The organism is Streptomyces sp. NPDC093252, from assembly GCF_040683675.1.
In the GTDB taxonomy this organism is placed as follows: Bacteria; Actinomycetota; Actinomycetes; order Streptomycetales; family Streptomycetaceae; genus Streptomyces.
On the sequence record NZ_JBFBEM010000023.1, the window covers coordinates 57672 to 104293 of the forward strand.

The following is a 46622-nucleotide window of genomic DNA, read 5'->3' on the forward strand; positions in this document are numbered from 1 at the left end:
AGCGCGTCGAGGAAGACGGTGTCGTCGGGTTCGGGCCGGAAGAGGAGCCGGTCGGGGCGCTCGGGGAGGCCGTCGGCCGGGGTCCAGCGGTAGACGTGGCGGGCGACGAGGAGGGTGTACCCGGCCGCCTCAGCGGCGGCGAAGCGGGTGTCGGCGGCGGAGCGCCGGGCGGGGTCGTCCCGCAGTCCCGCGGGCAGGGTCAGCTCCAGCTCGACCTGCCAGGGCGCGGTGCGCAGCAGCGCGGCGCCGGCCTCTTCCTCGCCGTCGGCGACATCGAACCAGTTCACATTGACGGGGGCGGGCTCGTCGGGGCCGCCCCACCAGGCACCCCGGGCAACCACGCGGCCGTCGCGCAGGGCGACGCGTTTCCACTCGGGCCGGTGCAGGGTGCGGCGGTGGGTGTCGGCGGAGCCGAGGGGGTCGGGCAGGGTGTCGAAGAGCGCGGCGTGCTCGGCGTCGAGCGCGCGGATGACCGTATCGGTCACGAGATCCTCCGGGGTGGCGGATGGGGGCGCGCTCCCGGCGGGTCGGGCCCAGAGGTCACACACGGAGGGTGACGGGGTGGGAGCGCTGCGGTCTGCGGTACTGAAGCGGGCACTGGACCCGGAACTGGGACTGGACCCGGAACTGGAACTGAACCTGCACCTGGGACCGAACCTGGAACTGGACCTGCATGACACTCACCTCCTCCGCCGGTCTCGCACGTACCGCACACGCTAGCGACCCGGTCGCGGCGCCGTCCACGCCTTTGTGGCCCGGACACACCCCCAGGCGCCCCGCCTCCCGGGATGCAGACCGGCCCGCGGCGATGAATGGTGAGAGTGCGACCCTGAGAGCACGGAGCTTTCGGGGACCCCGCACAGCACACGGCCCCCGCGAGCGCACCGGCGTCTCGGCAGCCCGGACCGGAGGAGCAGAGATCATGACCGCATCAGAGCCCGAAGCGTCCCCTTCGTCCCAGGACCGTGCCACTCCGGACCGGCTCCTCCACACCCGTACCGGAACCGATGTCTCCGCCGAGGACCTGGTCCTGGCCTCCGGCAAGGACATCACCCCGCACACCCTGGAGTGGGCCCAGCGGAAACTGGCCCGGGAGGGGGCGGTGGCGATGGACAAACTGCTGCCGTGAGGTGGGTACCGGCGCCGGGCACGCCTCGCGGCTCCGCTTCCGCGCCGAGTCGGGTGGTGCTGGGTGGGGTGACGAGTACGAGGGTGGCCTCGCCCGCGCGGACCGGGCACAGGGCGTGGGAGCACTCGACGCCGATCGAGTGGCAGGCGGGACCGGCGCACCGCCGCACACCATAAGGGTCTCTCAATCGGCGGTTGGAGAGGCGAGGAGCCCTTCACCGCCTGGACCTGCCCCGCCGGGATACGCCCCGGCGATTCCCCGGGCCGCGTCTGGTGATGTGCCACACCCTCGGATCGTCGGGACACCGGTAGACACTTCCCTCGGTGGCAGGCAGACCGCGCCGGTAGATGTTCTTGATCTGGAGGTTGGTCCGGACTGTCTTGGCCCACAGTTCGGTTGGGTAGCCGCCTTTCGGGCACGTGCAGCGGTTCTTGTACGGCCGCCGCTTGGCCCCGGGCGGGAGAAGCCGGCCGGCGAGGAAGTACTCCACATGGTGGGGCGCGGTGCGCATCCATGTGGGTAAGCCCCTTGTCCTGGGCTCCAGTACGTAGGCGTGGATCGGCTTTCTGTCGGTGCGCGACGTCACCATGAGGGCGGCGCGCGTGGGGTGGTGGAATGCTTCCGCGCGGGCCCGCACACCGCTTTCGGTGAAGCGGAGCCTCCACCCGGCGCGATCCACGAGGGACTGAAACGGGATCAGCCGCTGACGCGGCGTGAGTACGGGTTCCTCCGCCACCTCGTGGCGAGGCGTGGTGTCGGCCAGGTCGGCAACCGCCGCTCTGGCCGCCTCTTCTTCCGGGTTGAGGCGCGCGTCACGGGCTATCGCCCGCCAGGGACCAGGGGGCCGCGGCTTCGGGACGTTCATCGCGGTGTTCCTCTCCGACGCTTCCGCTTCCACCGTGAGGCCGCGGCCTGTCCATCCGGTCGCTTGACACCGTAGCGGGAGGCTCTGACAACAGGCCGACCGAGCAACGCCTCCGATGCTCCAGGGGCTGGTCATCCGGTCGCCGTCCGGGGCGCACAACACCCAGCGGCAGAGGCGGCGGCACCGCCGGCACATTGATCAGGGCCACGAGCGCGACAGCCCTGCGGCACACCCCGGGACCGCACCAGCCGGAGCCCTGCGTTCCCCCCACCCTCCTGACAGGCTCCAAGACCTGCGCGACTACACACGACATGCGGCAGGGCCAACAGGTGAAGGAGGACATCACCGTCGCCGACCTCACCGCCGAGCACATCGTGATCGCCACCGGCACCCGGCCCGCGCGCCCGGACAGTGTGGCGTTCGACGGGCGCACGATCATGGACTCGGACAATGTGCTGGCGCTGGAGCGGTGCCGCGGTCGATGGTCATCGTCGGGGCGGGGGTGATGGGGATGGAACGCAAGCTTTCACTTGAACTCTGTGCCTGAGCGCGAGGGATCAGGCACCACCGGCCGGACACAGGGCGGCCCCGCCGGGCTGGAGGCTTCCGGGTCCTCCAAGCCGCGAAGGGGCCCTTGGTACCCGATCGACTCTCCCTGCGGAACCGGGGATTCAGCAGGGTGCGGGTGGCATATGCCGGTGCACGCGCCGCACACGGGGTGTGAACGCCGCTCGGGCAGCCGCCCTGCTGCAACGCCGAGGCCCTGCCCCGAGGCCGTTGGATGCCGGGGGCAGGGCCTCGGCCGTGGTCAATCGGACAGGGTCCACATGGTGTCGTCGGGCAGGTACCAGGCGTACGCGCCGCCTGCGGTCACGGCGTAGCCGAACCTGCTCTGGTCCGGCTGTCCGGCTTCACACCACCAGGTGTGGGCGTCCTCGGCCCGCTTCCAGAGGTCGGTGCTGCCACCGAACGTCACCGTTGCCGTGTCCCCCGCCAGCGGCACTCGGGCCCATGAGCCGCCCCCGTCCTGGAGCTGGAGGGACAGGGCGTCGTTGTCGTCCCTGTGGTAAACGAGTTTCGTGTCCGGCAGGTTGAAGGAGAGGACCAGGCGCAGCGGGTACTCGGACCGGATCTCCGCCGCGGTGAGCCGGGTGGGCCGGGTCCCGGCCGTGGGCGCCCGCTCGGAACGCACCGGAGCCGGATAGGTGGCCGCCTGCGCACGAGCGGGCATGAACCGGCCGGCGTTCTCGGTGAACAGCCCGCGGACCTCGTCGCCCCGGCGGGTCAGCCGGACGATACCGCCCTTGATGCCGAGCGCGAGGTCGGCGACGAGTACGCCGCCGGGCCGCAACTGCCGGACCCACGCGTCGGGGACGGCGGGCACGGAGCAGGTTGCGATGATCCGGTCGAACGGGCCCCCGGTCGGATACCCGAGCAACCCGTCGCCGGGGACGAGCTGGGGGGCGTACCCGGCTGCGGCAAGGTGCTCCTGCGCCGCGCTGGTCAGGGCCGGGTCGACGTCGACCGAGTGGACGAGGTGTCCGCCGAGCCGGTGGGAGAGCAGAGCGGCGTTGTAGCCGGTGCCGGTGCCGATCTCCAGAACCCGGTGACCGTCCTCCACGACGAGGTCTTCCAACATCCCGGCCATGAGGCTGGGCTGCGTACTCGACGACGTGGCGACTCCCGTCCACGCGGTGGCGTCCACTTGCTGGGCGGTGTCCGGATCCAGCGCGGTCACCAGGGTCACGTCCCGGTAGGCGGCGGCGAGGGCGTCGGCGTCTCCGGAGTGTCGCTCACGCCATACGGCGATCCCCCGCGCATCGGTCTCCTGCTCGTACCAGCGGGGCACGAACAGGTGGCGCGGGAGGGCCGCGAAGGCGGCGGCCCACGGCTTGGTGCGGATCGCACCGGCCTGGGCGAGCGCTTCGCTGAGCACGGCCATGTGCGGCCGGGCGGCAGCGAGATCGGTGGTCATACGGGAACTCCATGCAGTTCGTCGGCGATGGCCTGGGTGATGGGCAGTCCGGTGGCCGCTTCGATCCAATCCCACTGGCCGCAGGGGTTCGCCTCCAGGAACGTCCAGTCTCCGCCGGGACCGACGACGAAGTCCATGGCGGCGAACCGCAGGCCGAGCCGGTTCATGTAGCGGTGGACGCCAGCGGCGATGGCGTCCGGGACCTGGGTGGTGGTGTACGTGAGCGAGACGTAGTCGCTGCGCCAGTCGGTGTGGGCCTGCTCGCTGCCCGCGTGGACCTCGGCGGCCGGCAGCCGGACGCCGACAGCGGTGAGGCGGACTTCGTGCGTCTTGTCGACCCACGCCTGGCAGAGGTGGGCGGTGGCGTCGATACCGCGCAGATCGTCCAGGTCGGCCGCGGACAGCCGCCGGGTGTAGACGGTCTTGAGCTGGTCGTCCTCGATCAGCACCGGGGATGCCACCGGCTTGCAGATCACGGAGCCGTCGTGCTCCGCGACGAACGCGCGCACGGCGTCGGGGGTGTTGGTGATGAGGGTGGGCGGGATGACGAGGCCACAGTCCCGCGCGGCGGCGAGCTGGATCGGTTTGTACTCGGCCCGTGACATGGCGGCCGGGTGGTTCATCCACCGGCAGTCCAGTGCGCAGATGATCCCGCCGAGGCCGGAGCGGGCCTGCGCGGCGGCGAAACGCCGTTCGGGTGCCGATATCGTGGCGGGCAGGGCGAAGGGGGTCGGGGTGCGGTAGTAGACGGCGGTGACCTCGGCGAGGTCGACGGAGCGGAACGCGGAGGAGAGATCCCCGGACCACCCTCGCCGGGCGTCGATGCGCCCGGCGAGGGCGAGTTCCTGGGGGAACTCCGCGGTGTCCATGCGGAACACCTGCGCTCCACCGTCCTGGAGTGCCTTGACGACCCGGTCGGTCGGCCAGTCGCCGCGCGCGGCGATCACGAGAACGGCGGTCATCGGGGTATCAGTCCTTCGGACCCTCGTCCAGCGGCGGCGGGTTCTTGACATTCCCGTCCGGGACAGTGGGCTCCTCCGTGGCCATGCAGGGCAGCGGGCCACCGTACAGAGAGACGGACATCTGGAGTTCGTCGTCGTACACCGCGGCCGGTACGACGACGGCCTGCGTGGCATCAGGGGTGCGGGCGAACCTCAGGGCCCACGGCCGTGTGACCGGCCCGGTCGGTGGCTCGCTGCTGTGGGGGATGCGCCCGCCCTCGGGCGCGAGCGGGAAGACTTCCCGCAGATCGGCGACGGTCGCCATGACCGCCTCCTTCCTCATCGGCTGTCACGGACAGACGGCCACCGGGCCGGTGCGAACCGGACGCTGCGATGGCCGTTGGAACCCCTCCCGCCGGACTCTTCCGGAGATCCGACGGGAGGGGAGATCGCGGGGCGCGACCTGAGGCCGTCCGGGCCGCGCGGCGCGGTCAGAGGCGACGCCGCGGCTTGGAGCAGCCGCGGTGAATCCGCCCTTCGCGCTTGGTGCCGCCGACGGTGCTGGTGTGCTCCAGCCAGGCGTCACCGCTCTCGATCAGTTCGTCGCAGAGTGCGCACACGGCAAGCGGGCTCAACGCCTCGTAGTGGTCACACAGCGCCATCACGCCACGGGCGAGCCGCTTCACGCGTTCCGTCTCGCCGTCCAGACCAGGACGCTCCGCTTCATCCAGGCGTCGGCGGGCCTCCCCGAGGGCAACCTCGGCAACCCGGGCCGGGACGTCGTCGGCCGGCAGCACGCGCACACAGCCCTCCGTCCTCTGGACCAGCAGCTTCAGATACATGCGGAAGTCCGCGTCGAAGCGCCGCACGGTCTGATGACGGGGCAGCGTCCGCTGGTCGATGAACCAGGAGGCATGGGCGCGGACGATACCCAGGTCGGGGAGCGCGCCGGCCTCACTGCGGATGGCGTTCACCGGACGGGGGCGGCGCGATGGGCGGGGCAGGCGCAGGGCTCCAGCCATGGGCCCCGGTCGTAGGGCGACGGCACGAAGTCCTCGGGCACCAGGACGGTCGCCCTGGGGGGCGTGACGATGCCGTCCCGGTTCACGGTGAAGACCTCGATCACCAGCTTCACACCGGGTGGGCGCTCCTTGATCGGCAAGGTACCGTTCGCCATGTCGGCCTGCTTCCTCAGGTCGGCCGCGCCCCGGGGCCGTTCACGCGGTCGCCGGGGTATGGGGCACTGCGGCCTGGTGGGCTTTCGGTTGGTCTCCTACAGTTCCAACCTCGACGCGCGACGTCACGGGCGCCGATGACCGACTTTCTTGGACGCGGCATAGTGCGCTGATCAGGTTCGACGCGTTCTCTTGGACACAGAGTTGGGCACCTTGGATCCCCAACCGCGCTTCTCCGTCACTCGGTTCAGCGATGCCGCCGCTACGGTGTGCCCACCACATCGCACAGGGAGCCCGCCCATGAACGCCCTCCCCAAGCCCGGTTCCAAGGCAGACCGGGATGCTCTCCGCCGTGAGATGACCGCCGCCGGATGTTCGCCCGCCGATATCGCCATCGAGATGCGGGGACGGTTCCGGATGCGCCCCAGGGAGGCGTGGCGGCGCGCTCACGGTTGGACACTGCAAGAGGCCGCTGACCACTTCACACAGGCCAGCGGGGAAGGGCCGGGGCAGTCCGTTGCCGCCGACGCCTCCTTGGCGGGCAAGTGGGAGAAATGGCCCGGCCCCTCATCCCGCCGCCCCACCCTCCCGGTCTTCTACGCCATGGCCGGCGCCTATGGATGTCAGGCGGAAGACCTCCTCGACCAGGAGGACCGCCGAGCACTCCCGGCATCCGAACTCCGAATGCTGCGACGGCCAGAGCACGCCCAGCAGACGCCTCCCGCCCCAGACGTGCCAAGGGCTGTGCGGCCGACCCCGACCGGGGCCGAACTCGTGCGTCACGCAGCGGACGAGTCCGCGATCTGGGCACAGCGGGCAGAGGGCTCCAACGTCGGAGACATCGCCATCGAACAGTTCATGGCCGACATCCGGACCCTCGCCTCCGACTACCTCACAGCGGACCCCATCCCACTCTTCCTCCGCACCCGCACCCTGCGAGACCAGGTCTTCGCCTTGCTCGAAGGCCGCCAGTATCCGCGCCAGTCCGCTGATCTGTACCTCGCGGCCGGCTACCTGTGTGGACTGCTCGCGTGGATGTCATCCGACCTTGGGCATCTCCGCGACGCGGACACCCAGGGCCGCACCGCGTGGCTCTGCGCTGAACTCTCCGGACAGAACGACTTGCGTGCGTGGGTCCTGTCCACCCGGTCCAAGGTCGCGTTCTGGGACGGTCGCTTGCGCGACGCCATCAACTACGCCCGGCACGGTGCCACCTTCCGGCCCGAAGGGACCGTCTCCGTGCTCCTGGCCTGCCAGGAAAGCGACGCATGGTCCCAGCTCGGCGCAGAGGACGAGGCTCTGGCCGCCCTCTCCCGCGCCCGGGACGCCCGCGACGCCTTGAGCGGCGAGGACCAGATCGGCGGCATCTTCACCTGCGCGCCAGCTCGCCAGGAGAACTACGCGGCTGCGGTCTACCTTCGCATCGGCCACTCTTCTGACGCGTTGAACTCCGCCGTGCACGCCACGGCCCTGCTCTCTTCGCAGCCGGTCCGGGCCTACGGGACGGAGGCACAGATCCACATCAGCGAGGCTGCCGCCCACCTCAGCGCTCGTGAGGTCGAGGGCGCCATCCAGGCCCTCGCGCCCGTGCTCGCTCTGCCGCCCGATCAGCGGCTGGCGCCGGTAGTCCGGCGTCTTGGAGAGTTGCCGCTCCCCCCGGGCCGGTCGGCCGGATCCCGACAGATCGCCTCGCTGCGCGCGGCCGTTGAAGGCTTCTGCCTCGACTCCGCTCCGCGCCATCTCGCCCTCTCGTCAGGAGATGTCCGGGCCTGATTTGATCTCGGGCATGACGACTCATCCCGAGACGATGCGGAACCACTGGTGGTGGCGGCCCGGTTGGAGTACCGGCCGCCGCTTCTACACCTGGCATCTCACGTTCGAGGGCCAGGACGACGTCCACCGCCTGGCCGCCGAGTACCGAGCCGCGCTCGCCCCGGCCGGGAACGCCCTCACTCTCATCCCCGATCAGTGGCTGCATCTGACCATGCAGGGCATCGGCTTCGTGGGCGACGTCCCGGAGAGCGACGTCCACGCGATCACAGAGGCCGCGCGTACCCGCCTGGCGAACATTCCCGCCTTCGACCTGGAGATCGGGCCCGCAGTCCTCGACCCGGAGGCGGTGCTGCTGCCCGTCCGCCCCGACGAACCCGTACGGGCCGTCAGGGATTCCATCCGGGCCGCCATCGGTGATGTCCTGGACGCGGTACCGGAACGAGCTGAGGGATTCGCACCGCACATGTCCGTCGCCTACAGCGCAGCCGATGGCTCCGTGGACGACATCAGCCAGGCGCTGGCCACGGCTCAGGCAGCCCCCGCTCGGGCGCGGGTCTCCACAGCCGAACTGATCACGATCCACAGGGACAACCTCATGTACGAGTGGGAACCCTTCGCCACGGTACCCCTCGGCTGATCCGCCGCCCGGCGGCAGCTCCTGCCCCCTGAGGGCGGGAACTGTGACACCACGACCGGCACACAGCAGGCCGGGCTGACACTCCCGCTCACATCGGGCCGTCCCCGGTCTGCCAGAGGGCCGACCTCCCAGGACAGACCCCGTGCCCACTCTGCCGGGCGGCACCGCCGAGAGGCACGAGCCCGAGAGTCGCCGCCCTCGGAACATGCCGGACCGGGAGAAACCCGGTGGGCCGGCACCCGCGCTCGTCCTCCTCCGCTCCGGGGAAGAGCCCGGAGGGGCGGGCCCCGTCGCTGCATCCCGCGGCGACGGGGCCCGGTGGGTCACGACTCCCAGGGCCAGCCCGCGTCCCGTCCCCGCGACAGCAGGTCGACCATCGTGAAGAGTTGGTCGGAGAAGCCGCCGACCTCGTACCGGTGCGGTCGGCTCGTGTCGATGGCAGCCGGGCCGTACCCGCTGGTGTTGATGCCGAACAGGGGGACGTCGGCGGGGACCGCCTCCGACACGGACATGCCGGTCGGGATGTCCGCCCAGCCGTTGCCGGGGTGCGCGAACGCCTGCATGTCGGAGACGATCACCACCCGGTCGTGCCCGTCGAACGCGGCGCGCAGCGCGGCCACCGTCTCCGTGCCGTGACCCACCTCCCCGATCCGCGCGCAGAACTCATCGGTCTGCCGCAGCACCGACCCGCCCGCGACGAGCGAATGGCGGAAGGTGCCATTCGCGTACCCCACCAGATCGACCGCACCGCCGCGCGTGGCCAGGGCGACCGCGAACAGGGCGCCGACATCGACGTGCCGGATCTCGCTGCGCCCGAAGACCCGGCCCGTCATGGACGCCGAGGTGTCGACCAGGACCAGGGTCCGGCCCGGCACGGCGGGCACGTTCGCGGTGGACGCCGTGAGCGCCCGCTCCAGGGCGTGCCCCCAGCGCAGCGACGGCGCGGCCCGGTACGCGGACAGGAACCGGTAGGGGAACTGCCGCGACCGGCGCACTTCCTGCGGGTCGGACAGACGGGCGGCGACCAGCCCGGCCGCCTCGTCCGAGACCCCGGCCTCGTCGAAGTTCCGCAGATTCCGGGTCAGCGCCATCAGCCCCATCGACGGGATCACCGCCTCCCAGGCCGCGGCGTCCATCGGACCCTGGAGCCAACCGGCCAGCGCCTCCCACGTCACCCCCGCCGCCGCGAGCCGCTCGGCGCCGCCCGGCGACGTGACGACCGCGCGCCGCTCCCCCACCGGCAGCGCCATCAGCTCGGCGTGGGCGGCGAGCGGCCCGGCCGGGGGCCGGGCGTTCTCGGGGTGATGGCGGCGGTCCAGCGCGTACCGGAACACCTCGCCCTGCCACGCCTTGTCCGGATCGGGCGCGGCGTGCACGAGGTTGAGGACGTCACCGAACCGGTAGCCCTTCGACGCCGTGTCGTGCTTCAGCAGGGCCCGCCCGCTGTAGAGCCGCCGCACGGCGTCCGCGACACCCCGCTTCACCGGCTTCGGCACCCGCCGTCCGTACGACTGCATCCAGTACCCGAGCAACTCGCCCGGCTCGTCCGCCCGCTGGAGCACGGAGGCGATCACCCGCCGGTTCCAGCCGCCACCCGCAGCTTCCGCCACCCGCCCCTCCGGCGCGAGATCCCCCCGCCGCTCGGCGTCGAGCCGGGCCTTCACGAACTCCGCCGCGCCGACCACCGACGCGGACCGCATGTTCGCCGCGCCACGGAGCCAGCCGAGCAGACCGGCGGTCCAGGCCGGGTCCTCGACGGCGAGTCGGCGCACGAGAGCGCGGAATCGGTTGTCGCGGTCGCCCGCGCTCTCGTAGAAGGCGTCCTGGCCGACCAGGTTCACGACGGCCAGCAGGAACAGGTCGCTGCGCGCGTCACGGACGAAGGCGGCGCCCCGCTCGTGGGTGGTGGTGCGGGTGCCCGTGGTCGTGACCGGGCCGCGCGCGGCGGGGCGGGACGTGCGGGTGTTGAAGCGGGACATGAGAAACCCCTCGCTGGGGAGGGGAGGCAGAGCGGGGGCGTCCGAGATCAATTCGGCGACGGGTCACAAAGCGTCCTGGACCGCTGGACGACACCACCCGAAGTGGCGACGGGATTCGAACCCGCGTTGCTCTCTTGACAGGAGAAGGAACCGTTGCCTGCGCACCGGACGCCCCTACGCGTGTGCCTCCCGAGATCAGATCGGCTGCGGCATGCATTCCCGAGAAGTAGCCGCGGCCCGTGCACCGGGAGGTGCTGTGAAGTTGTACGCCCAGAGGTCGGAGTCGGCGACGGCACATAGTGCTCTATCCCTTGAGCTACATCGGCCGGAACCGATGACGGGACTCGAACCCGTAGCCTCTCGATCAGTGGTCGAAGTATCCGTTGCCTGCGCACCTGGACTGCGTCACACCGTAGGCGCCCGCCTTTGCAGCCGGCCACTCAATTATTCGCGGCCATCGCACACATGGGAGGCACGCGGCGCTTGCTGTCCGAGGCGCAGGGGCGGATTCGTCCCCGTGCTGAGGGCGGACCCATGGCTCACCGCCGCTCGCGCGACACCCGCCCCACCCCACCCCGCCAACCGGAGCCCCCCGTTCCCCCACCCCGCCGCCACCCACCCTTCCACCGACCCCCGCCTCCTGACAGACTCCAAGGCGTGCGCGACTACGACATGCTCGTCATCGGTTCCGGTCCCGGCGGTCAGAAGGCGGCCATCGCCGCCGCCAAACTTGGCCGCCGGGTGGCGGTGGTGGACCGGCCCGACCGGGTCGGCGGGGTCTCCATCCACACCGGCACCATCCCCTCCAAGACCCTGCGCGAGGCGGTGCTGTACCTGACCGGCCTCACCCAGCGCGATCTGTACGGGCAGAGCTACCGGGTGAAGGAGGACATCACCGTCGCCGACCTCACCGCCCGCACCCAGCACGTCGTCAGCCGTGAGGTCGACGTCATCCGCAACCAGCTCTCCCGCAACCAGGTCTCCCTGTACGCCGGAACGGGACGCTTCATCGACCCGCACACCGTGGCGGTGCGCGAGGACAACGGGCAGGAGCGGCTGATCACCGCCGAGCACATCGTGATCGCCACCGGCACCCGGCCCGCGCGCCCGGACAGTGTCGCGTTCGACGGGCGCACGATCATGGACTCGGACAATGTGCTGGCGCTGGAGCGGGTGCCGCGGTCGATGGTCATCGTCGGTGCGGGTGTCATCGGGATGGAATACGCCAGTATGTTCGCCGCGCTCGGGAGCAAGATCACCGTGGTGGAGCGGCGGGCCGGGATGCTCGACATGTGTGACGTCGAGGTCGTGGAGTCGCTCAAGTACCATCTGCGGGATCTCGCGGTGACCTTCCGGTTCGGCGAGACCGTCGCCGCCGTCGAGCGGCATTCGCGGGGCACGCTGACCGTGCTGGAGAGCGGGAAGAAAATACCGGCGGACGCCGTGATGTACTCGGCCGGGCGGCAGGGCATGACGGACGATCTCGACCTGGACAAGGCAGGGCTCGCGGCCGACCGGCGCGGCCGGATCACCGTCGACGAGCACTACCGCACCGCCGTGCCGCACATCTACGCCGTGGGCGACGTCATCGGGTTCCCGGCGCTCGCGGCGACCTCGATGGAGCAGGGACGGTCGGCTGCCTATCACGCCTGCGGGGAGCCCGTCGGGCGCATGCACAATCTTCAGCCGATCGGGATCTACACCATCCCCGAGATCAGTTTCGTCGGCCGGACCGAGGACCAGCTCACCGAGGACCGGGTGCCCTTCGAGGTCGGTGTCTCCCGCTACCGGGAGCTGGCGCGCGGGCAGATCATCGGGGACTCGCACGGGGTGCTGAAGCTGCTGGTGTCCCCGGAGGACCGGACCCTGCTCGGGGTGCACTGCTTCGGGTCCGGGGCCACCGAGCTGATCCACATCGGCCAGTCGGTGATGGGGTGCGGCGGCACGGTGGACTACCTGGTGGACGCCGTCTTCAACTACCCGACGCTCGCCGAGTCCTACAAGGTGGCCGCCCTGGACGCCACCAACAAACTCCGCCAGATCGAGCACATCGCCGACTGACGCCGGGCGGGGCGGCACGAGACGGAACGAGACGAAGCGAGTCGGAGCGAGACGAAGCACGTCGGGGCCGGAGGACACACTGCGGGGCGGGACGGGCCCGGCAGCGCAGCGTCTCGGCGGCGGCCCCCGGCCGCGCAGCCGACGCCGGACCACGGCCCCCTGCCCACCCGCCACCACAACGAAGCCACAACGAACCCACGACGAACCCACGACGGACCCGCAACGAAAACCGCCACCGAACCCGCAACTCCCCTCGCACCCCCCACACTTCCCCCCAGCGCAAAGGGCGCGCGACCGGCGCACATTACCGGCAGATCCATCGTGAAAGGCCGCCGCCTGGGGCTATCATCACTCGCACACACGGCGTGACCGGCCGTCCACACGGCGGTAGGACGGACGCACTCCGCCACCTTTTCCGCCGTTCCGACCTGCGAGGCCACCCCTCCCCGGCAGACGGCGGGTTCACCCCCCACCCCCCTACGCCGTCGGGGCCTGCGCGCCCTCGCGTCGTGCACATCGGAAAGCAGCGCTTCATGAGCAACAGCAGCGGCAGAGGGCTGCAACCCGGCGCCCTCGGGATGTTCGACACCGTGGTGATGGCCATCGCCGGGAGCGCACCCGCGTACTCCCTGGCCGCGACCACGGCGGTGCTGGTCGGGGCGGTCGGGCTGGCCAGTCCGGCGGCGCTGTTGTACTGCGCGGTGCCGATGGCGGGCATCGCGCTGGCGTTCAGCCGGCTCAGCCGGATCGATGTGAACGCGGGCGCCAGCTACTCCTGGGTCGGCCGGACGCTCCATCCGTTCCTGGGGTTCATCAGTGGCTGGGCGCTGGTGGTGTCGGCGACCATCTTCATGGTGGCCGGTTCCCTGCCCGCCGGGGCGATGACCCTGGCCCTGTTCGACGAGTCCCTCGCCCGGAACACCGCGCTGGCCACGGCGGTCGGCGCGGGCTGGTTCCTGGTGATGCTGCTGGTGGTGCTGGGCGGCGCCCGGCTGACCGTACGGGCTCAGTTGCTGATGTCCGGGGTGGAGATGGTCATCCTGGCGGTGTTCCTGGTGCTGGCCGTGGTCCGCGTCGAGCACGCCCGCCCCTTCGACTGGTCCTGGCTGGGCTTCGGGCACTTCGACGGGTCGGCCGGGTTCGCCGCCGGGGCGCTGGTGGCGGCGTTCTACTACTGGGGCTGGGACGTGGCCAGCAATCTCAGTGAGGAGACCCGCGACAGCCGCCGGACCACCGGGCTGGCCGGGCTCATCGGGCTCGGGGTGGTGTTCCTGCTCTTCGAGGCGTTCACCATCACCGTGAACATGGTGCTCACCGAGCGGCAGATCGCCGAGCACGGGGCCAATGTGCTGGGTGTGCTGGGTGAGGAGATCTGGCCGGGACCGGGCGGGAAACTGCTGATCGTGGCCGTGATGCTGTCCACGATCGCCACCCTGGAGACCACCCTCATCCAAGTGACCCGCTCGCTGTTCGCCATGGGGCGGGACCGGACGATGCCGCCCGCGCTGGGCCGCGTCCACCGCCGCTGGAACACCCCCTGGGTGGCCATCACGGTGGTCGGCGCGGTGGCGCTGGCCCTGTTCCTGGCGGCGAACGCGCTGGGCTCGGTCGGTGAAATCCTCGGCTACGCCATCGCCGCGATGGGCCTTCAGATCGCCCTCTACTACGGGCTCGCGGGCCTCGCCGCGGTCGTCGCCTACCGCAAGACGCTGCTCTCCTCACCGCGCCGGCTGCTGCTGGGCGGGGTGTGGCCGCTGTTCGGGTCGCTGTTCATGTTCTGGATCTTCGTCGAGTCGCTCAGCGAACTGAGCGGTCCGGCGGTCGCGATCGGTGTCGGCGGGCTGGCCGTGGGGCTGGTGCCGATGCTCTGGTACTGGCGCCGGGGCAGCGACTACTACCGCCCGGCCGCCCTCGACGCCTCCCGGGCCGTGGAGAGCGACTACCGCGTCCCCGACAGCCGTACGGCCGCCTCGTCCCGTGTCCATGAGGGTCTCCCCACCGACTTCTGAGCGAGATCCCGATGGCCCGAGACCGCTTCACTCCCGACTTCGACCCCGACTGCGGGGACATCGAACTCTCCGCGACCCGCCACGACATCGTCATCGGACGCTGGCAGGGCCTGCGCGAACTGCTCCGCTCGACCGGCCCGGACTGGCCGGTGCGCGGCCACCGGGTGCGGCTGCTGGCGCAGGCGTGCGCGGGCGGCTCCACCGTCGAGTCCTGGCTCGCCGCCGAACCCCGCTCCGCCGACGCGCTGGTGCTGGGCGCCGCGACCGGTACCGCCCGCGCCTTCAATCTGGCCATCGCGGCGGGCCGGGGCGTACCGATCGACCAGACCAGGATCGACGCGGCGGTGCTGGCCTGTCTCACGGCCGCCGAGGCGTATCCGCAGGATCCCACGCCGTGGATCTCGCTGATCTCGGTGGCCCGGCTCTACCCGAGCGGGGTGCGCAGGCGCGAACTGGCCCGCTGGTGGGACGAGTTGCACCGGCGCGACCCCTACAGCGTGGAGGGCCACCTCCAGGTGCTGCACTACTACTCGTCCCGCTGGCACGGCACGCACGGGCTGATGTACGACTTCGCCCGGGACGCGGCGGGGGTGGCGCCGCCGGGCTGCGCACTGCCGGTGCTGGTGCAGTACGCGCGCGTGGAGGAGTACCGCTATGTCCTCGACGCGGCCCAGGGGCAGCACTCGGCGATCGGGCTCGGCCAGCACTGGGACCACGACGGCGCGGTCAGCGACATACGCCGCACCTGGCACCGCTGGATCCTGGGCCGCACCGACAACACCGTCGCCCCGAGCGAACTGCGGGACCTCAACTATCTGGCCCACGCGGCCTGTCTCGCGGGGACCCCGGAGATCGCGGTGGCGCTGCTGCGCATGATGGGCCGCCGCGCCACCCGGACACCCTGGTCGTACACCGGCGATCCGGCGACCGAGATCGCGAAGTGGCGGAAGCATCTGCGGCTGTGAGAGGGGCGGACGGGAGCGCGGGTGGGCGGAAGCCCGGATGCGCGGAAGCCCGGATGCGCGGAAGCCCGGATGCGCGGAAGCCCGGGTGGCGGGGTGCCGGGGTTCCGGAGTGCCCGGGTACGCGAAAGCCCGGGTGCGCGGGCCTACTGGGCGCCGTCGCGGATCAGCAGCAGGGCGGTTCCCTCGGTGCGGGCGGCGCCCTCCGTCCACGCCGGGAGGAGATCGTCGAGGAGCCATACGACCTCCTCGGCATCGTCCTCGTCGCCGCTGGGCAGCAGGGTGTGGTCCCGGTCGACGCGGTCGCTGTCGAAGGCGGCGAGTTCGGCGCGGAGCGCGGGGAGTTCGGTCGGCGGGGCGAGTGCCGGGAACGGCCAGGGGAACGGGTCGGGGGCGAGGCCGGGAAAGCGCCAGGGGCGGCCCCAAAGGGCGGCGAGGGTGGGGAGGTCCCAGGCGCGGAAGGCGGTGTCGAGGCGGTGCCAGCCGCGGCCCGGCAGCACCGCCGCGCCGAGCGGGGTGCCGAGCACGGGGCCGAGGAGTTCCAGCAGCCAGGTGTAGCCGCCGGGGCGCCCGGCGTCGAGGCGGCCGGTGACGATCTCCGTCAGGGCCGCCTCCACCTCGCCCGGGTCCGTCGCCCGCAACAGCCGTTCGGCAGAGGCGAGTTCGGGGAGCGCGGCGAGGGCGGCCCGTATGACGGTGTCGTCCCGGGAGCCGATGGTGCGGTGCAGGGCGTCGGGGTCGACGGCGAACGCCGAGAGGTACTGATCAGCCATGGCGGCATGCTAGCCAGCGGCTACGGGGTGGCTGTCGGGCCGTCCGGGCTGGTCCGGCGCTGGGCGACCATGACACGGCTGAGGTCGGCCGTCTCCTCCTGCGCGAGCCGTTCGAAGCCGTCCTCGGTGATCAGGGCGACGACCGGGTAGATCCGCCGGTGGAGGTCGGGGCCGCCGGTCGCCGAGTCGTCGTCGGCGGCGTCGTAGAGGGCGTGCAGCGCGGTCAGGACCGCCTCGCGGCGCGGCAGTCCGGGCCGGAACAGCTTCTTCAGCGACCCGCGCGCGTAGGGCGACCCGGAGCCCTCGGCGTAGAAGCCGGTCTTCTCGTAGACGCCCCCGGCGACATCGAAGCCGAAGATCCGGCCGCGCCGGCCCTCGGGCGCCCGGGGGTCGTACCCGGCGAGCAGGGGGACGACGGCGAGGCCCTGCATGGCCTGGTCCAGGTTCTGGCGGAGCATCGCGGACAGCCGGGTCGCCTTGGCGGCCAGGGTCATCGGGATGCCCTCGACCTTCTCGAAGTGGGCCAGTTCGACCCGGTAGAGCCGGACCATGTCGGCCGCGAGGCCCACGGTCCCGGCGAAGGCGATGGCGGTGTGGTCGTCGGCCGGGTGCACCTTCTCCAGATCGCGCTGGGCGATCAGGTTGCCCATGGTGGCCCGGCGGTCACCGGCGACGAGGACCCCGTCGGACCAGGTCAGGGCGAGGATGGTGGTGCCGTGCGGAAAGGCGTCGGGCGCGGCGCGGGCGCCGGGCGGGAGCGGTGGCCGGGTGGGCAGCAGACCGGGCCGGTGCGCGGCGAGGAACGCGGTGAACGACGACGACCCCGGGGTGAGGAACGCGTCCCCGAGCCGCCCCGCGCCGCCCACGCCTCCCGTGTCCTTCGTGTCTCTCGTGCCCCTCATACGGCTCCCCCTCCGTGGCGTGCGCGACACCCGAGTCCTACCAGGAGGCGGGGGACAGGAAACACCCGTCCCGTCCGCACCCGGCCCGGGACTCAGAGGGTCTTTCGGCGCACCAGCCAGCCCAGGGTCATCAGTCCCGGGATCAGCGGCAGCCACACCGTAAGGAGCCGGTAGCCGATGACCGCGGAGGCGGCGGGCGCGGCGGGCGCCCCGGCGAGGGTGAGGGCGAGGATCAGGGCCGCGTCCAGCGAGCCGAGGCCGCCGGGGGTGGGCAGCAGCGCGGCGGCGGTGCTGGCGGCGAGGTAGAGCAGCGCGACCCGCTCCGGCGGCAGCGGCAGGGCGACGGCCTGGCCGACGGCGACGAGCACCAGCGCGTGCAGCGCCGCGAACGTCACCGACCCGCCCCACAGGGCCGCCGCCCGCTGCGGCCGGGTGTGGACGGCCCGGATGTCGGCGGCGACCGCCCCGAGCACCCGGCGGCAGCGCGCCCACAGCGGGGTGAAGGGCACGGCGGCGAGCAGCGCGGTCACCCCGAGCACCAGGGCGACGACCGGGCGCGGCACGTGCGGCACCCGTAACACCCCGGGGCAGACAGGCGCGAGTACGGCGATCAGGGCGCCGCGTCCGACACCGCCGGCGGTCGCCTTGACGGCCAGCGCGGTCGCCGAGCGGGTGGCGGGGAGCCCGCAGCGCATCAGGAAGCGCAGGTTCACCGCGCCCGCGCCGAGTCCGGCGGGCAGCACCTGGTTGGCGGCGGAGGCGGCGAACTGGGTGGCCAGCAGGCGCCGGGCGGGCAGGGGCTGGGTGACCGCGCCCTGCTGGGCGAGTGCCGAGCACATCCAGGTGGCGGCGGTGGCCGCCGCGCCGACCAGCAGCCAGCCCTGGTCGGCGACGGCGAGGCGCAGCACCCCGCGTTCCAGGACCGGCCAGTGCCGCCAGGCCACCCCGAGCACGCAGACGGCCACGGCGAGGCTCAGGACGGTGTGCCAGCGGACCCGGCGCCGGGCGGCGGGGGCGGGGGCGGGCGGGTGTCCCGGGGCAGGCTCGGGCTCGGGCTCGGGTTCCGGTGCGACGGTGGTCGGCTCGGGCGTGGTCATCGGTGCCGCCCTCTCCGATCACTGCGGAACTCCGGCAAGGCAAGCAGAGCAACCCGCGAAGCGAATACATCAGCGAAGCCAATGCATCCGCGAAGCCGATACCTCTGGGAAGCCGATACGTCTGGGAAGCCGATAAATCCGGGAAACAAGCAAAAACTAACCCACGGTGGCGCGTCGCGCAGGCCCCGGCCGCCGCCCGCACCGCCGTTCGAGCGAGTCGGCGGGCGGTGGGGCGGACGAGGGCGACGCAGGGTCGGTCAGCGCGGGTTCGGCGCGCGGTGCCGGGGCTGGGCGGGGGCCGGGAGGTTCTGCGGGGCCGGGACCGGGCGGACGGTGGGACCGTCGGTGGAGACGGCGAGCGCCTCGCCGTGATGGGCGATCCGCAGCGGCGCCCCGGACAGCAGGACGTAGCTCGCCTTGTCGTGGGTGATCTCCACCCGGAGCCGTCGGCCGCGCACCTGGAGGCTGAACGCGAGACGGCTGAGCTTCTCCGGCAGCCGGGGCGCGAACCTGAGGGTGCCGCTCCGGTCGGCGCGCAGTCCGCCGAACCCGGCGACCAGGGCCATCCAGGTGCCGGCCAGCGACGCGATGTGCAGTCCGTCGCGGGTGTTGTGCTCCAGGTCGTGCAGATCCATCAGCGCGGCCTCGCCGGTGTAGTCGTAGGCGAGGGCGAGATGGCCGGTGCGGGCGGCGACGACGGCCTGGCAGCAGGCGGACAGCGAGGAGTCGCGGACGGTCAGGGGCTCGTAGTAGGCGAAGTTGCGGGCGATGTGCTCCTCGTCGAAGTAGTCGTCGCAGGTGTAGAGGGCGAGGACCAGGTCGGCCTGTTTGACGACCTGTTTGCGGTAGAGGTCGAAGTACGGGAAGTGCAGCAGCAGCGGGTACCGGTCCGGGTGGGTGGCGTCGAAGTCCCAGCGCTGGTAGCGGGTGAAGCCCGCGTGCTGCTCGTGCACCCGGAGGGCGTGGTTGTAGGGGATGTGCACGGCGTCGGCGGCGTCGCGCCAGGCGGCGGACTCCTCGGCGTCGACGCCCAGCGCGTGCGCGACCGCTGGGTGGCGTTCGGCGGCGTCGGCGGCGGCCCGGAGGTTCGCGGCGGCCATCAGATTGGTGTACGTGTTGTCGTCGGCGACCGCGCTGTACTCGTCGGGGCCGGTGACCCCGTCGAGGTGGAAGGCGCCGTGGGCGTCGTGGTGGCCGAGCGACCGCCACAGCCGGGCGGTCTCCACCAGCAGCTCCACCCCGGTGTCCCGCTCGAAGGCGGTGTCGCCGGTGGCCGCCACGTACCGGGTCACGGCGTCGGCGATGTCCGCGTTGACATGGAAGGCGGCCGTGCCGGCGGGCCAGTACGCGGAGCCCTCCGAGCCCTCGATGGTCCGCCAGGGGAAGGCGGCGCCGCGCAGCCCGAGCTGGACGGCGCGCTCCCGGGCGGCGGGCAGGGTGCTCTGCCGCCAGCGCAGGGCCTCGGCGACCGCGCCGGGCTCGGTGTAGGTGAGCAGGGGCAGGACGAAGGTCTCGGTGTCCCAGAAGGCGTGGCCGTCGTAGCCGGAGCCGGTCAGGCCCTTGGCGGGTATCGCGCGCCGCTCGGCGCGGGCGCCCGCCTGGAGGACGTGGAAGAGGGCGAACCGTACGGCCTGCTGGATCTCCTCGTCGCCGTCGACCTCGACATCGGCGCGGGCCCAGAAGTCGTCCAGGCAGGCGCGCTGTTCGGCGAGGAGGCCGGTCCAGCCGCTGTGCGCGGCGGCGGCGAGGGCGGCCTCGACCTGGCCGCTCAGGGCGGGCCGGGAGCGGGTGCCGGACCAGCCGTGGGCGACGGTCTTCTCCAGCCGCAGCCGCTGACCGGGCTCCAGGACGGCGGTGACGGTGAGCCGGGCCAGGTCGATGCCGCTCTCGCAGGTGGAGAGGGTGCCCTCGGGGCCGGTGACGGTGTGGTCGGCGGCGACGGCCACCCGCAGTCCGCTGTTGCGGGTGCGGTGGACCAGGCGCAGCCGGGTGCCGGAGGCATGGTGTTCCTCCTGCTCCAGGGGTGACTTCAGGGTGCGGGCGGCGCGCGGGTCGCCGTCCGTCGCGGGCAGCGACTCATTGGTGACCAGATCGGACTGGATCACCACCCGGGTCCGGCCGTCCAGCGGCTCCACCTCGTAGGCGACGGCGGCGACGGCCCGCTGGGTGAGGGAGACCAGCCGGGTGGAGCGCACCCGGACGGTGGTCCCGGCGGGGCTGGTCCAGTCGCAGATCCGTTCGAGGACGCCCCGGCGCAGATCGAGGGTGCGTTCGTGCCGGACGAGGGTGCCGTAGCGCAGATCGAACGGCTCGTCGTCCACCAGCAGCCGGACGACCTTGCCGTTGGTGACGTTGATGACGGTCTGACCGGACTCCGGGTAGCCGTAGCCGGCCTCGGCGTAGGGCAGCGGGTGGGTCTCGTGGACGCCGTTGAGGTAGGAGCCGGGCAGGCCGTGCGGCTCGCCCTCGTCGAGGTTGCCGCGCCAGCCGACATGCCCGTTGGACAGCGCGAACACGGACTCGCTCTGCGCGAGCACATCGAGGGAGAGGGAGGTCTCCCGTACCGTCCAGGGCTCAACCGTGTACGCCCGTTCGCTGATCACGCCCGCTCCCCCCGCCCACCGCCGCCGAGTTCGGCGAGATCCCGTACGACGATGTCGGCGCCGTGCGCGTACAGGGCGTCGCCCTGGCCGACCCGGTCCAGGCCGACCACGTAGCCGAAGTGGCCGGAGCGGCCCGCGTCCATGCCGGCGAGGGCGTCCTCGAAGACGGCCGCCTGCTTGGCCTCGACGCCCAGGTCGGCGGCGGCGGCGAGGAAGGTGTCGGGGCGGGGTTTGCCCGGCAGCCCCCGCTCGGCGGCGACCACCCCGTCGATCCGGACGTCGAACAGCCCCTCGGCGTCGATGGCGCGCAGCACGTCCCGGGCGTTGGCGCTGGAGGAGACGAGGGCGGTGCGCAGACCTTGCGCGCGGGCGGCCGTGACATAGCGGATCGTGCCCTCGTACGCCTCGACGCCGCCGCTGCGGATCTTCTCCAGGACGCGTTCGTTCTTGCGGTTGCCGAGGCCGTTGACCGTGAGCGCGTCGGGCGGGTCGCCGGGGTCGCCGTCGGGCAGGTCGATGCCGCGCGAGGCGAGAAACGAGCGGACTCCGTCGGCGCGCGGCAGGCCGTCCACGTACTGGTCGTAGTCGGCGTGGGCGTCGAAGGGGCGGAAGGCGTCGCCGTCGCGGTCGCGCAGGAAGGCGTCGAACGTCTCCTTCCAGGCGGCGGCGTGCACGGCCGCCGTTCTGGTGACGACGCCGTCGAGGTCGAAGAGGCAGGCCAGGATGGTTGCGGGAAGACCCAGGTCCGTCATGTCCCCCATGGTCCCCCGTCCGGGGGCGCGGAGGGGCGCGGCACGGGGTGGTGCGGTGAACTTCACGGGACGGGGGCTCAGAGGGGGGGCTCAGAGGGGTGGGTTTCCTCGGCGGAGGGCCTGCGCGCCGCCAAGCTAACACAACCGGGTTGCAGTAATAATGCAACCGTGTTTTGCTAGATGCATGGACATGGACACGGACACGAACGAAACGCGGACGCAGCAGACGCAAAAGACCCAGACCTGGCTCATCACCGGTTCCTCGCGCGGCTTCGGCCGCGAGTTGGCCGTCGCCGCGCTGGAGGCGGGCGACCGGGTCGTGGCCACCGCCCGCCGGCCCGAGCAGGTGGGCGACCTCGTGGAGAAGTACGGCGACCGGGTGCTGCCGGTGCCGCTCGACGTCACCGACCGGACGGCCGCCGTGGCCGCCGTACGGGCGGCGGTCGACCGGTTCGGGCGGCTGGACGTCGTGGTGAACAACGCCGGGTACGCCAACCTCGCCGCGATCGAGAGCACCCCCGAGGACGACTTCCGGCGCCAGTTCGAGACCAACTTCTGGGGCGTCTACCACGTCTCCACCGCCGCGCTCCCCGTTCTGCGCGCGCAGGGCGGCGGCACGATCGTGCAGTTCTCCTCGGTCGGCGGCCGGGTCGGCGCCACCCCCGGGCTCGGCTCCTACCAGGCGGCCAAGTTCGCCGTGGACGGCTTCACCCGGGTGCTGGCGGCCGAGGCCGCCCCGTTCGGCATCACCTGCCTGGTCGTGGAGCCCGGCGGCTTCGCCACCGACTGGGCGGGCTCCTCGATGCGGATCCCCGAGGTGGCCCCCGGGTACGAGCCGACCGTCGGCGAGATGGTCCGGGTGCTCGACGGAGCGGTGGCCGCCCAGGGCGACCCGAAGCGGGCCGGCGAGATCCTCGTCCGGGTCGTCAAGCACCCGCACCCGCCGACACATCTGCTGCTCGGCGCCGGTGCCGTCCGGATGGCCCAGGACTACTCGCGGGGCCAGATCGAGGAGGCCGCCGCCTGGGAGCAGGTCAGCGCCTCCGCCGACTTCGACCGGGACCACCCGGCCGACCTGCCCGCCGCCGACCGGCGCTGACCCCCGACCGCCCCCTCACCTCAAGGAATCAGGACCATGGCACAGTTCACGGACAGGGTCGCGCTCGTCACCGGGGCCGGCAGCGGGATGGGCGCGGCGACGGCGGTGCTCCTCGCGGAGCGCGGCGCGGCCGTCACCCTCGTCGGGCGGCGCCCGGAGAAGCTGGCGGAGGTCGCCCGGCGGATCGAGGACGCGGGCGGCCGGGCTCTCGCCGTCCCCGGCGATGTCAGTGACGCCGCCGATGTCGAACAGGCGGTCCGGCGGACCGTGGAGACCTTCGGCGCCCTGCACTACGGGGTCAACAACGCCGGAGTCACCGGCAATTTCATCCCCACCGCCGACCTGCCGCTGGAGTACTGGCGCACGGTCATCGGCATCAATCTGGACGGGCTGTTCTTCGGCCTCAAGTACCAGATCCCGGCGATCGTCGCGAGCGGCGGCGGCGCGATCGTCAATGTCTCCAGCGTGTTCGCCGACCGGGGCGGACCGACCGTCGAGTACTCCACCGCCAAGCACGGCATCCGGGGCCTGACCCGCACCGCCGCCAAGGAGTACGGGGCGCAGGGGGTGCGGATCAATGAACTCCAGCCCGGAGTCATCGATTCCGAGATGACCCGGGCCAACCCGGACGGCACGCAGGAGGTAGCCGAACGGGGGGTGCCGCTGGGCCGGATCGGACGCGGCGAGGAGATCGCCACGGCCGTCGCCTTCCTCCTCTCCGACGACGCCTCCTACATCACCGGCGCGCATCTCGCGGTGGACGGGGGCTTCCTGGCCTGAGGATCCCCCCGTCCCGCCGGCCCCTTCGCGAGCGCCCCGGCGGACCCACCGCGCCCCCTGCCCGACACGTTCAGTGAGCTATGTTGAACGTTCTCGGGAAACGAAGGAGGCGCACCGGTGCCCACGCCCCAGCAGACCCGTGCACAGGCATCCGCGATCACCTCGGGGAAGGCGGCGCCGGAGGCCGAAGGGGCCCCGGTCTCCCAGCTCAGAAGCCTTTTCGACCGGCCCCGGATGTCTCCGGGGCACCGCCGGATCGCCCAGTATCTGATCGAGCACCTCCCCGAGGCGGCGTTTCTGTCGGTCACCGAGATCGCCGACCGGGTCGGGGTCAGCCAGCCCTCCGTGACCCGGTTCGCCGCCGCGATGGGCTTCAGCGGTTACCCGGCGCTACGGGAGAAGCTCCAGTCGATCGCGCTGGGCACGTTCTCCGCCGCCGCCGACGAGAACCGGGGCAATGAACTCCAGTCGGCGGTGGACGCCGAGATCGAGAACCTGGAGAACCTGCGGCGGGACTTCGCCGACCCGGACCAGGTCATCGCGGCCGGGCGGGAACTGGCCGGGTCCACCCCGCTCACCATCCTCGGACTGCGCATCTCCGCCTCGCTGGCCGAGTACTTCGCCTACGCCGCCCGCCGCATCCACCCCGACGTCCGGCTGGTGACCCGGGGCGGCAGCATCGCCTACGACGCCCTGCTCCAGTCCCGCGAGGCGGGCGGCACCTGGGTGCTGGCCTTCTCGATGCCCCGGCACGCGCAGGAGACCCTGGCAGCGGTGAAGGTGGCGCGGGACGCCGGGCTGCGGGTCGTGCTGATCACCGATCTGGCGCTGGGCGCGGTGGCCGACGCGGCGGACGTCACCTTCGCCACCGGCACCGGATCACGGCTGGTCTTCGACTCGTACGCGGCCCCCGGGCTGATGGCCGCCGCGCTGCTCCAGGCGATGACGGACGCCGACCCGGAGCGCACCCAGGGCCGGCTGGAGGAGTACGAGCAGATCTCGGAGCAGCACCAGTTCTTCCTGCGGGACTGACCTCCCCCGCCCCTTCCGGCTCCGTGCGTCCGCCGTGCCCCGGCCCTCACATCCCGGCACAGTCCATACAGAGCACGCATGAATGTTTCCATACTGCTTGAAAACCGATCGGCATATATAAATACTTCTTGCAGATCCCGTACCGGGTCCCGTACCGGGTCCCATACCGGATGCCTTGCCACATCCCGTACCGGATCCCGCACCGCCCGCAGAGAGCCGACGTTCCGCCCATGCGCACAGCAGCAGCCGTACCGACGCGCGGGCCGCGCCTGCCCTTCGAGGGCTCCAGTTCGGACACCCGGGGCCGCCGTTCCCTACCCACGGCGGAGTTCCGGAGTGTTCGGTCGGGCATCGCCTGCGCGAGCGCCCGTGGCGGTCCCGGTCATCCCCTAGACCGGGACCGCCCCACCGTCGTTGTCCCAGTTGACCTCGCCGTCCTCCCGGAAGCGATGCCCATGTCCCTGACGTACCCGCACCAGCGCACCAACCCGGACTGGCCGTGCCAGGTCAAGATCCCCGGCAGCTACGACTGGGAACGCTCGGCCGCCAAATGGCTGCGCGAGCTGGTCCCGGCCCGGTACGCCGGGTATCCGACGCTGATCCGGCATCCGGTGCTGCTCGCCCGGCACGCGGAGATCCAGGTCCAGCAGGAGATCCGGGTGGCGCGGACGGCGCTCCAGACGGCCCGCGCCGATCTGCCCCGGCTCGGCCTGCCGGAGTCGGTGATCGAGCACACCATCAAGCTGTACGCGGCCGAGGTGCTCCAGCTCCAGCACATCGCGCGCAGCGTCCGCGCGGTGGGCCGGGCGCTGGCGGAGCACAACCTCCAGCGCCGGGCGGCCTGAGCCCGGGGGCGCGGTCAGGGGGCACCCCCTGGAGCGGGTCAGGCGGTGACGAACCCGCGCAGGGACGCCCGCAGCGCCGCCACGAACGCCTCGCGCCGCTCGGCCGGGAGGGCGTCGAGGGAGAGATACGGGTTGAGGTCCTCCAGCTCCACCAGCAGCAGCGAGCCGTCGGGGGCGCGGCAGGCGTCGACCCGCTGGATGCCGTGGTCCAGGGTGTTCCAGCGGATGAAGCGCCGGGCGAAGTCCAGGTCGTCCGGGGTCGGTTCGTAGGGCTCCAGCCGCCAGCGGCGGCCCGGGTCGGGGGCGTACAGCGCGTACTGGAAGTCGTGGTCGACGAAGTAGAAGGACACCTCGTAGGCGAAGTCGATGTACGGCTGGACCAGGACCGTGCCGTCGGCGGCGGCGGGCAGTTCGCCGGGGCCGATCACCCGCAGCCCTATGGAGTCGGCGCCGAGCACGGGCTTGACGACATAGCGGTCGGCGGCCGGGAGCAGCCCGAGGTCGGCCGCGCGGACGACGGTCGGGACGACCGGGAACCCGGCCGCGCTCAGCTCCGGGAGATAGCCCTTGCCGGCCATGTCCGCCCGCCCGGTGAGCGGGTTGTAGACCCGGGCCCCGGTCTCCCGCGCACGCTCCCGGAAGACCTCGTACTCCGCCCGGTAGGAGAAGACCGGACCGCTGTTGCGGACGATCACGGCGTCGAAGGCGTCCATCAGGGCGGCGGCGTCCCGCGGGTTGCACAGGGCCAGGTCGGCGTCCGCGCGGAGCCGGTCGGCGAGCAGCACGTCCTCGTCGCCGTAGCGCCGCCCGCGCGCCTCGTAGGCCAGATCGGTCACGTACAGCAGTCGCGGTCGAACGCGGGTCATACGGCGGCTCCTGGGTCGCTGCTCGGATCTCTGCCCGGGCTCTGCTCGGTTGCCTGCCCGGTCGCTGCTCGGGCTCTACCTGGGGCTTCACCCTCCGGGCAGGGTCAGAGTAGCCGCCACCCCCGTCACTGACTGCACTCAGTTCCCTCCCTGGGCAGCACTGAGTGCCATTTCCGGGAAAGGGGTGCTACGTTCCCGTCCATGACCTCCCGGACCTCCAGGAACCCCAGCGACGCCGAGCACGACGGGACACCGGCCCCGGCGGGCCCGAAGCCCCCGATGCGGGACGCCCTGATCGCGGCGGCCTTCCAGCTCTTCCTGGAGCGCGGCTACGAGGAGACCACCGTCGACGACATCGTGGCGCTCGCCGGCGTCGGACGGCGCTCCTTCTTCCGCTACTTCCCGTCCAAGCTGGACGTGGTCTTCCCCGACCACGACCGCTGCCTCGCGGACATGACGGAGTTCCTCGCCGAGAGCGCCCCGGACGACGACCCGGTGCGGCGGGTGTGCGACGCGGCCCGGATGGTGCTGCGGATGTACGCGGAGAACCCGACGTTCTCGGTGCAGCGCTACCGGCTCACCAAACAGGTGCCGGGCCTGCGCACCCATGAACTCTCCGTGGTGTGGCGCTACGAGCGGGCGCTCGCCGACTATCTGCGCCGCCGGTACGCGGCCCGGCCGGACGGCATCCTGCGGGCCGATGTAATCGCGGCGGCGGTGGTCGCCGCGCACAACAACGCCCTGCGGGCCTGGCTGCGTTCGGGCGGGCAGACCGACGCGGACGCCGCCGTGGACCACGCCCTGGGGCTGGTGAACCTGTCGTTCGGGACGTCCGGGCGCGGGCACACGCTGGTGGACGAGACGCCGGAGGACGTGGTGGTCGTGGTGTCCCGGCGCGGGGCGCCGCTGTGGCGGGTGGTGCAGGAGATCGAGACGACCCTGACCCGGGACTGAGCCCCCCTCACCCGGGACTGAGCCCCCTCATCCGGGACTGAGACCAACCCCACCCGGGGCCGGGACCAACCCCCACCCGGGACTGAGGCGACCTCACCCGCGTCCGAGGCGACCGGGCCCGGAAATTCCCCTGAAATTGGGGGTACGCGGTGCCTTTACCACTGACACTGAGTGCCATAGTGTGTGCTCGTGCACGGTGCACGTACCGCGCACGGCGTGCACGGTGAGCCGCGCACGCGGGTTTTCCGGCCGAGTGTGCAGGGAGTTGACCAGCGTGTACCACCCCTCGATCAGCGTCTTCCAGCAGGGAGCCGGCCTCTCGGCGGGCACCCTCGACCTGCCGCCCGCACGCGAGGAGGCGATCCTCTTCCAGCGCTGCGACTGGTGCGGCACGGCGATGTACCACCGGCTGCTCTGCCCGGTCTGCCAGGGCAGCGAACTGCGCACCGAGCGCAGCGCGGGCACCGGCACGGTCCGGCACACCACGGTGGTGCACCGCAACACCCCCGCGGCCCGCAATGTGTCGCTGGTGGAGCTGGCGGAGGGCTTCGTGGTGCGCGGGCGGGTCATGGGCCCGCTGATCGGCATCCACAGCGGCGACCGGGTACGGCTGTCCACGGCGAAGGATCCGGTGCGCGGCGAGCCCGTGTTCCAGTTGGTCGACGAGCCCTACCGGGCCTGGACCTGACCGGTCGTCAACCGCTGCTCTTCCGGTTCTCCCTCTCTCATCCGGTCGGCGTCAGTGTGATCCTGATGCCGGTCGTCCCGTCGAGACCCCGCCGCACCCGGCTGCCCCACAGGGTGAGCCGGCCGAGGATCCCGTACTTGCGCATCAGCAGGTGCCGATAGCGGGCGGTGGTCTCCGGATCGCAGATCTCGGCCGTGGCCGGTACGGACTCACCGTTCGGCCTGCCGCGCACATCGCAGGGCCCGACCAGCACCTCGGGCCGGTTGCGGATCCGCTTCACCTTCCATGAGTCGCTGACGGTCCAGATCCCGAGGGCGTCACCGTCGCCCACCACCCACACCGGCGTGGCGACCGGGGTGCCGTTCTTGCGGTAACTCGTGACCAGCAGGTACTTGCCCTCGGCGAGCCGGGCCGTCGCGGTGTCCATGCCGGGCAGTGTAGACGCGCCCCGACGCCGGACGACACGGCCACGCGCCCCGCCTCCGACGGCGGTTCCGGCACCGCCGCCCCGCCTCTCCCCCGGCGGCACCCGCCTCACCACCGTCCCGCCCCTCACCCCTCACCCCACCACCGTTCCTCCCCTCACCCCACCGCCGCCGCCATCCGCCCCACCGCCTCCGTCAGCACGTCCGGCGTGGTCGCCAGGTTGAGCCGGACGTGGCCCGCCCCGCCGGTCCCGAACGGCGGGCCCGCGCTCAGCGCCACCCGGCCGCGTTCCAGGAAGACCTCCGCCGGATCGTCGCCGAGCCCGAGGGCCCGGCAGTCCAGCCAGGCCAGATAGGTGGCCGGACCCGGCCGGTACCGCACTGCCGGAAGCCGCTCGGCGAGCAGCGCGGCGAGCAGCCGCCGGTTGTCGTCGAGGCCGGTGAGCAGGGCGTCCAGCCAGGGGGTGCCCTCGCGCAGGGCGGCGGTGTGGGCGATGACCCCGAGGTGGCTGGGTCCGTGGCCGACCTCCTCGGGCATCCGGGCGAGGTCGGCGGCGGCGCCCGGACCGGCGACGGCGAGTGCGGCCTTGAGCCCGGCGAGGTTCCATCCCTTGGAGGCGGACATCAGCGACAGCCCGCGCTCGGCGCCGGGCACCCGCAGATAGGGCACGAAGTCCGTGCCGTGGGCGACCAGCGGGGCGTGGATCTCGTCGGCGACCACCCGCACCCCGTACCGCTCGGCGAGGGCGGCGACGGCGGTGAGTTCGGCGGCGCTGTGCACGGTCCCGGTCGGGTTGTGCGGGCTGCACAGCAGATAGGCGGCGCGCCCGCCGTCCCGCACGGCCCGCTGGAAGGCCCGTTCCAATGCGTCGAGGTCGAGCCGGAGATCGGGCCCGAGCGGGGCCTCCACCACCCGCCGGTCCATATGGGTGACGAACAGATAGAAGGGCGGATAGACGGGCGGGTTCACCACGACCGGGTCGCCGGGCCCGGTCACCAGCCGGAGCATCTCGACCACCCCCAGCATCACATCGGGCACGATCGCCGCGCGCTCCACCGCGAGCCCGTCCCAGCCCCACCGCTTCCCGGCGAACGCGGCGAGCGCCTCGGCGTAGCCGGTACCGGCCGGGTAGCCGGTGTCGCCGAGGTCGAGCGCCTCGTCGAGCGCCCGGCGGACGGCCGGGGCGAGCGGGACGTCCATCTCGGCCACCCACAGCGGCAGCACGTCCTCGGGGTAGGTCCGCCACTTCATGCTGGTCCGGCGCCGGAGCCGGTCCAGGGTGAGCGCGCGCAGGGGGTTGGGTTCGCCGTCGCCGTCGCCGTCGCCGGAGGGGACGGATGACGGTGCGTGCGGGTGCGGGTCGGTGGTCATGAACCCAACATAAGTGGCACCCGGACGCCCCGGAACGGGACGAACGCCAGGGAAGGGGATGGGTCCCGTCCGCGCCGAGGTGCCCGGGTGAACGCTTCCGGCCCGTGCCCCGTACCCAGGGTGGGCGCTCAACTGCCGGAGGGCCCCGCGGTGTCGGCGCCGCGCGTGGTCGGGGTTCGGGAGCCAGGGATGAGGCACGCACGACGACGGATCGTCCGCCGGGTGACGCAGTTGGTGGCGGCCGGCGGGCTGCTCCTCGGGGCGGGCATGGTCACCCATGCGGTGGCGGGCGAACCGCCGGGCACCTCCGCCGTGACGACAGGCGCGGCGGGGACGGGCGCGGCCCTGGTGGACCGGCTGGGCGGCGCGCGTACGGCGGGTACCTGGATCGGGGCGGACGGGCGGCCGGTCGTGGCGGTCACCGACGCGGACGCGGCGGCCGAGGTGCGCCGGGCGGGCGCCGAGCCCCGGGAGGTCCGGCACAGCATGAGCCAACTGCGGGCGGCGACGGCGGCGCTGGGCGCGGAGCCCCGGGTGGCGGGCACGTCCTGGGCGGTGGACCCGCGGTCCAACGAGGTGGTCGTCCGGGGCGACCGGACCGTCTCGCGGGCCGACTGGTCCCGGCTGACAGGAATCGCCGAGGGCCTCGGCGGCTTCGTCCGGATGGAGCGCACCGAGGGTGTCTTCACGACCCGGCTGAACGGGGCGCTGCCGATCCTGTCGACGGCGGGGCGGTGCTCGGCGGGGTTCAATGTGACGGACGGGGGCCGGGACTACATCCTGACCGCGGGGCACTGCGGGCCGGTCGGATCGGTGTGGTTCGCCGACGGCCGGGGCACCGAGCAGATCGGCCGGACCGTGCGCGGCAGCTTCCCGGGCGACGACTACTCGCTGGTCCAGTACGCGGGCGGCCGGGCCGGTGAGGGCGCGGAGGTGGTGGCGACCGGCGACGGCCAGGGGGTGCGGATCACCGGCGTGGCGGACGCGTCGGTGGGGCAGCGGGTGTTCCGCAGCGGCAGTACCAGCGGGCTGCGCGACGGGCGGGTGACGGCGCTGGACGCGACGGTGAACTATCCGGAGGGCACGGTCACCGGGCTGATCGAGACCGATGTCTGCGCGGAGCCCGGGGACAGCGGCGGCCCGCTGTTCTCGGAGGGCGTCGCCCTCGGCATCACCTCGGGCGGCGACGGCGACTGCGCGACGGGCGGTACGACGTTCTTCGAGCCGGTGACGGCGGTGCTGGAGGAACTGGGGGTGCGGTTGATCGCGGCGGCGCCCCCGCCGGACGCGGCGGCGCAGGAGGAGCGGGGCGCCGGGAAGCCGTCCCCTGCGGCGGTAGCGCCGGATGCGGCCTCGCCCGGTGCCGGGGCGGCGGTCGGCGGCGGGGGCGCGGCGGGGGTGCTGGCGCGGCTGACGGACCGGGCGAGTGTGGGACCGGGGCTGCTGATCCTCGGGGGGAGCGGGATCGCGCTGGCCGCCACCCGGTTCCTCCGCGCGGAGCAGGACCGGCGGGCGTACCGGCGGAGGTACTCGGCCACCTGGGGGTGAGCGACGGGGCCGAGCAGGATGGGGGGGGTACCGGCGGCGCTGCTCGGCCACCTCGGGGTGAGTGGCGGGGCCGAACAGGATCGGCGGAGGTACTCGGCAACCCGGGGATGAGCGGCAGGCAGACGCGGCGTGAAGAGGAGGCCGCTCCCCGGTGCGGGGCGCGGCCTGGAGGGCGGCTGCTTGCTCGGCGGGCTCGGGTGGGCCGAGGTCTTCGAAGAACGGGCTCCCCGGCGGGGAACCCGGGCGGGTGCCGGATCGGCGGGGTGGAACCCGCTGCGCGACCGGCTCGGCGAGTCGGCGCTCAGGCCGCTCTCGACGGCTGCGGGGCCGCGGCGGCCCACTCCAGAACGAGGCGCTGGTACTGCTCGCGCTGCTCGCCTGTCAGTGTCCCGCCCGACCGGCGCCACAGGGCCCGGATCTCCTCGTTGACCTCGGCAGCCGATCGCTCGGAGTCGGGTTCAACAGTGGTGGACATGCTGTGAAGCATACGGCGACCGAGGTGAAGGCGCGGTGAGTAATCAAACACTATTCGGACAAAACGGACCGTGTCGCTGATCACGTCCATCTCGCAAGAAGTCATGCGGAGTTCAACCATCTGCGCCATGGAAAGTTCAGTGTTCGACGGCTCGGAACAGCAGAACCCGAACCCTGGGAAGGGTCCGGGTCCGGCACGCACAACGGAGGGGATCAGGTGCCCGGCTTGCGGCCGTACACGAACACCTCGTCGCCCTTCTTCAGCAGCGACCAGTACTTCTTGGCGTCGGTCTTGGTCAGGTTGACGCAGCCGCGCGAGCCCGGCGGGTTCCACATGCTGACATCGGCCTGGTGGAACGCCTGCCCGCCGTCGAAGAACTGGGCGTAGGGCATCGGCACGTCGTACAGGGAGGAGACATGGTCGATGTTGCGCCAGTAGACCTTCTTCAGGCCGGTGCGGGTCTCGTAGCCGTCACGGCCGGTGCGGACCGGGACGGGGCCGTAGACCAGACGGCTGCCGTCCTGGATCCAACTGATCTGGAGAGTGAGGTTCACACAGGCGATCCGGCCCTTGTTGACCGGGCACTTGCCGTCCTTGTTGGGCTTCTTGCCGACGGCCTTCTGCTTGTTCATCAGGTCCATCACGCCCCAGGTGACCGAACCCGCGTAGCCGATGTTCGGCTTGATGCCGTGCTTGTTCTGGAACGCCTGGATCGCCTTGCAGTCGGCGGTGGACTGCTTGCCGTCGACCGGGCGCCCGAGGAACTTCTCGACCTGCTTCTGATACGGCCCCGCCTGCGTCGTACAGCTCGCGGCCTGCGCGGGGGCCGCGCCCAGCCCCACCACGAGCGGCGCCACCAGCGCGGTGGCCCCCGCGATCACGGCACCGCGTCTGCGTATGTCCCCCATACCCGTCCCCTTCAGCACATTCATTCTCTGAGGTCATTCAGCGCGGTCGTTCACCGCGGTTCCGCCCAGCTAGACCGGAGCCGGGCCGCATCGGTTGTAGCAGTGCGGCGACCGGTACGGAACGGTGACATTTGAGACAGGGGGCCGGGAACGACGGCCGCCGGTCAGTCGCCGGGCCCGGCCGCCCCGCCGCGCAGTACCGCCCGGAAGCCCGAGTCGACCGCGGTCAGCCCGCCGTCGACGACCAGGGTCGTGCCGGTGATCCAGGCGGCGTCGCGGGAGGCGAGGAAGGCGACGGCGGCGGCGATGTCCTCGGGTTCGCCGACCCGGCCGAGCGGATAGAGGTCCCGGACCGCGTCCAGGATGTCGCCCCGGCCCTCCCAGGCGGGGGTCCGGACCGTGCCCGGCGCGACCAGGTTGACCCGGACCCCGCGCCCGGCGGCATGCCCGGCGAGGGTGCGGGTCAGGGAGCCGAGCCCGGCCTTGGCGGCGCTGTAGGCGTGGTTGCCGAAGTCGCGCAGCCCGTTCACGGACCCGATGGAGACGATCGCCCCGCGTCCGGAGGCGGCGAGGTGGGGCAGCGCGGCGCGGCTGCACCGGTAGGCGCCGGTCAGAGTCGCATCGAGGTCCCGCGCCCAGGTGTCGTCCGGCTCGTCCTCGAAGCGGGCGGTGTCGGGCGAGCAGTGGAAGGCGTTGTTGACCAGCACGTCCAGCGAGCCGAGGACGGTGACGGCCCGGTCGACGGCCGCCTCCACGGACGCCCGGTCGGTCACGTCGCAGCCGTACGCCTCGGCGCTCAGCCCCCGCTCGCGCAGGGCACCGGCGGTGTCCTCGGCCGCGCCCGGATCGACATCGGTGACCAGGACCCGGGCTCCCTCCTCGGCGAACCGGCGGACGCTGGCGGCACCGATGCCGCGGGCCGCGCCGGTGACCAGAATCCCGTACCCCTCGAAGCGTGTGCTGTCAGCCATGGGGGGAACCTACTGCCCCGGAGATCATCGCGGCAGATAGCGTGCGCCCATGGCTGAGTTCTGGGGGCAACTCCCCGCCCTGATCGGTGTGGTGATCGGCGCGCTGGGTTCGTACGCGGTGGTGATGCGGGGCGAGCAGGTCCGCTTCCGCCGGGAGCAGGCGGCCCGGTGGGAGGAGCGGCTGCTCGGGGTGTACGCGGACTACGCGCGGGCGCTGAAGGCGTCCGTCACGCTGACCTACCGGGTCGCCGCGCACCTCGGCAACGACCCCCATCCGCACCCCCTCACCCCCGAGGAGGCCGAGCCGCTGCTCGCGGAGGCGACCATGGCCCGGGATCCGTCGGGTGAGGCGCTGCTCCTGCTGGGCAGCCCGGAGGTGGTGGAACGGGCCCGGACCTGGGTGGTGGCGGTGATGGCGATGGAGGCGTTCCTACGGGCCGGGACGCGGGACCCGGGGGCCTGGCAGGCGCTGCTGGAGCGGCAGCGGGCCGCGCGGGAGGCGTACTACGCGGCGGTGCGCGGGGATCTGGCGCTGCCGCCGGGGCACGGCGGCCGGTGGGCGCTCCCGGCGCACCGGACCCCGGACGGCGACGGCGGTGCTCAGCGGTAGCCGGTGGTGTCGGCGGGCTTCCCCGCGTCCTGGACCTCGGGCACATAGCGCCAGGCGTCGGGGCGGCTGCCGTCCAGGTCGGTGAAGCCGTACTCCCGGGCGAGGCCGCCGCTGGACAGTGACTGCCCGTTGAAGCGGCCGACCTCCGGGTCGGCGGCGAGCGCGGCGACCGCGCGGCCGACATAACGCGGGGACTCGGAGATCGCGAAGTGCGGCTCCTCGGTCAGGGCGTCGCGCCAGTTCTCCTCGGTCACCCCGAAGCCGTCCAGCATCATCTCCGAGCGCAGCCAGCCCGGGGTGAGGACGACGGCGGCGGCGCCGCGCGGGCCGAGTTCGTGGCCGAGGGCGAAGCCCATCCGCAGCACGGCCGTCTTGGCGAGGTCGTAGAAGTAGTTCACGCGGTAGTGGTCCGTGTTGTAGGCGAGGGTGCCGTCGGTCATCTCCACGACCAGGCCGCCGGGCCGGCGCAGCAGCAGCGGGAGGGCGTAGTGGCTGGTGATCGCGTGGGTGTCGAGGGCGAGACGGAGCAGCCGCAGCCCGTTGTCGAGGTCGTGCTCCCACATCGGGATGTCCCACCCGAAGAGCTTCTCGCCGCCCCAGATGTCATTGACCAGGATGTCCAGCCGTCCGTGCGTGTCGGCGACGCGGTCGACGAGGGCCTCGACCCGCGCCGGGTCGAGGTGGTCGGTGGGCACGGCGATGCCGTGGCCGCCGGCCTCGGTGACCAGGTCGGCGGTGTCCTCGATGGTCTCGGGCCGGTCGTACTCGGAGCGGTGGGCGCGGGTGCTGCGGCCGGTGACGTAGACGGTGGCGCCCGCCGCGCCCAGTTCGACGGCGATCCCGCGCCCGGCGCCCCGGGTCGCCCCGGCGACCAGCGCCACCTTGTCGTGCAGCGGTCCCGATGGTCCTGATGACATGTCCGGCCTCCCATGGGTGGTTCTTCCGCCGGATCCCTCCGCTGGTGCTGCTCGCGGAGTGATCCGGTGATCTGTGATCTGGTGATCCGGCGGAGAGTCTCGCCGGAAAGCCGGACATCTTCTGTCGGGATTGCGGCCGGATTCCGCCGCGGTGGGTGCCGGTTCACCCGCGCGGGCGCGGGTGGGGGTCGTACGAGACCGGCAGGATGGCCACCGACCTCGGTTCACCTGCACGGATCACCGCCTCGGGTTCACCGGCGCAGGTGCATTGCCATGGGTTCATCGGCGCGGGCGCCCCGGAGGTGGCTCAGTGGCCGCGTGCGATCCACTCCTCCAGGTGCGGGGCCTCGGCGCCGATGGTGGTGGAGTCGCCGTGCCCGGTGCGCACGATCGTCTCCGGCGGGAGGGTGAGGAGTTTGTCGCGGACGGAGTCGATGATGGTGGGGAAGTCGGAGTACGAGCGTCCGGTGGCGCCCGGTCCCCCGGCGAAGAGGGTGTCGCCGGTGAAGACCGTGCCGAGCCCGGGGTCGTACAGGCAGACCGCGCCGGGGGCGTGGCCCGGGGTGTGCAGGACCCGCAGATCGGCGCCCGCGGTCTCGATGACCTGGCCGTCGGCGAGGTGCTCGTCGGGTTCGCGGCCGGGGTGGGTGAGCCGCCACAGCGGGAGGTCGTCGGGGTGCAGCCAGATGGGGGCGCCGGTGCGGTCGGCGAGCGCGGGGGCGGCGTTGACGTGGTCGTTGTGGGCGTGGGTGCAGAGGATCGCGGTCAGCCGCCGGTCCCCGACGGCGGTGGCGATGGCGTCGGCGTCATGGGCCGGGTCGATGACCAGGACCTCGTGGTCGTCGCCGACGAGCCAGACGTTGTTGTCGACGTCCCAGGTGCCGCCGTCCAGAGTGAACTGACCCGAGGTGACCAGGCGTTCGATGCGGGCGGCCATCACAGCACCACCACGGACCGCAGCACGTCACCGGAGTGCATCCGCGCGAACGCCTGCTCGACCTGGTCCAGCGCGATGGTCTCGGTGACGAACGCGTCGAGGTCGAGCCGCCCCTGAAGGTGGAGGTCGATCAGCATCGGGAAGTCGCGGGACGGCAGACAGTCGCCGTACCAGGACGACTTCAGCGCCCCGCCCCGCCCGAAGACATCCAGCAGCGGCAGCTCCAGCCTCATCTCCGGCGTCGGGACACCCACCAGCACGACCGTCCCCGCCAGATCCCGGGCGTAGAACGCCTGCCGGTACGTCTCCGGACGCCCCACCGCCTCGATCACCACATCCGCGCCGAAACCCCCGGTCAGCTCACGGATCGCCTCCACCGGGTCGCGGTCCGCGGAGTTGACGGTGTGCGTGGCACCCAGAGAGCGGGCCTTCTCCAGCTTGCGGCCGTCGATGTCCACGGCGATGATCCGGGCCGCACCGGCCAGCCGGGACCCGGCCACGGCAGCGTCCCCGACCCCACCGCACCCGATCACGGCCACGGTGTCGCCGCGCCCCACACTGCCGGTGTTGATCGCGGCACCGATGCCCGCCATCACCCCGCACCCCAGCAGCCCCGCCACCGCCGGGGACACCGCCGGATCCACCTTCGTGCACTGCCCCGCCGCGACCAGCGTCTTCTCCGCGAACGCACCGATACCCAGCGCCGGGGACAGCTCGGTACCGTCCGTCAGGGTCATCCGCTGCCGCGCGTTGTGGGTGTCGAAGCAGTACCAGGGACGCCCCCGCAGACAGGCCCGGCAGTGCCCGCACACCGCCCGCCAGTTCAGCACCACGAAGTCGCCCGGCACCACATCGGTCACTCCGTCCCCGACCGACTCCACCACCCCGGCCGCCTCATGACCCAGCAGGAACGGGAACTCGTCGCTGATGCCGCCCTGCTTGTAGTGCAGATCGGTGTGACAGACCCCGCACGCCTGGATCTTCACGACGGCCTCACCCGGGCCGGGGTCCGGCACCACGATCGTCTCCACCCTGACCGGTTCGTCCTTGCCCGGTGCGATGACTCCACGCACTTCCTGCGCCATGTGCAGACCCTCCTCGTCGACGTTCAAGACGATCAACGTCCCGCCGCCGACCCTACGCGCCGGGAGCGGCTTCGCGCCGCACCCGTGCGCTCTCTCCGTCCGGATACCCCTAGGGGTACGTGACCCTTCCCACCACCTCCGCCCTGGTATACCCCCGGGGGTACTCTGCTACGGTGGCCGAAAGATACCCCCGGGGGTAAAGGAAGACGCGGGGTAGGAGCAGACGGAAGGAGCGCCGCCGTGCACTTCGTCGAGGTCATCGACGTGCCCGGACTGGGCAACCGCGGCTATCTGGCGGGCGGGGCCGACACCGCCGTGGTGATCGACCCGCCCCGCGAGCCGGACCGGGTGATCGCCGCCGCCGCACGCCGGGGTGTGCGGATCACCCATGTCGCCGAGACCCATGTCCACAACGACTATGTCTCCGGCGGTCTGGAGCTGGCCCGGCTGACGGGGGCCACCTATCTGGTACCCGCAGAAGCCCGGGTCGGGTACGCGCGGGTGCCGGTCGCGGACGGGGACCGGGTGGCGCTCGGCACCGGTCTGGAGCTGCGCGCCCTGGCCACCCCCGGCCACACCCCGCACCACACCTCGTACGTCCTCGCCGACGGTGGCGCGGACGTGGCGGTGTTCACCGGCGGCTCGCTGCTGATCGGCACGGTCGGGCGGCCCGATCTGGTGGAGCCGCGGCTCACCCGGCACCTCGCGCGGGCCCAGTACGACTCGGCGCACCGGCTGGCGGCCGAGCTGGCCGACGACACCCGGGTCCTGCCCACCCACGGCTTCGGCAGCCTCTGTGCGGCCACGCCCTCCGGCGGGGGCACCGGGGCGACCACCATCGGGCAGGAACGGCGGACCAACGCCGCCCTGGTCACGGACGCCGACACCTTCGTCGCCGAGCTGCTGGCCGGGCTGGACGACATCCCCGCCTACTACGCCCACATGGGCCCGGTCAACGCCGAGGGCCCGGCACCGGTGGATCTGACGCCGCCGCGCCGCGCGGACGCCGGGGAGATCACGGCCCGACTGGCGGCCGGGGAGTGGGTGGTGGACCTCAGGAACCGGGTCGCGTTCGCGCGCGGCCATGTCACCGGGACGCTGAACTTCGAGTCGGCCGGGCAGTTCGCCGTCCAGCTCGCCTGGCTGCTGCCCCGGGGGCGGCCGGTCACGCTGCTCGCGGAATCGGCGGAGCAGCTCGCCGCCGCCCAGCGGGAACTGGCCCGCGTCGGCATCGACCGGCCCGCCGCCGCGGCGACCGGCGGCCCCGGCGACTGGCTGGTCCCCGGGGAGACGCCCCGCTCCTTCCCGCGCGCCACCTTCGCCGACCTCGCGGGGCGCGCGGACGGTGTGGTCCTCGATGTCCGCCGGGACCGGGAACGCGCCGCCGAGCACATACCCGGCTCCCTGCACATCCCCCTGCACAAGCTGCGCGAGCGGCTGGCGGAGCTGCCGGCGGACGGCACGGTGGTGTGGGTGCACTGCGCGGGCGGCGCGCGGGCGGCCATCGCCGCCTCGGTCCTCGACGCGGCCGGGATCGCCGTGGTCGCGGTGGACGACGGTTTCGACGCGGCACGGGCGGCGGGGCTGACCGCGGCGGCAGCGCTGCCGTGAGCACGCTGGTCCTGGCCCTGGTCGCGGGTGCGCTGACCGGGCTCGCGCTCGGGGCGCTGGGCGGCGGCGGCAGCTTGCTGGCCGTGCCGGCGCTGATCTATCTGCTGGACTTCGGCCCGGCCGCGGCGGCGACCGCGAGTCTGGTCGTGGTGACGGTCACCTCGGTGACGGCGCTGGCCGCGCACGCGCGCGGGGGCACGGTCGACTGGCGGCGCGGCACGCTGTTCGCCCTCGCCGGGCTCCTCCCGGCGGCGCTGGGCGGCCTGCTGTCGGCCCGGCTGCCCGCCGGGGTCCTCCTGGTCGCCTTCGCGGTGCTCGCGGGGGTGGCGGCGGTGGGGTTGCTGGGGCGGCCGGGAGGCGCCGGGACGGCCGACGAGGTGCCGGTCCCCCGCCGGGGGCGGGTTCTGGGGGCCGGGGCCGGGCTGGGGGCGGTCACCGGGGTGCTGGGGGTGGGCGGCGGCTTTCTCGCCGTACCGGCGCTGGTGCAGGTGGTGGGGCTGCGGATGCGGCTCGCGGTGGGGACGAGCCTGCTGGTCATCAGCGTCAACTCGATCGCCGCCCTGGCCGCCAGGACCGGCGCGGCCGTCCCCGTCGACTGGGCGCGGGTGGCCCCGTTCGCGGCGGCGGCCGTACTGGGCGCCTGGGACGGGCGGAGGCTGGCGGCGAGGGTGTCGTCCGGCACGCTCCAGCGGGTGTTCGCGTGGGCGCTGCTCGGGGTGGCGGCGTTCATGCTCGTGGACGGGCTGCTGTGAACGCCGGTAACCGCCCGCGCTCAGGCCAGGGAGAGGAACAGCCGCTCCAGGCGGGCCTTCATCTCCTGCGCCGACTCACCGTCGCTGCGGCCCTGCTCCAGATCCGTCACGCACTGCTGGAGCCCGGTCGCGATGATCGCGAACCCGGCCCGGTCCAGGGCCCGGGAGGCGGCGGCGAGCTGGGTCACCACGTCCTCGCAGTCGCGCCCCTCCTCGATCATCCGGATCACCCCGGAGATCTGCCCCTGCGCCCGGCGCAGCCGGTTGAGCACCGACTTCAGATCGTCACCCTCGAACCGAAGCTCCACGAGACCCCTCCTCCACTTCCTCACTCCACGGCGTCATCACCCGACGACCTCACTCCCACATACCCTTGGGGGTATTTTACCTCCCCCTCGGACCATCGAACAGCACCATCGGAAAGGACGTCCCCCGCATGACCACCACTCCCCCCGCCCTCGACGCCGACCAGGCCCGTACCCGGCTCGGCGAACTGACCGTCGTCGATGTCCGCACGCCCGGTGAGTACGCCTCCGGGCATCTGCCCGGCGCCCTGAACATCCCGCTGGACCGGCTCGGCCAGGCCCTGCCCGCGCTGCGCCGGGTGCCCGGCGGCCTCCTCGTCGTCTGCGCCTCCGGGGCCCGCTCCGCGAACGCCTGCGCGCTGCTCGCCCGGGAGGGCGTCGGGGCCATGACCCTGACCGGCGGCACCGACGGCTGGTCGCGGCTCGGGCACGCCCTGGGCCGCCCGGCGACCGGCGGGCGGCGGACCTGGTCCATGGACCGCCAGGTCCGCTTCACCGCCGGGGCCCTGGTCCTGACCGGTCTGGGCCTCGGACTCCTGCACCCCGCCTGGCAGTTGCTGTCCGCCGGGATAGCGGGCGGGCTGGTCTTCTCCGCGCTGAGCGGGACCTGCGGGATGGCCGCGCTGCTGGCCCGGCTGCCGCACAACCGCCCGCGCCCCGCCGACTTCGAGGCGACCCTCGCGGAACTGGAGGCTCGGGCGGCCCGGTAGGCGCCGAGGAGCAGCGGAGGTTCAGCGGGGAGGGTGCGGCGGGGCCGGTTGTCAGTGGGCCGCCGTAATCTTGCCCGTACGGCCCGATCTGCCGTACGGACCCGCCGAAGGAGCCATGTGACCACCGCACAGACGGACGCCGCCCTGCCCCCGTGGCGCATGCTCCTCGGCTATGTACGGCCGCATCGCTGGGCGTTGCTGACCGGCGCGCTGCTGTCGCTGGTCACGGGTGCCACCGGGCTGCTGCTGCCGCTGGTGGCCCGGGGCCTGATCGACGACCTGGAGCACGACCGGGCCGTCACGGGCGCGCTGCTGGCGATGTCGGCGCTGGTCGTGGGCAACGCGGTGGTGGGCGCGGTGGGCGGCTACGTACTGGAGCGCACGGCGGAGTCGGTGGTGCTGGGCGCGCGGCGGACGCTGTCGTCGTATCTGCTGCGGCTGCGCATACCGGCCGTGGACCGCAGCGAGCCGGGCGATCTGATGGCGCGCATCACCTCGGACACCACCCTGCTGAGCCAGGTCACCACCCAGACCCTGGTGGGCCTGGGCACGGGCGGGCTGACGCTGATGGCGACGGTGGTGATGATGGGCGTGGTCGATCCGGTGCTGCTCGGGGTCACCCTCGCCGTGATCCTCGGCGCCGGGCTGGTGCTCGGGCTGATCGTGCCGCGCATCAACCGGGCCAGCAAGCGGGCCCAGATGGCGGTGGGGGCGATGGGCGCCTCCCTGGAGCGGGTGCTGGGCGCGCTGCGCACGGTGAAGGCGTCCGGCGCGGAGCACCGCGAGGAGCAGACCCTGCACCGGGCGGCCGAGGAGTCGTGGCGGCAGAGCGTGCGCGCGGCCAAGTGGTCGGCGGCGGCGGGCAACACGGCCGGGCTGGCGATGCAGATCGCGTTCATCACGGTGCTCGCGGTGGGCGGGGCGCGGGTGGCGACGGGCGCGGTGGACGTGGGCACCCTCGTCGCGTTCCTGCTGTACGTCTTCTATCTGATGGCGCCGATCCAGCAGGTGGTCTCCGCGATCACCCAGTACCAGACGGGCGCGGCGGCGCTGAGCCGGATCCAGGAGGCGCTGGCCCTGCCCGCCGAGCCGCGGGCGACCGGCGCGGAGCTGCCCGCCCCGGACACCCGCCCGGCCGCCGTCGCCTTCGACGACGTCCGCTTCCGCTACGCGGACGATCTCCCGTACGTGCACCACGGGGTGAGCTTCGAGGTGCCGCCGCAGGGCATGACGGCGTTCGTGGGCCCCTCGGGCGCGGGCAAGACGACGGTGTTCTCGCTGATCGAGCGGTTCTACGACCCGGAATCGGGGTCCATCTCGGTGGACGGCCGGGAGATCGGGGAGTGGGATCTGCCGGGACTGCGCGCGGCGATCGGGTATGTGGAGCAGGACGCTCCGGTGCTGTCGGGCTCACTGCGGGACAATCTGCTGCTGGGCAGCCCGGAGGCGGACGACGGCCAGGTGGCGCGGGTGGTGAAGACGACCCGGCTGGACGGGCTGGTGGAGCGGCTGCCGGAGGGGCTGGACACCCTGGTCGGGCATCGCGGCACCAAGCTGTCCGGCGGGGAGCGGCAGCGGGTGGCCATCGCCCGCGCGCTGCTGCGCAGACCCCGGCTGCTGCTCCTGGACGAGGCGACCTCGCAGCTCGACGCGGTGAACGAGGCGGCGCTGCGGGACACGGTCGCGGATGTGGCGCGGTCGACGACCGTGCTGGTGGTCGCGCACCGGCTGTCGACGGTGACGATGGCGGACCGGATCGTGGTGATGGACGCGGGCCTGGTCCGCGCGGTGGGCACCCATCAAGAACTGGTGGCCGCCGATCCGCTGTACGCGGAGCTGGCGGCCACACAGTTCCTGGCCTCGGCCGGTTGACGGGCCGGGGCGACGGGGGCGGTGTCAGTACTGGACGGCGGGCAGCAGACCGGTGACCGGGGCGACCAGGTCGGTGACCTGGTGCAGTTCGCTGAGCTGATGGAGGCCGTTCACGTTGTTCAGTTCGGCGAGGCCCTCGGAGGGGCGGGGAACGGCGGCCTTGTGCTCGGCGGGGATGTCGGAGACGGTCAGCGAGTCCAGCACGGCGACCGGGTTCAGCTTGCCCTCACCGGCGGCGTCCGCCTCGGCCGCGCCCGCCTGCGGCACGGCGAGACCGGCGGCCCCGACGGCGAGACAGGCGACGGCGAGAATACGACGAGTTGAGATCATGTCTTCAGCAACGCGCGCGACCCGCGCCGGACACGGCCGACCCGGCCCCCTCACCCGACAGGCGCACCTGGCGGTCGTACGTCCCGAGGGGCGGGGGTGACCACTTACGGTGGCCGGTCGTGTCGGCTTGTCCCCGTGGGTTCGCGCCGTCATCGCCGTGCAGCGGTGGGCGACCCCGTTTGCCGAGTGGGCCGGTGCGGGGGAGGCTCGTAGAGAGAGCCCCGTGGCCCGCCGTCCTTCTGTCGCCTGCCTCTCTTTCCGGTCCGGGCGGGTCACGTCCTCCGAGGAGGTCATCATGGGCACCGTGGCCAGCCCGGTCTTCGACGCACAGACTCTGCGCCGGGGCATCGAGGGCAATCCGAACACCCTGCTGGCGCTGTACACCGACGACGCCGAGATACGGGTGGTGGACCAGGTCAGCCGGCCCAGCCGGCCCAAGGTCCTGCGCGGGCGGGACGAGATCAGCGCGATGCTGGACGACATCTACAGCCGGGACATGACCCACCGGCTGGACGACTGCGTGGTCCAGGGCGACCGGGCGGCGTTCACCGAGTCCTGCGAGTACGCGGACGGGATGCGGGTGCTGGCCGAGTCGATGCTGACCCTGCGCGACGGCCGGATCGCCCGGCAGACCCTGATCCAGGCGTGGGACGAGTAGGCAGGGGGCATGCCGAGGTTCCAGGTCCGTACCCGAATGAGCTGGTCCTTCTCCGCCCAGGCCGGGATCGGCCGCCCGCACCGCACACCGACGGCCGTCCGGCTGGCCCGGGTGGGTGCGGTGCGCGCGCTGGCGCTCCGGGCCGCGAGAGGTGACACCGGGCCGGTGCGGCACCGGCTGCCGTGGCCGTGGTCGCGGCTGCGCCGCCGGTGAGACCCCTGCCCGGCAAGGGACCGGACGAGCGGCACCGCCGGTGTCGGTGGGCAGTGGAACAGGTAAGACTGATCGGCCAGTGTCCAACCCTGTCCAATCTTGTCCACCCCTGTGCACCCCGTGCTCCCCGAAAGGCCCGGCCATGGCTCTCAGCGCTCTCGACCCCCGTACCGCCCTCGTGGTGATCGATCTTCAGGCCGGGGTGGTGGCCCTGCCGGTCCGGCCGTCGGCGGCGGGCGAGGTGGTGGCGCGGTCGGCGGCGCTCGCCGAGGCGTTCCGGGCGCGCGGGCTGCCGGTGGTGCTGGTCCGGGTGTCCTTCGCGCCGGACTTCGCGGACGCCGTGCCGGGCCGTACCGAGGCGGGCGGGGCGGGCGGCGCGCGGCCCGAGGGGTGGGACCGGATCGTGCCCGAACTGGACGGGCACCCGGGGGACATCGTCGTCACCAAGCACAACTGGGGCGCCTTCCATGGCACCGATCTCGATGTGCACCTGCGCCGCCGGGGTGTCACCCAGATCGTGCTGACCGGCATCTCCACCAGCATCGGGGTGGAGTCCACCGCGCGCGCCGCCCATGAGCACGGCTACCACCTCACCCTGGCCGTGGACGCGATGGCCGACCGGGTCGCCGAGGCGCACGAGAACAGTGTGCGGCGCATCTTCCCCCGGCTCGGCGAGACCGGCACCACCGCTGAGGTGCTCGAACTGCTGGCCAGGACCCATCCATAGGCCGCCTACGACCCGCGCACGGCCCCCGCACAGCGCACCGGGATAGCATCGGGCACCATTCGAATTTCCCTTGCGTGAACGGCGAAAGAACCCTGAGGGGGGCCTGACGTTGCCGGTGAAGGTCAGTGTCATTGTTCCGGTGTACAACCCCGGGCACTACATCGACGACTGCGTCGACTCGCTGCTGCGGCAGTCCCTGCCCCATGACGCCTACGAGGTCATCTTCGTCGACGACGGCTCGACCGACGCCACCCCGGCGAAGCTGGACGCGGTGGCCGCCGAGCACGACCGGGTGCGCGTCATCCATCAGGAGAACTCCGGCTGGTCCGGCAAGCCCCGCAACGTCGGGATCGCCGCCGCCCGGGGCGAGTTCGTCATGTTCGTCGACAACGACGACTACCTCGGTGACGAGGCCCTAGAGCGGATGTACGACTACGGGGTCGCCCATGGCGCCGATGTGGTGATCGGCAAGATGGCGGGCAAGGGACGCGGGGTGCCGGTCGAGCTGTTCCGGATCAACCGGCCCCGCGCGTCGGTGGAGAACGCCCCGCTGATCGACAGTCTCACCCCGCACAAGATGGTCCGCCGGGAGTTCCTGGAGCGGACCGGGCTGCGCTTCCCTGAGGGGCGTCGGCGGCTGGAGGACCATGTCTTCGTCGCCGAGGCGTTTCTGCGGGCGGCCAATGTCTCGGTGCTCAGCGACTACGTCTGCTACTACCACGTCCGCCGCGACGACTCCTCCAACGCCGGGTTCCAGCGGTTCGACCCCGCCGGGTACTTCGGGAATCTGTGCGAGGCGCTGGACGTGGTGGAGCGGTACACCGAGCCGGGCGCGGTGCGCGACCGGCTGTACCGGCGGTGGCTGCGCAACGAGATGGTGGAGCGGCTGCGCGGGCAGCGCTTCCTGGCGGCGCCGGAGGACTTCCGGCGGGATCTGTTCGCACAGATCCACCGGGTGGTGGTCGAGCGGTTCGGGCCGGGCGTGGCCGAGGGGCTCCAGCCGACGCAGCGGGTGGTGGCCGCGCTGGCGGCGGCGGGCCGCTACGACGAGGTGCGGGCGTTCGCCGAGTGGGAGTCCGGGATCGCGCTGAAGGCGGTGCCGGAGGAGGTGAGCTGGGCGGACGGGACGCTGCGGGTGGGGGTGAGCGCCGAGTTCACCGTGCACGGCGAGCCGCTGACGTTCCCGGCCGACCCCCCGGCGGAGCGGTCCGCCGAGCCGCCGCTCGACGTGGCGGCGTCGATCGACTGGGTCGGCGCGGACACCACGGCCCGCTTCGACCGGGCGACCCTGGAGGTGCTGCTGCGCGAACGGGCCAGCTCCGCCGTGCACTTCCAGCCGGTGGAGTTCACCCATGAGCGGGTGCCGGTCGGCGACGGCTCGCGGGTGCGGCTGGTGCTGCGCGGCACGGCCGCCCTCGACGGTGCCACGGCCGTGGACGGGGCCCCGCCGGCCGGCGGGCTGTGGGACCTGGACGCCCGGGTGAAGCTGGGCGGCTGGACCAAGGGCCGCCGGATCGGCCCGGCCCGGGCCGCGCACCGCACGCTGCCGCCGGCCGGGGTGGTGGCCGGGCATGTGGTGCTGCCGTACTGGACGCAGCCGCACGGCAATCTCTCGCTGGACGTCGACCGGGCCCGCAAGGGGCTGGCGCTGGACCGGGCGGTGCCGTCCTGCGCGGGACGGCGGCTGGAGGCGGGGCTGCCGCTGTATGTGCCGGGCCGGGCCGATGTGGAGCTGCGGCTGACGGCGGTGGGGTCGGACACGACCCTGGACGTGCCGGGCACGCTGGTGCCGCGGGCGCCGGGCGCGCTGCTGGAGGCGGAGCTGCCGGTGGGCGCGCTGGGCGGGCGGGAGTGGCGGCCGTCGCTGAACCTGGCGCCGAAGGCGGACGAGCCGCGGTTCCACGCCCTGCCGGTGCGGCTGCGGGCGGGCGCGGGCGACGGGGTGGAGGTGGTGCGCGGAGGGCGGCCCGGTCGGCTGGCCCGGCTGGCGCGGCGGATCGGGCGGGTGCTGCGGGTGCGGCGGGTGCGGCGGTGACGACTGCGGTGACGGCCTCGGTGACTGCTCGGGCGGCGGTGCGGTGACGAGGGAGCGGGCGGGCGTCGGCAAGGGAGCGGGGGGACCGTGGCCAGGGAGCAGGCGGACGGCATCCGTCCCGGTCCCGATCCCGGTCGCATCCCCCGTCCCGGTCCCGGTGGCGCGCGGAAAGGGGAGGGGCGGGGGGGCGGGCCGGGGGGGGGGGGGGGCGCCGCCGCCGCCCCGGTAGGCGGGGGGGGGGGCCCGCCGCCCCCCCGGGCGCGG

At 72.8% G+C, this 46622-nt stretch carries 46 protein-coding genes, 1 tRNA gene and 1 pseudogene (1 of these 48 only partly in view); 23 read left to right on the forward strand and 25 right to left on the reverse strand.

Annotated features, from left to right (window positions below; all coding sequences use genetic code 11):
• On the reverse strand, positions 1 to 485 hold the 5' portion of the coding sequence (locus AB0O01_RS34750; RefSeq protein WP_365319854.1) for a GNAT family N-acetyltransferase. It extends 427 nt beyond the left edge of the window; only the first 485 of its 912 coding nucleotides appear in the window; its start codon is at positions 483 to 485; its stop codon lies off the left edge, out of view.
• Between the two features lie 437 nt (positions 486 to 922).
• On the opposite strand from AB0O01_RS34750, the gene AB0O01_RS34755 reads away from it, so the two are divergent.
• Entirely contained in the window at positions 923 to 1129 is a 207-nt protein-coding gene (locus tag AB0O01_RS34755; protein ID WP_365319856.1) for a hypothetical protein, read from the forward strand.
• 214 nt (positions 1130 to 1343) lie between these two features.
• Here the strand turns inward: AB0O01_RS34755 and AB0O01_RS34760 are convergent, their stop codons facing one another.
• Entirely contained in the window at positions 1344 to 1994 is a 651-nt protein-coding gene (locus AB0O01_RS34760) for a hypothetical protein (RefSeq protein WP_365319857.1), read from the reverse strand.
• Between the two features lie 356 nt (positions 1995 to 2350).
• Between AB0O01_RS34760 and AB0O01_RS34765 the strand changes: the two are divergent.
• A pseudogene (locus AB0O01_RS34765) lies at positions 2351 to 2511 on the forward strand (FAD-dependent oxidoreductase); the annotation flags it as partial.
• A gap of 291 nt (positions 2512 to 2802) precedes the next feature.
• Here the strand turns inward: AB0O01_RS34765 and AB0O01_RS34770 are convergent.
• The 5 genes from AB0O01_RS34770 to AB0O01_RS34790 form a co-directional block, all read right to left on the reverse strand.
• Positions 2803 to 3969, reverse strand: coding sequence for a methyltransferase domain-containing protein (locus AB0O01_RS34770; RefSeq protein ID WP_365319859.1), 1167 nt, complete (start codon positions 3967 to 3969; stop codon positions 2803 to 2805).
• Positions 3966 to 4931, reverse strand: coding sequence for an ATP-grasp ribosomal peptide maturase (tgmB, locus tag AB0O01_RS34775; RefSeq protein WP_365319861.1), 966 nt, complete (start codon positions 4929 to 4931; stop codon positions 3966 to 3968). Before tgmB ends, AB0O01_RS34770 begins: the two co-directional genes overlap by 4 nt.
• Positions 4932 to 4938: 7 nt before the next feature.
• On the reverse strand, positions 4939 to 5235 hold the full coding sequence (gene tgmA, locus AB0O01_RS34780; RefSeq protein ID WP_365319863.1) for a putative ATP-grasp-modified RiPP: 297 nt from the start codon (positions 5233 to 5235) through the stop codon (positions 4939 to 4941).
• 166 nt (positions 5236 to 5401) lie between these two features.
• The gene (locus AB0O01_RS34785) at positions 5402 to 5884 is read right to left on the reverse strand and encodes a DUF6415 family natural product biosynthesis protein (protein ID WP_365319865.1); all 483 of its coding nucleotides are present in this window, start codon (positions 5882 to 5884) and stop codon (positions 5402 to 5404) included.
• Positions 5881 to 6087, reverse strand: coding sequence for a hypothetical protein (locus AB0O01_RS34790; RefSeq protein WP_365319866.1), 207 nt, complete (start codon positions 6085 to 6087; stop codon positions 5881 to 5883). The genes AB0O01_RS34785 and AB0O01_RS34790 overlap by 4 nt, the downstream gene beginning before the upstream one ends.
• A gap of 298 nt (positions 6088 to 6385) precedes the next feature.
• Between AB0O01_RS34790 and AB0O01_RS34795 the strand changes: the two genes are divergently transcribed.
• Together AB0O01_RS34795 and AB0O01_RS34800 are read left to right on the forward strand one after the other, a co-directional pair.
• The gene (locus AB0O01_RS34795) at positions 6386 to 7858 is read left to right on the forward strand and encodes an XRE family transcriptional regulator (RefSeq protein ID WP_365319868.1); all 1473 of its coding nucleotides are present in this window, start codon (positions 6386 to 6388) and stop codon (positions 7856 to 7858) included.
• Positions 7859 to 7871: 13 nt separating this feature from the next.
• Positions 7872 to 8495, forward strand: a complete 624-nt coding sequence (locus tag AB0O01_RS34800) for a 2'-5' RNA ligase family protein (protein WP_365319870.1) — start codon at positions 7872 to 7874, stop codon at positions 8493 to 8495.
• Between the two features lie 323 nt (positions 8496 to 8818).
• On the opposite strand, the gene AB0O01_RS34805 is transcribed toward AB0O01_RS34800, so the two are convergent.
• Together AB0O01_RS34805 and AB0O01_RS34810 are read right to left on the reverse strand one after the other, a co-directional pair.
• Positions 8819 to 10474 carry a TROVE domain-containing protein gene (locus AB0O01_RS34805; RefSeq protein WP_365319871.1) on the reverse strand — a complete coding sequence of 552 codons (1656 nt, stop codon included), beginning with the start codon at positions 10472 to 10474 and terminating at the stop codon, positions 8819 to 8821.
• 100 nt (positions 10475 to 10574) lie between these two features.
• Positions 10575 to 10650, reverse strand: a tRNA-Ser gene (locus AB0O01_RS34810).
• Between the two features lie 481 nt (positions 10651 to 11131).
• Here AB0O01_RS34810 and sthA point away from each other — a divergent pair.
• The 3 genes from sthA to AB0O01_RS34825 all read left to right on the forward strand — a co-directional run bounded on the left by sthA (position 11132) and on the right by AB0O01_RS34825 (position 15509).
• Positions 11132 to 12535, forward strand: coding sequence for a Si-specific NAD(P)(+) transhydrogenase (sthA, locus tag AB0O01_RS34815; RefSeq protein WP_365319872.1), 1404 nt, complete (start codon positions 11132 to 11134; stop codon positions 12533 to 12535).
• A gap of 533 nt (positions 12536 to 13068) precedes the next feature.
• On the forward strand, positions 13069 to 14544 hold the full coding sequence (locus AB0O01_RS34820) for an APC family permease (RefSeq protein WP_365319874.1): 1476 nt from the start codon (positions 13069 to 13071) through the stop codon (positions 14542 to 14544).
• Between the two features lie 11 nt (positions 14545 to 14555).
• Complete coding sequence (locus tag AB0O01_RS34825) at positions 14556 to 15509, forward strand: hypothetical protein (RefSeq protein ID WP_365319876.1); 954 nt, start codon at positions 14556 to 14558, stop codon at positions 15507 to 15509.
• 143 nt (positions 15510 to 15652) lie between these two features.
• Here AB0O01_RS34825 and AB0O01_RS34830 read toward each other — a convergent pair whose 3' ends face one another.
• The 5 genes from AB0O01_RS34830 to AB0O01_RS34850 all read right to left on the reverse strand — a co-directional run bounded on the left by AB0O01_RS34830 (position 15653) and on the right by AB0O01_RS34850 (position 21633).
• Positions 15653 to 16279, reverse strand: a complete 627-nt coding sequence (locus tag AB0O01_RS34830; protein WP_365319878.1) for a hypothetical protein — start codon at positions 16277 to 16279, stop codon at positions 15653 to 15655.
• Positions 16280 to 16299: 20 nt separating this feature from the next.
• Positions 16300 to 17181: a proteasome subunit beta gene (prcB, locus tag AB0O01_RS34835; RefSeq protein ID WP_365319880.1), complete on the reverse strand. Its 882-nt coding sequence runs from the start codon at positions 17179 to 17181 to the stop codon at positions 16300 to 16302.
• 92 nt (positions 17182 to 17273) lie between these two features.
• Complete coding sequence (locus tag AB0O01_RS34840) at positions 17274 to 18278, reverse strand: lysylphosphatidylglycerol synthase transmembrane domain-containing protein (protein ID WP_365319881.1); 1005 nt, start codon at positions 18276 to 18278, stop codon at positions 17274 to 17276.
• 257 nt (positions 18279 to 18535) lie between these two features.
• Positions 18536 to 20881, reverse strand: a complete 2346-nt coding sequence (locus tag AB0O01_RS34845; protein WP_365319883.1) for a glycosyl hydrolase family 65 protein — start codon at positions 20879 to 20881, stop codon at positions 18536 to 18538.
• Positions 20878 to 21633: a beta-phosphoglucomutase family hydrolase gene (locus tag AB0O01_RS34850; protein ID WP_365319885.1), complete on the reverse strand. Its 756-nt coding sequence runs from the start codon at positions 21631 to 21633 to the stop codon at positions 20878 to 20880. Before AB0O01_RS34850 ends, AB0O01_RS34845 begins: the two co-directional genes overlap by 4 nt.
• 184 nt (positions 21634 to 21817) lie before the next feature.
• Here AB0O01_RS34850 and AB0O01_RS34855 point away from each other — a divergent pair, with 184 nt between their 5' ends.
• From AB0O01_RS34855 to AB0O01_RS34870, 4 genes are all read left to right on the forward strand, one after another.
• Positions 21818 to 22732 carry an SDR family NAD(P)-dependent oxidoreductase gene (locus AB0O01_RS34855; protein ID WP_365319887.1) on the forward strand — a complete coding sequence of 305 codons (915 nt, stop codon included), beginning with the start codon at positions 21818 to 21820 and terminating at the stop codon, positions 22730 to 22732.
• A gap of 36 nt (positions 22733 to 22768) precedes the next feature.
• The gene (locus AB0O01_RS34860; protein ID WP_365319889.1) at positions 22769 to 23512 is read left to right on the forward strand and encodes an SDR family NAD(P)-dependent oxidoreductase; all 744 of its coding nucleotides are present in this window, start codon (positions 22769 to 22771) and stop codon (positions 23510 to 23512) included.
• Positions 23513 to 23629: 117 nt separating this feature from the next.
• The gene (locus tag AB0O01_RS34865) at positions 23630 to 24544 is read left to right on the forward strand and encodes a MurR/RpiR family transcriptional regulator (RefSeq protein WP_365319890.1); all 915 of its coding nucleotides are present in this window, start codon (positions 23630 to 23632) and stop codon (positions 24542 to 24544) included.
• A 449-nt stretch (positions 24545 to 24993) separates the two neighbouring features.
• On the forward strand, positions 24994 to 25389 hold the full coding sequence (locus AB0O01_RS34870) for a hypothetical protein (RefSeq protein ID WP_365319892.1): 396 nt from the start codon (positions 24994 to 24996) through the stop codon (positions 25387 to 25389).
• A 38-nt stretch (positions 25390 to 25427) separates the two neighbouring features.
• Here AB0O01_RS34870 and AB0O01_RS34875 read toward each other — a convergent pair whose 3' ends face one another.
• Entirely contained in the window at positions 25428 to 26255 is an 828-nt protein-coding gene (locus tag AB0O01_RS34875) for a hypothetical protein (protein ID WP_365319894.1), read from the reverse strand.
• Positions 26256 to 26534: 279 nt separating this feature from the next.
• On the opposite strand from AB0O01_RS34875, the gene AB0O01_RS34880 reads away from it, so the two are divergent.
• Entirely contained in the window at positions 26535 to 27209 is a 675-nt protein-coding gene (locus tag AB0O01_RS34880) for a TetR family transcriptional regulator (RefSeq protein WP_365319934.1), read from the forward strand.
• 274 nt (positions 27210 to 27483) lie between these two features.
• Positions 27484 to 27897, forward strand: a complete 414-nt coding sequence (locus tag AB0O01_RS34885) for a zinc ribbon domain-containing protein (RefSeq protein WP_365319936.1) — start codon at positions 27484 to 27486, stop codon at positions 27895 to 27897.
• 37 nt (positions 27898 to 27934) lie between these two features.
• Here the strand turns inward: AB0O01_RS34885 and AB0O01_RS34890 are convergent, their stop codons facing one another.
• Together AB0O01_RS34890 and AB0O01_RS34895 are read right to left on the reverse strand one after the other, a co-directional pair.
• Positions 27935 to 28324: a PPOX class F420-dependent oxidoreductase gene (locus AB0O01_RS34890; RefSeq protein ID WP_365319896.1), complete on the reverse strand. Its 390-nt coding sequence runs from the start codon at positions 28322 to 28324 to the stop codon at positions 27935 to 27937.
• A gap of 155 nt (positions 28325 to 28479) precedes the next feature.
• A complete protein-coding gene (locus AB0O01_RS34895; protein ID WP_365319898.1) occupies positions 28480 to 29694 on the reverse strand; it encodes an aminotransferase class I/II-fold pyridoxal phosphate-dependent enzyme in 1215 nt (404 codons plus the stop codon).
• Between the two features lie 189 nt (positions 29695 to 29883).
• Here AB0O01_RS34895 and AB0O01_RS34900 point away from each other — a divergent pair, with 189 nt between their 5' ends.
• Positions 29884 to 31242, forward strand: coding sequence for a S1 family peptidase (locus tag AB0O01_RS34900; protein ID WP_365319900.1), 1359 nt, complete (start codon positions 29884 to 29886; stop codon positions 31240 to 31242).
• A gap of 301 nt (positions 31243 to 31543) precedes the next feature.
• Here the strand turns inward: AB0O01_RS34900 and AB0O01_RS34905 are convergent, their stop codons facing one another.
• The 3 genes from AB0O01_RS34905 to AB0O01_RS34915 form a co-directional block, all read right to left on the reverse strand.
• Positions 31544 to 31729, reverse strand: coding sequence for a hypothetical protein (locus AB0O01_RS34905; RefSeq protein WP_365319937.1), 186 nt, complete (start codon positions 31727 to 31729; stop codon positions 31544 to 31546).
• 200 nt (positions 31730 to 31929) lie between these two features.
• Positions 31930 to 32625, reverse strand: coding sequence for a L,D-transpeptidase (locus tag AB0O01_RS34910; protein WP_365319901.1), 696 nt, complete (start codon positions 32623 to 32625; stop codon positions 31930 to 31932).
• A 164-nt stretch (positions 32626 to 32789) separates the two neighbouring features.
• Complete coding sequence (locus AB0O01_RS34915) at positions 32790 to 33596, reverse strand: SDR family NAD(P)-dependent oxidoreductase (RefSeq protein ID WP_365319903.1); 807 nt, start codon at positions 33594 to 33596, stop codon at positions 32790 to 32792.
• A 49-nt stretch (positions 33597 to 33645) separates the two neighbouring features.
• Between AB0O01_RS34915 and AB0O01_RS34920 the strand changes: the two genes are divergently transcribed.
• Positions 33646 to 34206 carry a hypothetical protein gene (locus AB0O01_RS34920; RefSeq protein ID WP_365319905.1) on the forward strand — a complete coding sequence of 187 codons (561 nt, stop codon included), beginning with the start codon at positions 33646 to 33648 and terminating at the stop codon, positions 34204 to 34206.
• Here AB0O01_RS34920 and AB0O01_RS34925 read toward each other — a convergent pair.
• The 3 genes from AB0O01_RS34925 to AB0O01_RS34935 form a co-directional block, all read right to left on the reverse strand.
• Entirely contained in the window at positions 34197 to 35123 is a 927-nt protein-coding gene (locus AB0O01_RS34925) for an SDR family oxidoreductase (protein ID WP_365319907.1), read from the reverse strand. The two genes, AB0O01_RS34920 and AB0O01_RS34925, sit on opposite strands and share 10 nt — an antisense overlap.
• Positions 35124 to 35430: 307 nt before the next feature.
• Positions 35431 to 36060, reverse strand: a complete 630-nt coding sequence (locus AB0O01_RS34930; protein ID WP_365319908.1) for an MBL fold metallo-hydrolase — start codon at positions 36058 to 36060, stop codon at positions 35431 to 35433.
• Entirely contained in the window at positions 36060 to 37145 is a 1086-nt protein-coding gene (locus tag AB0O01_RS34935; protein ID WP_365319939.1) for an S-(hydroxymethyl)mycothiol dehydrogenase, read from the reverse strand. Before AB0O01_RS34935 ends, AB0O01_RS34930 begins: the two co-directional genes overlap by 1 nt.
• A 240-nt stretch (positions 37146 to 37385) precedes the next feature.
• Between AB0O01_RS34935 and AB0O01_RS34940 the strand changes: the two genes are divergently transcribed.
• Positions 37386 to 38756, forward strand: a complete 1371-nt coding sequence (locus AB0O01_RS34940; RefSeq protein WP_365319910.1) for a rhodanese-like domain-containing protein — start codon at positions 37386 to 37388, stop codon at positions 38754 to 38756.
• The gene (locus AB0O01_RS34945; RefSeq protein ID WP_365319912.1) at positions 38753 to 39508 is read left to right on the forward strand and encodes a sulfite exporter TauE/SafE family protein; all 756 of its coding nucleotides are present in this window, start codon (positions 38753 to 38755) and stop codon (positions 39506 to 39508) included. The genes AB0O01_RS34940 and AB0O01_RS34945 overlap by 4 nt, the downstream gene beginning before the upstream one ends.
• A gap of 20 nt (positions 39509 to 39528) precedes the next feature.
• Here the strand turns inward: AB0O01_RS34945 and AB0O01_RS34950 are convergent, their stop codons facing one another.
• Positions 39529 to 39816, reverse strand: a complete 288-nt coding sequence (locus AB0O01_RS34950; protein WP_355738244.1) for a metal-sensitive transcriptional regulator — start codon at positions 39814 to 39816, stop codon at positions 39529 to 39531.
• Positions 39817 to 39944: 128 nt separating this feature from the next.
• On the opposite strand from AB0O01_RS34950, the gene AB0O01_RS34955 reads away from it, so the two are divergent.
• A complete protein-coding gene (locus AB0O01_RS34955) occupies positions 39945 to 40523 on the forward strand; it encodes a rhodanese-like domain-containing protein (RefSeq protein ID WP_365319914.1) in 579 nt (192 codons plus the stop codon).
• Positions 40524 to 40640: 117 nt separating this feature from the next.
• Positions 40641 to 42395, forward strand: a complete 1755-nt coding sequence (locus tag AB0O01_RS34960) for an ABC transporter ATP-binding protein (RefSeq protein ID WP_365319915.1) — start codon at positions 40641 to 40643, stop codon at positions 42393 to 42395.
• A 24-nt stretch (positions 42396 to 42419) separates the two neighbouring features.
• On the opposite strand, the gene AB0O01_RS34965 is transcribed toward AB0O01_RS34960, so the two are convergent.
• Complete coding sequence (locus tag AB0O01_RS34965; RefSeq protein ID WP_365319917.1) at positions 42420 to 42725, reverse strand: hypothetical protein; 306 nt, start codon at positions 42723 to 42725, stop codon at positions 42420 to 42422.
• Positions 42726 to 43020: 295 nt separating this feature from the next.
• On the opposite strand from AB0O01_RS34965, the gene AB0O01_RS34970 reads away from it, so the two are divergent.
• The 4 genes from AB0O01_RS34970 to AB0O01_RS34985 all read left to right on the forward strand — a co-directional run bounded on the left by AB0O01_RS34970 (position 43021) and on the right by AB0O01_RS34985 (position 46358).
• The gene (locus AB0O01_RS34970; protein ID WP_365319919.1) at positions 43021 to 43383 is read left to right on the forward strand and encodes a nuclear transport factor 2 family protein; all 363 of its coding nucleotides are present in this window, start codon (positions 43021 to 43023) and stop codon (positions 43381 to 43383) included.
• A gap of 9 nt (positions 43384 to 43392) precedes the next feature.
• On the forward strand, positions 43393 to 43596 hold the full coding sequence (locus tag AB0O01_RS34975; protein WP_365319921.1) for a hypothetical protein: 204 nt from the start codon (positions 43393 to 43395) through the stop codon (positions 43594 to 43596).
• Between the two features lie 142 nt (positions 43597 to 43738).
• Complete coding sequence (locus AB0O01_RS34980; protein ID WP_365319923.1) at positions 43739 to 44323, forward strand: hydrolase; 585 nt, start codon at positions 43739 to 43741, stop codon at positions 44321 to 44323.
• 109 nt (positions 44324 to 44432) lie between these two features.
• Positions 44433 to 46358, forward strand: a complete 1926-nt coding sequence (locus tag AB0O01_RS34985) for a glycosyltransferase family 2 protein (RefSeq protein WP_365319925.1) — start codon at positions 44433 to 44435, stop codon at positions 46356 to 46358.
• Positions 46359 to 46622: the final 264 nt, after the last annotated feature.

Excerpts from the sequence above, each read along its gene's own strand:
- AB0O01_RS34755 (WP_365319856.1), top strand. The coding sequence starts at position 923 with ATGACCGCATCAGAGCCCGAAGCGTCCCCTTCGTCCCAGGACCGTGCC.
- AB0O01_RS34855 (WP_365319887.1), top strand. The coding sequence starts at position 21,818 with ATGGACATGGACACGGACACGAACGAAACGCGGACGCAGCAGACGCAA.
- AB0O01_RS34895 (WP_365319898.1), bottom strand. The coding sequence starts at position 29,694 with ATGACCACCGACCCGCACCCGCACGCACCGTCATCCGTCCCCTCCGGC.
- AB0O01_RS34890 (WP_365319896.1), bottom strand. The coding sequence starts at position 28,324 with ATGGACACCGCGACGGCCCGGCTCGCCGAGGGCAAGTACCTGCTGGTC.
- AB0O01_RS34795 (WP_365319868.1), top strand. The coding sequence starts at position 6,386 with ATGAACGCCCTCCCCAAGCCCGGTTCCAAGGCAGACCGGGATGCTCTC.
- AB0O01_RS34805 (WP_365319871.1), bottom strand. The coding sequence starts at position 10,474 with ATGTCCCGCTTCAACACCCGCACGTCCCGCCCCGCCGCGCGCGGCCCG.
- AB0O01_RS34975 (WP_365319921.1), top strand. The coding sequence starts at position 43,393 with ATGCCGAGGTTCCAGGTCCGTACCCGAATGAGCTGGTCCTTCTCCGCC.
- AB0O01_RS34875 (WP_365319894.1), bottom strand. The coding sequence starts at position 26,255 with ATGACCCGCGTTCGACCGCGACTGCTGTACGTGACCGATCTGGCCTAC.
- AB0O01_RS34905 (WP_365319937.1), bottom strand. The coding sequence starts at position 31,729 with ATGCTTCACAGCATGTCCACCACTGTTGAACCCGACTCCGAGCGATCG.
- AB0O01_RS34970 (WP_365319919.1), top strand. The coding sequence starts at position 43,021 with ATGGGCACCGTGGCCAGCCCGGTCTTCGACGCACAGACTCTGCGCCGG.
- AB0O01_RS34800 (WP_365319870.1), top strand. The coding sequence starts at position 7,872 with ATGACGACTCATCCCGAGACGATGCGGAACCACTGGTGGTGGCGGCCC.
- AB0O01_RS34825 (WP_365319876.1), top strand. The coding sequence starts at position 14,556 with ATGGCCCGAGACCGCTTCACTCCCGACTTCGACCCCGACTGCGGGGAC.
- AB0O01_RS34820 (WP_365319874.1), top strand. The coding sequence starts at position 13,069 with ATGAGCAACAGCAGCGGCAGAGGGCTGCAACCCGGCGCCCTCGGGATG.
- AB0O01_RS34930 (WP_365319908.1), bottom strand. The coding sequence starts at position 36,060 with ATGGCCGCCCGCATCGAACGCCTGGTCACCTCGGGTCAGTTCACTCTG.
- AB0O01_RS34760 (WP_365319857.1), bottom strand. The coding sequence starts at position 1,994 with ATGAACGTCCCGAAGCCGCGGCCCCCTGGTCCCTGGCGGGCGATAGCC.
- AB0O01_RS34860 (WP_365319889.1), top strand. The coding sequence starts at position 22,769 with ATGGCACAGTTCACGGACAGGGTCGCGCTCGTCACCGGGGCCGGCAGC.
- AB0O01_RS34830 (WP_365319878.1), bottom strand. The coding sequence starts at position 16,279 with ATGGCTGATCAGTACCTCTCGGCGTTCGCCGTCGACCCCGACGCCCTG.
- AB0O01_RS34965 (WP_365319917.1), bottom strand. The coding sequence starts at position 42,725 with ATGATCTCAACTCGTCGTATTCTCGCCGTCGCCTGTCTCGCCGTCGGG.
- AB0O01_RS34955 (WP_365319914.1), top strand. The coding sequence starts at position 39,945 with ATGACCACCACTCCCCCCGCCCTCGACGCCGACCAGGCCCGTACCCGG.
- AB0O01_RS34910 (WP_365319901.1), bottom strand. The coding sequence starts at position 32,625 with ATGGGGGACATACGCAGACGCGGTGCCGTGATCGCGGGGGCCACCGCG.
- AB0O01_RS34850 (WP_365319885.1), bottom strand. The coding sequence starts at position 21,633 with ATGACGGACCTGGGTCTTCCCGCAACCATCCTGGCCTGCCTCTTCGAC.
- tgmA (WP_365319863.1), bottom strand. The coding sequence starts at position 5,235 with ATGGCGACCGTCGCCGATCTGCGGGAAGTCTTCCCGCTCGCGCCCGAG.
- tgmB (WP_365319861.1), bottom strand. The coding sequence starts at position 4,931 with ATGACCGCCGTTCTCGTGATCGCCGCGCGCGGCGACTGGCCGACCGAC.
- prcB (WP_365319880.1), bottom strand. The coding sequence starts at position 17,181 with ATGAGGGGCACGAGAGACACGAAGGACACGGGAGGCGTGGGCGGCGCG.
- AB0O01_RS34925 (WP_365319907.1), bottom strand. The coding sequence starts at position 35,123 with ATGTCATCAGGACCATCGGGACCGCTGCACGACAAGGTGGCGCTGGTC.
- AB0O01_RS34900 (WP_365319900.1), top strand. The coding sequence starts at position 29,884 with ATGAGGCACGCACGACGACGGATCGTCCGCCGGGTGACGCAGTTGGTG.
- AB0O01_RS34980 (WP_365319923.1), top strand. The coding sequence starts at position 43,739 with ATGGCTCTCAGCGCTCTCGACCCCCGTACCGCCCTCGTGGTGATCGAT.
- AB0O01_RS34935 (WP_365319939.1), bottom strand. The coding sequence starts at position 37,145 with ATGGCGCAGGAAGTGCGTGGAGTCATCGCACCGGGCAAGGACGAACCG.
- AB0O01_RS34870 (WP_365319892.1), top strand. The coding sequence starts at position 24,994 with ATGCCCATGTCCCTGACGTACCCGCACCAGCGCACCAACCCGGACTGG.
- AB0O01_RS34770 (WP_365319859.1), bottom strand. The coding sequence starts at position 3,969 with ATGACCACCGATCTCGCTGCCGCCCGGCCGCACATGGCCGTGCTCAGC.
- AB0O01_RS34880 (WP_365319934.1), top strand. The coding sequence starts at position 26,535 with ATGCGGGACGCCCTGATCGCGGCGGCCTTCCAGCTCTTCCTGGAGCGC.
- AB0O01_RS34790 (WP_365319866.1), bottom strand. The coding sequence starts at position 6,087 with ATGGCGAACGGTACCTTGCCGATCAAGGAGCGCCCACCCGGTGTGAAG.
- AB0O01_RS34920 (WP_365319905.1), top strand. The coding sequence starts at position 33,646 with ATGGCTGAGTTCTGGGGGCAACTCCCCGCCCTGATCGGTGTGGTGATC.
- AB0O01_RS34840 (WP_365319881.1), bottom strand. The coding sequence starts at position 18,278 with ATGACCACGCCCGAGCCGACCACCGTCGCACCGGAACCCGAGCCCGAG.
- AB0O01_RS34915 (WP_365319903.1), bottom strand. The coding sequence starts at position 33,596 with ATGGCTGACAGCACACGCTTCGAGGGGTACGGGATTCTGGTCACCGGC.